Origin of the sequence: Labilibaculum euxinicum, from assembly GCF_963678175.1 — a bacterium.
Classification (GTDB): Bacteria; Bacteroidota; Bacteroidia; order Bacteroidales; family Marinifilaceae; genus Labilibaculum; species Labilibaculum euxinus.
On record NZ_OY782756.1, the window covers coordinates 57672 to 115342 of the forward strand.

At 36.0% G+C, this 57671-nt stretch carries 54 protein-coding genes and 1 tRNA gene (2 of these 55 cut by a window edge); 22 read left to right on the top strand and 33 right to left on the bottom strand.

The genetic code is table 11. From position 1 onward, the window contains the following. A protein-coding gene (locus ACY0M5_RS00275; RefSeq protein WP_461630426.1) for a restriction endonuclease subunit S domain-containing protein crosses the window boundary here: on the top strand, nt 1-655 show its end. Its footprint begins 809 nt before the window's first position; only the last 655 of its 1464 coding nucleotides appear in the window; the start codon falls outside the window, past its left edge; the stop codon is at nt 653-655. Between the two features lie 180 nt (nt 656-835). On the opposite strand, the gene ACY0M5_RS00280 is transcribed toward ACY0M5_RS00275, so the two are convergent. The 19 genes from ACY0M5_RS00280 to ACY0M5_RS00370 form a co-directional block, all read right to left on the bottom strand. Then, nucleotides 836-1402, bottom strand: coding sequence for a c-type cytochrome (locus tag ACY0M5_RS00280; protein WP_461630427.1), 567 nt, complete (start codon nt 1400-1402; stop codon nt 836-838). A gap of 24 nt (nt 1403-1426) precedes the next feature. Continuing rightward, nucleotides 1427-2590, bottom strand: coding sequence for a hypothetical protein (locus tag ACY0M5_RS00285; protein ID WP_461630428.1), 1164 nt, complete (start codon nt 2588-2590; stop codon nt 1427-1429). 20 nt (nt 2591-2610) lie between these two features. Next, nucleotides 2611-3132 carry a DUF3341 domain-containing protein gene (locus ACY0M5_RS00290; protein ID WP_461630429.1) on the bottom strand — a complete coding sequence of 174 codons (522 nt, stop codon included), beginning with the start codon at nt 3130-3132 and terminating at the stop codon, nt 2611-2613. A 105-nt stretch (nt 3133-3237) separates the two neighbouring features. Further along, on the bottom strand, nt 3238-4611 hold the full coding sequence (gene nrfD, locus ACY0M5_RS00295; protein WP_124992510.1) for an NrfD/PsrC family molybdoenzyme membrane anchor subunit: 1374 nt from the start codon (nt 4609-4611) through the stop codon (nt 3238-3240). Between the two features lie 10 nt (nt 4612-4621). Then, entirely contained in the window at nt 4622-7606 is a 2985-nt protein-coding gene (locus ACY0M5_RS00300; protein ID WP_461630430.1) for a Fe-S-cluster-containing hydrogenase, read from the bottom strand. A gap of 62 nt (nt 7607-7668) precedes the next feature. Continuing rightward, on the bottom strand, nt 7669-8823 hold the full coding sequence (locus ACY0M5_RS00305; protein WP_461630431.1) for a cytochrome c3 family protein: 1155 nt from the start codon (nt 8821-8823) through the stop codon (nt 7669-7671). Between the two features lie 391 nt (nt 8824-9214). Beyond that, the gene (locus ACY0M5_RS00310; RefSeq protein ID WP_461630432.1) at nt 9215-10153 is read right to left on the bottom strand and encodes a hypothetical protein; all 939 of its coding nucleotides are present in this window, start codon (nt 10151-10153) and stop codon (nt 9215-9217) included. Nucleotides 10154-10280: 127 nt separating this feature from the next. Further along, on the bottom strand, nt 10281-11273 hold the full coding sequence (locus ACY0M5_RS00315; protein WP_461630433.1) for a hypothetical protein: 993 nt from the start codon (nt 11271-11273) through the stop codon (nt 10281-10283). Between the two features lie 103 nt (nt 11274-11376). Next, nucleotides 11377-11970 (bottom strand): Yip1 family protein, encoded by a 594-nt coding sequence (locus ACY0M5_RS00320; protein ID WP_461630434.1) that lies wholly within the window; start codon nt 11968-11970, stop codon nt 11377-11379. Nucleotides 11971-11985: 15 nt separating this feature from the next. Beyond that, nucleotides 11986-12756 (bottom strand): TIGR00266 family protein, encoded by a 771-nt coding sequence (locus ACY0M5_RS00325; RefSeq protein WP_191991602.1) that lies wholly within the window; start codon nt 12754-12756, stop codon nt 11986-11988. 170 nt (nt 12757-12926) lie between these two features. After that, a complete protein-coding gene (locus ACY0M5_RS00330; RefSeq protein ID WP_461630435.1) occupies nt 12927-13445 on the bottom strand; it encodes a DUF3592 domain-containing protein in 519 nt (172 codons plus the stop codon). Between the two features lie 12 nt (nt 13446-13457). Continuing rightward, a complete protein-coding gene (locus ACY0M5_RS00335) occupies nt 13458-14513 on the bottom strand; it encodes a hypothetical protein (RefSeq protein ID WP_461630436.1) in 1056 nt (351 codons plus the stop codon). Nucleotides 14514-14899: 386 nt separating this feature from the next. Next, complete coding sequence (locus ACY0M5_RS00340) at nt 14900-15418, bottom strand: outer membrane beta-barrel protein (protein ID WP_124992518.1); 519 nt, start codon at nt 15416-15418, stop codon at nt 14900-14902. Nucleotides 15419-15455: 37 nt separating this feature from the next. Continuing rightward, entirely contained in the window at nt 15456-15986 is a 531-nt protein-coding gene (locus ACY0M5_RS00345; protein ID WP_461630437.1) for a hypothetical protein, read from the bottom strand. 3 nt (nt 15987-15989) lie between these two features. Further along, nucleotides 15990-17213 carry a hypothetical protein gene (locus ACY0M5_RS00350; RefSeq protein WP_461630438.1) on the bottom strand — a complete coding sequence of 408 codons (1224 nt, stop codon included), beginning with the start codon at nt 17211-17213 and terminating at the stop codon, nt 15990-15992. Between the two features lie 2 nt (nt 17214-17215). Further along, nucleotides 17216-17827, bottom strand: a complete 612-nt coding sequence (locus tag ACY0M5_RS00355; protein WP_461630439.1) for a hypothetical protein — start codon at nt 17825-17827, stop codon at nt 17216-17218. 56 nt (nt 17828-17883) lie between these two features. Continuing rightward, nucleotides 17884-18546: a hypothetical protein gene (locus tag ACY0M5_RS00360; protein ID WP_461630440.1), complete on the bottom strand. Its 663-nt coding sequence runs from the start codon at nt 18544-18546 to the stop codon at nt 17884-17886. Nucleotides 18547-18615: 69 nt separating this feature from the next. Next, on the bottom strand, nt 18616-20337 hold the full coding sequence (locus ACY0M5_RS00365) for an OmpA family protein (RefSeq protein ID WP_461630441.1): 1722 nt from the start codon (nt 20335-20337) through the stop codon (nt 18616-18618). Between the two features lie 865 nt (nt 20338-21202). After that, complete coding sequence (locus tag ACY0M5_RS00370) at nt 21203-24067, bottom strand: tetratricopeptide repeat protein (protein WP_461630442.1); 2865 nt, start codon at nt 24065-24067, stop codon at nt 21203-21205. Nucleotides 24068-24500: 433 nt separating this feature from the next. On the opposite strand from ACY0M5_RS00370, the gene ACY0M5_RS00375 reads away from it, so the two are divergent. Further along, nucleotides 24501-25163: a phosphoadenylyl-sulfate reductase gene (locus ACY0M5_RS00375; protein WP_461630443.1), complete on the top strand. Its 663-nt coding sequence runs from the start codon at nt 24501-24503 to the stop codon at nt 25161-25163. Nucleotides 25164-25202: 39 nt separating this feature from the next. Then, a complete protein-coding gene (locus ACY0M5_RS00380; RefSeq protein WP_461630444.1) occupies nt 25203-26120 on the top strand; it encodes an NAD-dependent epimerase/dehydratase family protein in 918 nt (305 codons plus the stop codon). A gap of 83 nt (nt 26121-26203) precedes the next feature. Here the strand turns inward: ACY0M5_RS00380 and ACY0M5_RS00385 are convergent, their stop codons facing one another. The 7 genes from ACY0M5_RS00385 to ACY0M5_RS00415 all read right to left on the bottom strand — a co-directional run bounded on the left by ACY0M5_RS00385 (nt 26204) and on the right by ACY0M5_RS00415 (nt 34521). Next, nucleotides 26204-27304 carry an AI-2E family transporter gene (locus tag ACY0M5_RS00385; protein ID WP_461630445.1) on the bottom strand — a complete coding sequence of 367 codons (1101 nt, stop codon included), beginning with the start codon at nt 27302-27304 and terminating at the stop codon, nt 26204-26206. 113 nt (nt 27305-27417) lie between these two features. Continuing rightward, nucleotides 27418-29871, bottom strand: a complete 2454-nt coding sequence (gene lon, locus ACY0M5_RS00390; RefSeq protein WP_461630446.1) for an endopeptidase La — start codon at nt 29869-29871, stop codon at nt 27418-27420. 189 nt (nt 29872-30060) lie between these two features. Continuing rightward, nucleotides 30061-31251, bottom strand: a complete 1191-nt coding sequence (locus ACY0M5_RS00395; RefSeq protein WP_461630447.1) for a GlmU family protein — start codon at nt 31249-31251, stop codon at nt 30061-30063. Between the two features lie 102 nt (nt 31252-31353). Beyond that, nucleotides 31354-31617: a type B 50S ribosomal protein L31 gene (locus ACY0M5_RS00400; protein ID WP_101308277.1), complete on the bottom strand. Its 264-nt coding sequence runs from the start codon at nt 31615-31617 to the stop codon at nt 31354-31356. Nucleotides 31618-31703: 86 nt separating this feature from the next. After that, nucleotides 31704-32918, bottom strand: a complete 1215-nt coding sequence (locus ACY0M5_RS00405) for an N-acetyltransferase (protein ID WP_461630448.1) — start codon at nt 32916-32918, stop codon at nt 31704-31706. Nucleotides 32919-32967: 49 nt separating this feature from the next. Then, nucleotides 32968-33717, bottom strand: coding sequence for a Bax inhibitor-1/YccA family protein (locus ACY0M5_RS00410; RefSeq protein WP_124992531.1), 750 nt, complete (start codon nt 33715-33717; stop codon nt 32968-32970). Nucleotides 33718-33846: 129 nt separating this feature from the next. Next, the gene (locus ACY0M5_RS00415) at nt 33847-34521 is read right to left on the bottom strand and encodes a DNA alkylation repair protein (protein WP_461630449.1); all 675 of its coding nucleotides are present in this window, start codon (nt 34519-34521) and stop codon (nt 33847-33849) included. 135 nt (nt 34522-34656) lie between these two features. On the opposite strand from ACY0M5_RS00415, the gene ACY0M5_RS00420 reads away from it, so the two are divergent. The 5 genes from ACY0M5_RS00420 (at nt 34657) to ACY0M5_RS00440 (ending at nt 37337) form a co-directional block, all read left to right on the top strand. Further along, nucleotides 34657-34732, top strand: a tRNA-His gene (locus tag ACY0M5_RS00420). A gap of 44 nt (nt 34733-34776) precedes the next feature. Beyond that, on the top strand, nt 34777-36024 hold the full coding sequence (locus tag ACY0M5_RS00425) for a tyrosine-type recombinase/integrase (RefSeq protein WP_461630450.1): 1248 nt from the start codon (nt 34777-34779) through the stop codon (nt 36022-36024). Nucleotides 36025-36118: 94 nt separating this feature from the next. Beyond that, on the top strand, nt 36119-36478 hold the full coding sequence (locus ACY0M5_RS00430) for a type II toxin-antitoxin system RelE/ParE family toxin (protein ID WP_461630451.1): 360 nt from the start codon (nt 36119-36121) through the stop codon (nt 36476-36478). Then, nucleotides 36468-36758 (top strand): helix-turn-helix domain-containing protein, encoded by a 291-nt coding sequence (locus ACY0M5_RS00435; protein ID WP_289529225.1) that lies wholly within the window; start codon nt 36468-36470, stop codon nt 36756-36758. Before ACY0M5_RS00430 ends, ACY0M5_RS00435 begins: the two co-directional genes overlap by 11 nt. A 141-nt stretch (nt 36759-36899) precedes the next feature. Further along, complete coding sequence (locus ACY0M5_RS00440; RefSeq protein WP_461630452.1) at nt 36900-37337, top strand: hypothetical protein; 438 nt, start codon at nt 36900-36902, stop codon at nt 37335-37337. Between the two features lie 94 nt (nt 37338-37431). On the opposite strand, the gene ACY0M5_RS00445 is transcribed toward ACY0M5_RS00440, so the two are convergent. The 3 genes from ACY0M5_RS00445 to ACY0M5_RS00455 all read right to left on the bottom strand — a co-directional run bounded on the left by ACY0M5_RS00445 (nt 37432) and on the right by ACY0M5_RS00455 (nt 39231). After that, nucleotides 37432-37680 carry a hypothetical protein gene (locus ACY0M5_RS00445; protein ID WP_461630453.1) on the bottom strand — a complete coding sequence of 83 codons (249 nt, stop codon included), beginning with the start codon at nt 37678-37680 and terminating at the stop codon, nt 37432-37434. A 458-nt stretch (nt 37681-38138) separates the two neighbouring features. Beyond that, nucleotides 38139-38612, bottom strand: coding sequence for a hypothetical protein (locus ACY0M5_RS00450; RefSeq protein WP_461630454.1), 474 nt, complete (start codon nt 38610-38612; stop codon nt 38139-38141). Beyond that, nucleotides 38593-39231 (bottom strand): hypothetical protein, encoded by a 639-nt coding sequence (locus tag ACY0M5_RS00455; RefSeq protein ID WP_461630455.1) that lies wholly within the window; start codon nt 39229-39231, stop codon nt 38593-38595. Before ACY0M5_RS00455 ends, ACY0M5_RS00450 begins: the two co-directional genes overlap by 20 nt. A gap of 317 nt (nt 39232-39548) precedes the next feature. On the opposite strand from ACY0M5_RS00455, the gene ACY0M5_RS00460 reads away from it, so the two are divergent. Then, nucleotides 39549-39971, top strand: a complete 423-nt coding sequence (locus ACY0M5_RS00460; RefSeq protein ID WP_461630456.1) for a hypothetical protein — start codon at nt 39549-39551, stop codon at nt 39969-39971. 10 nt (nt 39972-39981) lie between these two features. Next, a complete protein-coding gene (locus ACY0M5_RS00465) occupies nt 39982-40929 on the top strand; it encodes a hypothetical protein (protein WP_461630457.1) in 948 nt (315 codons plus the stop codon). A gap of 298 nt (nt 40930-41227) precedes the next feature. Here ACY0M5_RS00465 and ACY0M5_RS00470 read toward each other — a convergent pair whose 3' ends face one another. The 3 genes from ACY0M5_RS00470 to ACY0M5_RS00480 all read right to left on the bottom strand — a co-directional run bounded on the left by ACY0M5_RS00470 (nt 41228) and on the right by ACY0M5_RS00480 (nt 43107). Beyond that, nucleotides 41228-41959 (bottom strand): nuclease-related domain-containing protein, encoded by a 732-nt coding sequence (locus tag ACY0M5_RS00470; RefSeq protein ID WP_461630458.1) that lies wholly within the window; start codon nt 41957-41959, stop codon nt 41228-41230. 232 nt (nt 41960-42191) lie between these two features. Then, a complete protein-coding gene (locus tag ACY0M5_RS00475) occupies nt 42192-42800 on the bottom strand; it encodes a recombinase family protein (RefSeq protein ID WP_461630459.1) in 609 nt (202 codons plus the stop codon). Between the two features lie 106 nt (nt 42801-42906). Then, nucleotides 42907-43107 (bottom strand): HTH domain-containing protein, encoded by a 201-nt coding sequence (locus tag ACY0M5_RS00480; RefSeq protein ID WP_461630460.1) that lies wholly within the window; start codon nt 43105-43107, stop codon nt 42907-42909. 317 nt (nt 43108-43424) lie between these two features. On the opposite strand from ACY0M5_RS00480, the gene ACY0M5_RS00485 reads away from it, so the two are divergent. Beyond that, nucleotides 43425-44345 (top strand): ISAon1 family transposase, encoded by a 921-nt coding sequence (locus tag ACY0M5_RS00485; RefSeq protein WP_461630461.1) that lies wholly within the window; start codon nt 43425-43427, stop codon nt 44343-44345. Between the two features lie 298 nt (nt 44346-44643). Here the strand turns inward: ACY0M5_RS00485 and ACY0M5_RS00490 are convergent, their stop codons facing one another. Beyond that, nucleotides 44644-44913, bottom strand: coding sequence for a hypothetical protein (locus ACY0M5_RS00490; RefSeq protein WP_124992533.1), 270 nt, complete (start codon nt 44911-44913; stop codon nt 44644-44646). 142 nt (nt 44914-45055) lie between these two features. Here ACY0M5_RS00490 and ACY0M5_RS00495 point away from each other — a divergent pair, with 142 nt between their 5' ends. The 11 genes from ACY0M5_RS00495 to ACY0M5_RS00545 form a co-directional block, all read left to right on the top strand. Further along, on the top strand, nt 45056-45448 hold the full coding sequence (locus ACY0M5_RS00495; RefSeq protein ID WP_101308062.1) for a terminase gpP N-terminus-related DNA-binding protein: 393 nt from the start codon (nt 45056-45058) through the stop codon (nt 45446-45448). A 368-nt stretch (nt 45449-45816) separates the two neighbouring features. Further along, nucleotides 45817-46323 carry a YkgJ family cysteine cluster protein gene (locus tag ACY0M5_RS00500; RefSeq protein WP_461630462.1) on the top strand — a complete coding sequence of 169 codons (507 nt, stop codon included), beginning with the start codon at nt 45817-45819 and terminating at the stop codon, nt 46321-46323. Between the two features lie 55 nt (nt 46324-46378). Next, complete coding sequence (gene porQ / locus ACY0M5_RS00505) at nt 46379-47404, top strand: type IX secretion system protein PorQ (RefSeq protein ID WP_461630463.1); 1026 nt, start codon at nt 46379-46381, stop codon at nt 47402-47404. Between the two features lie 147 nt (nt 47405-47551). Further along, nucleotides 47552-48244 carry a (d)CMP kinase gene (gene cmk, locus ACY0M5_RS00510; RefSeq protein WP_124992539.1) on the top strand — a complete coding sequence of 231 codons (693 nt, stop codon included), beginning with the start codon at nt 47552-47554 and terminating at the stop codon, nt 48242-48244. 23 nt (nt 48245-48267) lie between these two features. Further along, a complete protein-coding gene (pfkA, locus tag ACY0M5_RS00515) occupies nt 48268-50115 on the top strand; it encodes a 6-phosphofructokinase (protein ID WP_461630464.1) in 1848 nt (615 codons plus the stop codon). A gap of 111 nt (nt 50116-50226) precedes the next feature. Then, nucleotides 50227-52701 carry a replication restart helicase PriA gene (gene priA / locus ACY0M5_RS00520; RefSeq protein WP_461630465.1) on the top strand — a complete coding sequence of 825 codons (2475 nt, stop codon included), beginning with the start codon at nt 50227-50229 and terminating at the stop codon, nt 52699-52701. A gap of 137 nt (nt 52702-52838) precedes the next feature. Beyond that, nucleotides 52839-53840: a bifunctional heptose 7-phosphate kinase/heptose 1-phosphate adenyltransferase gene (locus tag ACY0M5_RS00525; protein ID WP_461630466.1), complete on the top strand. Its 1002-nt coding sequence runs from the start codon at nt 52839-52841 to the stop codon at nt 53838-53840. Between the two features lie 215 nt (nt 53841-54055). Further along, entirely contained in the window at nt 54056-54859 is an 804-nt protein-coding gene (locus ACY0M5_RS00530; protein WP_124992542.1) for a ParA family protein, read from the top strand. A 15-nt stretch (nt 54860-54874) separates the two neighbouring features. After that, nucleotides 54875-55753, top strand: a complete 879-nt coding sequence (locus tag ACY0M5_RS00535) for a ParB/RepB/Spo0J family partition protein (RefSeq protein WP_124992543.1) — start codon at nt 54875-54877, stop codon at nt 55751-55753. Between the two features lie 28 nt (nt 55754-55781). Continuing rightward, nucleotides 55782-56441, top strand: coding sequence for a DUF5683 domain-containing protein (locus tag ACY0M5_RS00540; RefSeq protein WP_124992544.1), 660 nt, complete (start codon nt 55782-55784; stop codon nt 56439-56441). Between the two features lie 9 nt (nt 56442-56450). After that, nucleotides 56451-57671 carry the 5' portion of a lytic transglycosylase domain-containing protein gene (locus ACY0M5_RS00545; protein WP_461630467.1) on the top strand. The gene runs 483 nt beyond the window's last position, so only the first 1221 of its 1704 coding nucleotides appear in the window; it begins with the start codon at nt 56451-56453; the stop codon falls past the right edge of the window.

The following is a 57671-nucleotide window of genomic DNA, read 5'->3' on the forward strand; positions in this document are numbered from 1 at the left end:
AGATGCAGGTTTTTCTATGAAACGGGGAACTAATCTTCAAAAAAGAGACTTAGGTAGATCTATAAAATCAGAATTCTATAAAAAGAACTATCATTTATTAGTATATCCAAGTGATATTTCAGATAATGGATATATTTTAAAAGAGGTATATATTGGGGCTAGAAACCCTGTCTGGTATATGAAGGAAGGTGACATACTTTTTTCCGCAGAGGGCACTGTAGGGAAAGTCTTTGTAATTTGTGATGAAACTATGAAGTTTGTCACAAACATTCATGGACTTATTATATCACCTAACCCAGATAAAGAACTTAAAGACTCCATAATACTTGGTCAGTATTTACACTTCCTTAGAAGTAAAGGGTATTTTGATAAAGTTTCTGTTGGTGGTCAAGGAGGCAGTTATGCAGTAAACTACTGGGAAGACTTTAAAATACCAAAGTTCGGCGAAAAAATAAAAACTGAAATATCGAAGCTATATCATAGTGGTGCTGAAATGAAAGTTGAAAGTTTTTCTATCAATAATCTAGAAAAAGCAGGTGTTTTTGAACTTAACAAGTTTAGAATCAAATGCAATGAGACGTTGAAATTAATAGTACAGGATATAAAAAATAATAAAACAAAAACTCCTGAATTCTATATAGATGCAGTAGGTTAAAAACTACCGCCAGTCGAGTAAGCTAGGGGAATTTCACCCCTAACTTCTCACAGAACCGCTAAACGTCACAAGAAATTTTCCGCGACTGTCCCATAAAGCGTGTAAGTGATATTTCCATGCTTAGATTTTAGTTAAGTGACCCTTTCTTTAAATTTCACAATTATTCATAAGGGGCACGCCCTACTTTTGTTCCTGCAGTTCCACTTTTATGTACTCAATAATTTTCCATCTGTCGGCTTGCTTAATTTGAGCACCGTGAGCACCCATAACCCCAAAACCAACGGTGATTACATGGAAAATCTCACCGCGGGGAGTTGTTTTCATCACATCGGTAATCAAACTTCTGGGCTGAAATGGATATTTGCCACTTGTAAACAGATATCCTTGTCCATCTCCCTTTTCACCATGACAGTGGATGCAATAAATCCCGAAAAGTTTCTTGCCTCTCTGCACATCGTCAGCGGTCATTTCGTTGGGATTAAAAATATTTTCGCCCGCCCAAATCCGTTCTTCCGGTGTTTTTTCAAAATGGTAAGGAATCATTTCTCTGGGAATAGTACCCTCGGCCGGCAAACGCAAACTCGAACCGTCTTCGAAATTAGGATTCGCAGAATAAGGTTCAAAAGCCCGCGACTGTACCATATCCGGAAAATAGGAATAACCCGGATGGTTGCGGTCTTTATCGCAGGATGCCAACAAAACCACAACTAGCAATAAAGCACTACAATAGGATACGAATTTTTGCATAACAATTTCTTTTTGGGTCATGAATCAGGTTTCGTAATGAAAACTCTCTTCGAGTAAAGGATCATTTTTACTTAACAGCGGTGCTTTTGCCAAAGAGCTTAAGACAACAAACAAGAAGCCTACCAGATACAAGCACACAAAGCCAATTTCCGTTAAGCCAATTTGCGCCGATTTCCCGATTGTTCCGGGAATTACCAGTAAATAAATATTCAACCATTGACCAATCAACACAACCACCGCCACAAGCGATAACCACTTTAAATTTCGTTTTGAATTACGGGTCATTAATCCCAGAAATGGAATTACAAAATTAAGAACCAAAATGGTGAAAAACAGAATGGTATGATCGTGCAGTCTGGGTGCAAAATAGGCCGTTTCTTCAGGAATGTGACTGTACCAGATTAACAGATACTGAGAGAACCACAAATACATCCAAAAAATACTGAATGCAAACAGGTATTTTCCCATGTCGTGAATGTGTTCTTTGCTGATGAATTCCAAATGGCCTTTCCATTTCAGAAAACGGATAAAAAGGATAATGGCAGCAATGCCAATCTCAAAAAGACCAATAAAAATAAACCATCCGTAAAGGGTGCTGTACCAATGTGCATCAATGGACATTAACCAATCCCAGCTCATGGCCGAACTCGAAACGGCAAAGAAAACCATGAATAAAGCGCCCAGTAACTTTCCCTTTTTATAGTATTTGATATCTGTAGATAAATCCTGCTGCAGGGAATTTTTTCGCAGCAAGCGCGTCAGCCATATCCAAACACCAAAATAAACCGCCATCCGGATGAAAAAGAACGGAATATTTAAATAGGCCGCTTTCCCCTCCAATACCGGATCGTGCAATCCCTCGTGGGACCAATGATAGATATCATGCATACCGAAGTACAAAAGGAACATCAAAATAGCTGATACCGGCAGAAATGATGCCAAGGCCTCGGGAATGCGCTGCAATGCGGTATGCCATCCTGAATAAGCTATTTTATGCAATGCCTGAAATACGCCTCCAAACAGAGCAATGAACAGGAAAAACAGGTTGTTAATTAAAAAATTTGTCCAAAACCTCTGACCGTTGGGGGCTTCTATTAAATACCCAAGCAGAAGCAATAGAATTCCGAATCCCCCTACAGCGAGCAGTGCAATTTGTGTTTTTTGGGAAAATGTATAATTCTTGTCCATCACCATTTGGTTTATGCGGTTTACAATTCAATCTCCTTAACCTGTATGTTCATAGCATCTTCTTTTTCAAGAATCCCTTTCACAACATCATCCTGACTTCCTGCCTCATCCAGATCTACAATAATCACAAAACGGTCATCGGTACTTCGTTCGTCGTGAATCACAGTTCTGGCTCCGGGTCCGAGTTTCGAGCGAATAAAGAATGCTATTGCCATTCCAAAAGAGGCAAACAGAACCGTCAGTTCAAAAGTGATCGGGATAAAAGAAGGAATCGCAAAATGCGGCTTTCCTCCAATAAACAATGGATAATCTACAGTAAATGCCCAGGTTTGAAAGCCAAAAGCTACAGCCAAACCAATACCTCCGCAAATAAATGCCACAGTTGGCAAATTGGATCGTTTGTAACCCAAAGCAGTATCCAAGCCATGAACCGGAAAAGGAGTCAAAACATCCTGAATGGAAACATCCTGAGCCCGCAATTCCTTGGTAGCACGCAGAAGATTTTCCTCATCTTCAAAATAGGCTGAAATATATCTTTTCATATGTCTATAATTTGTTTTTCAATTGCCATATGGTCCCGAAAGCTTTCGGGATTACCAAATAGTCATTCTCGTGTGCGAGAACTTTTTCTCATGCTCGTTTCATGATCATTCGTTTTTATCCTTATTTGTAAATTTCTCTCCGGAACTTTTCATTACGGTCTTCACCTCGGCAATGGCAATTACCGGGAATACCCGAATAAACAGTAGGAAACAAGTAAAAAACAAACCTAATGTTCCAATAAATATTCCTACTTCAACGACAGTTGGACTGTACATCGACCAACTTGACGGCAGGTAATCGCGGTGCAAAGAGGTTACAATAATTACAAACCGCTCGAACCACATTCCAATGTTGATGAAAATGGACAGAACAAAGGTAAATGCAAGATTTCGTCTCAGCTTTTTGAACCAAAGCAGTTGCGGCGAAATCACATTACAGGTCATCATGATTGCGTAGGCCCACCAATAAGGTCCGGTTGCCCGGTTCAGAAATGCATATTGCTCATATTCCACGCCCGAATACCAGGCAATAAACAATTCGGTGATGTAGGCAATCCCCACAATAGAGCCGGTTGCAATAATAATTTTATTCATCGATTCAACATGCCCAACCGTAATGTAGCTTTCCAGATTCAATACCTTTCGTGTAATCACTAAGAGGGTAAGCACCATTGCAAAACCAGAAAATATGGCTCCGGAAACAAAATAGGGCGGGAAAATTGTTGTGTGCCACCCCGGAATTATCGAAGTTGCAAAATCGGCACTTACAATACTGTGAACCGAAAGTACCAGCGGTGCAGCCAATCCGGCCAATACCAAACTCATGGTTTCGTGCCTGCTCCAGTGTCTGGCAGATCCTGTCCATCCAAAACTTAAAAATCCGTAAACTGCTTTTTTAAATTTTGATTTCACTTTGTCGCGAATGGTTCCGATATCAGGTATTAAACCAACATACCAAAACAAAAGAGAAACACTAAAATAGGTACTGATGGCAAATACATCCCACAGCAGTGGTGAGTTGAAATTTACCCAAAGACCACGCGTATTTGGATAAGGAAACACAAAGAATGCAAGTAGTGGACGTCCCATGTGAATTAAGGGAAACATACCTGCACACATCACGGCAAAAAGTGTCATTGCCTCGGCCGATCGATTGATACTTGTTCTCCATTTTTGACGAAACAGTAATAGAATGGCCGAAATAAACGTACCGGCATGACCGATTCCTACCCACCACACAAAATTGGTAATTCCCCAACCCCATCCTATGGTTTTATTCAATCCCCATGTTCCGATTCCCTGCCAAATGGTCCAACCCATCATGGCTAAGCCGAAAAATAAGGCCGATAAAGTAATTGCAATTCCAGCATACCAAGCCTTCCCCGCCTTTCCTTCAATTGGAGCAGAAATTTCGTCGGTAATCTTTTTATACGTTTTTTTCCCCGTGATTAATGGTTCACGAATTGGCGACACATACATAAGCGTGGTTTTATGAATTGTTCGTTTCTTTATTTCTAATCTTTGTTAGATAACTTACCGATGGCAGCGTATGAATCTCCTCCAGCAAATGATAATTTCGCTTGCCCGAAGTTTCTTTTACCACCTGACTATCCTTATCATTTAAATCTCCGAATATGATTGCTCCGGCAGGACAGGCTTGCTGACAAGCTGTTTTTATTTCGCCGTCCCGAGGCCTTCTTCCATCCATTTTCGCTTTCAGTTTTCCTTCCTGAATTCGCTGCACGCATAGGGAGCACTTCTCAATAACTCCTTTGGCCCGCACGGTAACATCCGGATTCAAAACCATTCGTTTTAAATCGATCGTCATATCAGCCACATCGTGCAGGTTATTTGGAATAGAATCTGCTTTCGTAAAATCGAACCAATTGAACCGACGCACTTTATACGGACAGTTGTTTCCGCAGTAACGAGTCCCGATGCAACGGTTATAGATCATTTGATTCAGGCCTTCGCTGCTGTGAGTGGTGGCCGCTACCGGACAAACATTCTCGCAAGGTGCATTGTCGCAATGCTGACACATTACCGGCTGAAAGGAAACATCCGGATTCAACTCACTGCCCGAAAAATACCTGTCGATACGAATCCAGGACATTTCGTGCGCCCGGATTACTTCTTTTTTACCAACTACAGGCACATTATTTTCCGCTTGGCAAGCAATTGAACATGCACCGCAGCCAACACAGGAATTTAAATCAACTACCAATCCCCAATGATGATTTGGAAAATTTGGTTTCTTGTAAATACCTGCATTTTCGTATTCCTGATGCGACTCATTTCCTGCCGCCGGATCTTTTAAATATTCTCCCAAAGAAGCTTCACGAACAATTGCTCTTCCTTCCATGGAGTGATGAGTTTGAGTCGTTGCCAATTCATACTTCTCTTCTGTCTTGCTGATTTCAACACCAATAGAAAAATCAACACGGGAATCATTTTTAAACTGAGATAATTGGAAAACATTAACACCCACATTCTTTCCAACTACTCCGCAATTTGTTCTTCCATAACCCAAAGCAACGGCTACCGTATTGTATGCTTGTCCCGGCAAGATATAAACCGGCAATTTCACTCCTGAATTTAACTCCACCACATCACCTGTTTCTAAAAGCATTTCTTCCGCTTGTTTGGACGATACGGTCAGGTAATTGTCCCAACAAATTTTCGTTACCGGATCGGGAAGTTCCTGAATCCATGGATTGTTTGCCATTTTTCCATCGCCCATGGCTGAGCTTTCATAAACCTGAAGTTCTACGCCTGATGATTTTGGTGCATTTGCAATGTTATCAATCAATTCCCCAATGCCATCCAACTTAAATTTGGTGTCGAAAACCGATTTTGTTTGAGGTTCAAAAACTCCTTGTTGCAGGCTGTTGTTCCAAAAAGTAGTGAAATTTGGATAGGCCGTTTGAAGCGGATATAATTTCTCTTTCCAGTAATTTTTTATAAATTTTAAATAGTCCGTTTCCTGACCAATCCATGCAAGCAAAGTAGATTGAAATTGCCGGGTATTGAATAACGGACGAATTCCCGGCTGCATCAAACTGTAACGGCTTGTTTTAGGTTCCAAATCATTCCAGCTTTCTATAAAATGATTATCGGGAGCTGCATATTTAAAACGACCACTGGTTTCACTTGGAGCCATATCCAGCGACACAGAAAATGGCACTTTATCTATTGCCTTTGCAAATTCCTCCCCCTTAAAATAATCGTATACCGGATTAACACCGTAAGAGAACAAAGCTTTTATCTTACCCGAATTCAGATCAGTAAGTAATTGTTCCATATCCGGATCAATTGCTTGTTTGGTTAGTATTTGTTTATCAATCCGCAAGGTTGTTCCGTAATTTTCCAACTCGTAATTAATCCCATTGATTAAGATCTGAGTATTTAAATCATTTTCACCGGCAACAACCAATGATTTCCCTTTATTTTCCCAAAGCTCTTTGGCCAATTCGCGGATATCTTCCGAAGTATCATTCAAAGAATAGGATTCCTGACCTTTAATTTTCAATATCTCATTGTACAATTGAGCAACAAACAAAGCTTGTTCGGAAGGTTTTACCGGAATCCGATAATCGGCATTACTTCCTGTTAGAGATAAACGTGATTCAAACTGAATGTGCCGCGACATATTCGTATTTCCATCGCTCAGTTTTCGTTTTTTGGTGTACTGACGAATGTGTTCAACAGGCATCAGCCAATTTCCTAAAAAATCTGCATCGAAACTCACAATTACATCTGCAAAATCGAAACGGTAATCGCAAATCCCAGCTTTTCCAAAACACATTTCGTTCGCCTTAATTAATGCTGATGCAGATCGATTATCATATTGTACCCAATTAACATTAGGGTAGATTTTTATGAAATTCTCTATCACAGACTTTGTAGATGGACTGTATATTGTCGGAGTCAAAAGAACTGCTCTCTCTTTACTTTCTTTCAATTGATTCAATTGCTGAATAATGTCTTGATCCAACTCCTCCCAGGAAATTTTGGTATCACCTTTCAGCGGATTTTTATAACGGCTGGTATCGTACAATCCCAAAATGGAAGCCTGAACTCTGGCACTGGTGCCTCCATAAGTAACCGACGACAAATCGTTGCCTTCAATTTTTATTGGACGGCCTTCTCGGGTTTTAATCAGAATACTGCAATATTCACTGCCATTTACATAGGATGATGCATAATAATTCGCTTTCCCCGGAGTGATTTCTTCAGGTTTAATCAGGTATGGAATGGCCTTTTGAACAGAATTCTCGCAACTGGCCAACACGGTACTAATTGCCAGACTGTATCCGCAAAGCTTTAGAAAATCACGTCGGTTCGATTGTGATTTTTCATTCCCGTTATCAAATATATCGAGTATTTGTTCCAGATTTCCCTTAGGTAAATTCTGCTTTTCGGGAGTTTCTGATCCATTTTTACGTTCGGCAATACTTTTCCAATGTTTCTTCATAAATAAATGGTTATCAATAGGTAAAATGCAATGCAACAGGGCAATAATTGGCTTTTACAATTCTAATAATGGCATCGGGCACATTCCCGTCCTCCAATATCAGTAACTCTTACACTGTCAATAACTCCTGCTGCCAAATCTTCGTGCAGTTTTTTAAAGCCATTGGAATAATATCCATTGGTCTGAAAATCAACAGCTGTTTTATCATGACAATCCAAACACCAGCCCATCGATAAATCTTCAACTTGCTTAATTACATCCATCTCTTCAACAGGGCCATGACATTCCTGACATTCTCTTTTTCCCACATTGGCATGCTGGGCATGACTGAAAAAAACATGATCGGGCAACTGATGAATCCGAACCCATTCTACAGAAGTATTATTTTCTATTGCCTTGATAATTTTGTTAATTTCGAATTTCCCTGAATTAGGTCCTTCCCTTACAATAATATGGCAGTTCATACAAAGGTTTACATGAGGAATTCCTGCAGATTTACTTTCGTCGGCAGTGGTATGACAATATCTGCAATCAATTTTATTACCGGCAGCATGAACTTTATGAGAAAACTTAATGGGCTGTGCCGGTTGGTAATTTTGTTTGCGACCTAAGGCCATAGCTCCATCAGCCAACATGTTTATCTGATAACCAAAGGCAAGTACAAAAATTAGTATTGGAATAAATTTATATTTGATTTTTTTTGTGAAGAACAAATCAATTAAGGCCATAGTAAGTATGGCACCCAAAAAGAAAAAAACAATCAGGTTATTTACCTTAGGTTTGACTTCATGGAGAGTATCCTCTTTTAATTGAACGAGATATGATTTTATATATCCCAGTTCCTCATCCGAATAAGTATATCCTACGTGAGACTCCTCCATTTTTTTTCCCAACGGGCTCATCAATACAGACTTAAATTCTGCAATTGATTTATCGGCAAATGTTCCGGCAATATCCAACGCAGAAGGATTCCAATTCAGCGTATCGATGTATTCAATATTGTGACAGGAAACACAGGATGTTAGATCCGTTTTTATTCTGGTTAAGCCTTTAAAAAGACGTTCTCCCCTTTTCTCAGAGCTTAGAAAATAGTTGAAGTGATGATTATCATTTTCAGCAACATGAGTGCTGTCGGCTTCAATTGCGAGAAGCACAGGAGGACTAAACAACAGAAAAAGTATAATCAGGGCATAAAAAAATCCGTAGGGTTTACTCATAGAATAAGGTATTTGGTACAGATTAGGGTTATATAATAGCCAATAATGAAAATACAAATCAAAATACGAAACCTTTATCTGCCAAATCCTACTGCAATCCAACCATTCTTCTTAAGGTAGCTGAGCTCACTTTCTTCGTAACTTCCTCGCTCTCTACCAAATATAATAATTTAAACGAATAAATCATATTCATTCACATAATGGAATACAAATGGAAGCAACAATAGATACGGACTTAAATGTCTTTTTATTAATGTTTACCAATGGTACATGAATTTTGAAAAAAAAACAGAATTGGTCTAATTCAGAATATTTATGAACTTATTTCTATTTTTCAAACGAAAAAAGGGCATCCTCCTAAAAGAATGCCCTTTTATTTTCAATATTTTCTCTAGTTCAAACTCTCAACTAATCTATCAAACTCAAGTTGATTGCCTTTATTTGCTTCCAACTGAACAGCAGCCTGACCTGTCACTATTTTTATTTGATACTCAATATCTTCGATAGTAAGCAGTTCTGTCATATTTCCTATTCCTTTAAGAATGTTCTTAAACCGCAGTATGTACCTATTATCACTACTGTTTTTAAATACATATCCCTCACGAGAAAGGAAGTTGTTTTGACCAGTCAGTTTAGATAATGGTAAAAGTTTTATGGCGTTTGCATCTTTCCAGTAAACCAATACAATACCATTTTCAAATACATCTTCATTAAGAGCAGGAAAATCAATATCCTCAATAATCGTTTTAGTAAAACTATCCCCGTCATTATTATACACGGCCCAACTAGAAACACTAGCTGTATAATTAAATGTTTTCACATTCGCATTTCCGTCAGCCCCTTTCAATTCTAAACCAGCTCCCCAAGTTGTATCACCTTCATCATCTGTTACTGCCGGGCCATAAAGTATAGAGCTAGTTTTGTCAAGGTAAAAGTCACCTGTATTTCCAAAATTATTACTAGGAACACCTTCGTCCGAGAATATTTTCGAACCATTTGTACCGTTTGTTCCATTGGTACCCTTTAAAGAAAATCCATCAGTATCAGTCCAATTTTCTGCATTTACTTTAGGGCCATACAACATTCCTGTTGCAACGTCCAGATAATAATCACTAACTGCACCAACTGCAGCATCAGGCTCGCCTTCTCCACTATAAATAATACTGCCATCGGTTCCAGCTGGTCCAACTTCTCCTGCTGCACCTTGTTCTCCTTTATCACCTTTAGGACCCAATAATCCGGCCTCACCATCATCACCACTACATGAAACCATCGAAATACTTAACGCCATAAAAGCGACTGCGAAAAAATAAAGTTTACTCGTTTTCATTTTTTTTGTAAATTTGAAATGATTAATAATTTGGAATTAAAGAGATCTTGCGTGATGTTTAATTCCTTTTAATTGTATTCTTCCGGAGGCTGTAACCTCCGGATTTTTTTTGATCAGTAAAAGCTTTTTATTCTATCTCTAAACTTTTAATAAGTTTGTTAAATTCCTCTTGATTGTTTTTGCTCAATTGTTCAGCAATTTTCCCAGTAATTATTTTTATATGATACACTTCATCACCTTTATAAAGTGTCTCAGTATCATCACTAGTTAAATAGATACACTGTTCTATGCTTATTGCGTTGTAAATATATCCGTCATCATAAGTTTTAGAAGTAATATAAAAGGAATGTTTAAAATGATTTCCGCTATTTGTAACATATGATACCGGCAATTGATGCAATCGATTCTCATGGCTGCTTTTATAATTCACCAGTACAATACCATTATCAAATATATCTTCGGTAAAAGCAGGAATCTCAAGATGTCTCCAAAGCCTGTTCCTTCTGCTATCCGAAAAGGTCTGCCAATCATCCTTAAGTAGTGTAATCCTGAATGTTCTTACATTGGCATTTCCATCGGCACCCTTTAACATTAAGCCTGCACTCCAACCACTGTCAATTTTTGGTCCATACAGTGTAAAAGAAGTCGTATTGAGGTAAAAATCACCTTTTTCGCCATCTTCTACTTCAGGATCTCCTTCTCCTGATAATATTTTTGAACCATTAGCTCCATCTTGTCCATTTGCACCGGCAGTACCATCCGCACCGTTCGCTCCGTCTTGTCCATTTGATCCATTCGTTCCATTTGTACCCTTTAACGAAAATCCGTCTACATCGATCCAATTGTCAGCGTTTAGCTTAGGTCCGTATAACATTCCTGTTACAACATCAATATAATAATCACTAATTGTACCGACTGCAGCTTCAGGTTCTCCTTCTCCACTATAAATAATACTGCCATCGGCTCCTGCTGGTCCGACTTCTCCAGCGACACCTTGTTCTCCCTCGTCACCTTTAGGTCCTAATAATCCTGCTTCACCATCATCACCACTACATGAAACCATCGAAATACTTAGCGCCGTAAAAGCAAGTGCGAAAAAATAAAGTTTACTCGTTTTCATTATTGTACTTTTGAAATGATTAATAATTTGGAATTAAAGAGATCCTGCATGATTTTTAATTCCTGCTAATTACTTTCGGAGGTTAAAGCCTCCGGATTTTTTTTTAATATGTTCGTAAACCTGCTGTTAACAATATTGCTCCAAGCACCAGGGATACAACCACTGAAACTGCTATTACTAAAATCAGGCTGACAATAAAGTAGTTGGTCTTTTTTTCTTCACTTACATTTGTAACAGGTACAAAACCTATATACAAAATGTATAAGCTGTAAATTCCTGCCAATAATGAGAATATGGAAAGGCTTGGAAGTATTGTAAGAACACCTGCTACCCAGACCGGAGTATAAGAGTAGGCTACCAATTTAATTGCATTATCCAGGCTTACCTGAGTACCGAAATTAGTTGCTAACTTATGAATACAGAACGCACTAATAAAAACACCTAAGAACGCGCCTACAAAAGCAAGTATCGCTTGATGAAATCCCCAACTAAGAGATGAAACTTTGAAATAACTTCCCAAGCCAATTAATCCATAACCAATAAAAGATGCTATAGTAGGAATGAGAATCAAAGGAAGTACGTAGGACATCAAAAAATCTTTACGATCTATTTGTTCACTACCAATTTTCGCCCATGCTCCCTTAGGATTAACTAGAACTAACTTTACTCTGTCGACTAAATATTCAATATTTATCATGATTTAAGGATTTTATTATGATTCTAACAGACTCTGTAAAATCCCGTTACTACCTTCTTTTCGGGTATTGGAACCTCCTGTTGATAATTGATTGATTAACTTGCTAATCGGCATGGATTGCAGCCACACTTTTCCTGTTCCCTGAAGAGTTGCCAGAAATAAACCTTCGCCTCCAAAAACCATCGATTTTAAATTTCCAGCCTGCTGAATACTAAAATCAATGCCTTCCTGAAAACCGACAACGCAGCCTGTATCCACTCTTATTGTTTCGCCATTCAACTCATGCTCGATTAGTGTTCCTCCGGCATGGATAAAAGCATTTCCGTCTCCTTGCAGTTTCTGAAGAATAAAACCTTCGCCTCCAAAGAAACCGGCACCCAATTTCCGGTTAAAATGCATACTGATTTTTGTTCCTAATGCAGCACACAAAAAAGCATCACGCTGCACAATCACGGTTCCACCTAATTGCTCTAAATCGATAGGAACAATTGTTCCCGGATAGGGTGCAGCAAAAGCAACCTGACTTTTTCCTGTTCCCCGGTGTGTAAAATGAGTTATAAATATTGACTCTCCGGTAATTTTTCTGGATGCTGCCGAGAGTAATTTGCCAAAAAGACCTTTGTCTGGCTCTGAACCATCTCCCATCTTTGCTTGAAAATCTATCCCTTCTTTCATGTATAACATCGCTCCTGCTTCAGCTATAACTGTTTCATTTGGATCCAATTCAATCTCTACCAACTGAATATCGTGCCCTATAATCTTATAATCTATTTCGTGTGATTTCATGATTTCTGAATTTACTATTCGTTATTATATTTTAATAGTCTGTTGGATTTTAGCAACTAACTTGATTTACAAAGTGCTTATTTTTCTTATTTTAACTAAAACACTCTATTCATATAACTTACTAATAGTTAAACACCAACAAACTACTGTTATTGACAAAACATTTTAATTTAACTTCGTGCCCCAACAAACAGAGCCAAAACAAACAATCCTATTTTCTTAACAAATTGCCACAACATCAGGAATCCAATTAAACAAAACACTAACGGTCCGTAAGTAATCAAATAAGTAAAAAAATTGGGTCCGGGTTCAAGCAAGGAAGCATCAGGCAATTCCGGATCATAATAAACAGTAACCGAACTTCCTGCTGCATATTTCTGAACATCTTTTTTTGCACTTGATGCACTGCTGCTGCTTCCATCAACAGTAGAAATTCGTGTTCCTAAATACTCCTTACCCTCAACAATATATTTGTAAACAATGTTGGATGCGTACATTTTCGTTCCATCGCTTATCGATGTGCTAATATCCGCTAAAGTAACCGTGCCCTCTACAGCAGGCCACGACTTTGAGGCATTTGCCTCTTCAACAATAGTCTGGCTGATATTTTTGTAAAAAAACCAACCTCCAATAATAAATGCTACAGCAAAAACCAGTGCTGCAACCGATGAACTTTGCTTGTTTTCCATAGTCTATCTTTTTTAAAAATTAAAAGCATCCATTAGTTGAAGCATCTCTGGTTTAGTCTGAACAGAACTGGACACAAGTATAATATATGTATCGTAATTTGGGATTTCGATGATTAAAGAAATGCCTTCGTCTCCTTCCATTTTACCATACATACACTTTTTCCCGCTGTGTGTGAAAATTTCAAGGTTTCCTCCCTGATCAGGATTGCCGTTTTTACGTGATGTTGCTGCTACACCCAAACTACCATTCATTCCTTTCATAAACATGGCGCTATAGGTTCCCTCCATATTCATTACCATCATTTTTCGGTAATTATTGAAGCTGAAACCATTTGCTATTTTCTGGAACCTTTCATAAGGATACTTTACTGGAACTAAATCCATAGCTTCATCATCGCCATCATCATAACCACCATCATTAAAAGCATCACTCATTCCTCCAAACATTTCCTGCTGATACTGATCCTGATCTTCATAATCGATACCAGAAGGAGGTGTAAATTTTGAACTTGACACAGAGATATTTTTGTCAAACCCGGCAGCTGTTTCGATCGCTTCAATACCCAATATTTTTGCTTCTGATTTTAATGTAATACCTTCGTAAATCCAACATTTAGCGCCCATTAATTTTACAACTTCACACTCATTCCCCAAAACATTTTCTTTACCAACAATCTCGCCGCCAAAAGCTTCCAACAGATCTTTTCCCATCTTCTTCTTTTCTGCATCGGTCATATTATCAGTGATATCCTGAAAAGGAACAGTTCCTTTCTGCCCTTTGTTTTCAATTAAGTTGGCATTCCAAAATTTACCGTCTTTAATAATCGAGATATCATGCGTTTTTGTTTCACTCTTAATTCCAAACATTTTAGTTACGCTTACCGATTTGGTTTCCGTAAAAGATGAATTCCCATAGTTGTCCCACCAAACAGACTTGGTGCCAGTAGTATTTCCACTGAGTTGATACTCAATATGCCCTGATTTGATGGCATATATCTGACTCTTTTGCTGAGCCGTCGCAACATAGGTAATTAGTAAATAGGTTACGATCAGAATAATTTGTTTCATCTGTTTATAATTTTAAGTTTTTGTCAGATGGAACTCCCAAATTACACTCATTCACCTGTGTGTAATACTTTTTACATGGTCGTTTCATATGATTATAATTTGTTTTTTATGCCATATGGTCCCGAAAGCTCGGGATTACCATGCTGTAATAATCACCCTGCTGTATGTCAAAACACCTTGGCATGGACGTTTCATCTGTTAATGAATTTGAATTAAATGTTCTGGTTTATTTGTAAGCTCTAAGAATGGTTGAGAAAGGTTTGATTAGAAAGACTTCCTGTTTGGGACTTAAGTTATTATGGTTGCTTGGTTGTAAAGTGAATTGGTTGACTGCCCAAACAGGAAGTACTAACTAACTAACTAAATGTAACTAGTCAAATAGTTTTCTAGAAATGGTATAGTACGCCTACACCTGCTGACAAGTAGTTGGCGTTACCAATGGTATATTTCAAATCAGCATTAAAATACATTTTATCAGAAATTGCAAAACGACTACCAACACCAATATTTACACCAACATCACTTCCAGAAGCATCTAAATCAAAGCCTCCAAAATAATCATCAAGCTCACTTCCACCATCCATTTTAAATTTCCAGAAAGTCACGTTCAAACCTCCAATGGCATAAAATGTACTTTTGTCATCACTAGAAAATACATAATGTGCATCAAAATCTAATGTAGACCAGTTCACATTGTTTTTCTTGAAATAGTAAGTGAATGCAGGAGCAATTTCCCATGTATCGCTTGCTAAATAAACACCTTTAGCTTCAATACCCATAGTACTGATATCTGTTGCATACTTAAGACCAGCTCCGGCCAGAATTTTTGAGTCTTGTGCTTTGGTTGTCAGGCTAAAAAATACAGAAAGCACGGTTGCAATTACTAAAATTAACTTGTTTTTCATTTTTTTACTTTTACTTGTTATTAAAATTTAATTAGGATTATAAAACTTTCACCTCTACATCTACTAAGGCTGTTGTTTCAATATTGAAACTAACCGGCTTTTCAGTAACTGTTCCTGAGATTATTATTTTTAGATTTTTGCTTTGTAACAATTCATTTGCAATTGCATCCAATTGCTCTGTAGTGAAATTCACAAAAAGAGCCTGATTTTCGGAAACAGTTGGAATATCAAAATCGAAATTCAAATCCGGCACACTTAGGTTTAATGAATTTACCTCTCCAGCCGATAGATCTGTAATTTTACAAGTCACAGAAGTAACATCTACAGCTTCCAACTTGTTCAGGTATTCCTTTACTTCGCTCAAGTCGTTAAAATCAAGACTAATTGTTTCGGAAAAAGGATGATTCTCTGCGCTCTTAATTGCGGCACTTTTATCGGAATTTACGGTAACAAGTGTTTTTTTCGATAATTTAAGATCATAAAAATCTTTTGTCTTCAAGTCATTAACCTTATCGCACGAAGCGAAACCAATTAGGATCGAAAATAAAATACAAAGTGTCTTTTTCATAGTTTAATTGTTTGTTATTATGTTCTTCAATTCATAAATATAGTAATGACCAAACATGCCTTCTTTGTCTTCAATTATCTTGGCATAAATTCCAGGTTTATCATTAATCATCCATAATTTATATTTCTCTTCGGAAGTGCCAACAGACTCAATTACGGTACAATCAAAAGTACCTGATGGTGTTGTGAGTTTCTCTTGTCCAGCCACCCGAAACGAATTCTCTTTTAATGGATACAGGCGATTATAATAATTGAAATCCAAAACATTAGGAGGTAATTCCGTTTCATCAGGCAAATTGTATCTGTCGTATCCGTAAAAAATAAAATCGATACTTACACTTTGTTCATCTTTATCGGTCTTAACATCGGCGGTCAGTTTTTTAGTTTCAAAAACTTTTGTCCCCTCTACTAATGCTGAAAAATTATATTCCAATTGACTCGTATTTACTAAAGACATCAGCATTTCGAAAGGATCAGTCCAAGGTAATTTTCCTTCCTCACTATCATACTTATAATCACCATTCTCATCGAAAAAATTATCTTCCGTAAAATTCAACCTTTCGATCTTTTGAGAGTTATCATCTGATTTCCGCATCGCTGTTTCCGATCCTGCATTCTCTAAAACCAATTTTGTTTTACTGATTGTAAGGATTTTATTTTTACCGCCAATCTGGTCTATTCGGCCAATCAACAGTAGGCTTTGTTCTTTTGGATTAAAAATCCACATTCCACCCGTCTGACTCTGCATTCCTTCTTGTTTCTCTACCAGAGTAAAACTATCCGGAGCCTCAAAACTCAATACTTTGGTTCCCTCATAATTTGCATCATCGGCAAACTCCCATGATCCAATAAGACCTGATTCAGAATTAGTCTTAGCTATTTCAGACATATTTAGTCTGGATAGGAACCATTTCTGATCACCCTTTTCAAAGTTTAGCTCTTTCTGGTTCAAACTTATAATTTCACAATCTCCTCCAAAGTCTTTATCCATATCCGAGCTCATAATCAATTTCTCTTCTTTCTGATTATGCGACCACGATCCTACTTCAATTCCCTGAGTTATAATAGATCCATCAGCACTGTAATCGATAACAAATAATGGTTCGTCAACTTGATCGCCCACCACTATTTTGGTAACCAGCCAGCTTCCACTTATTTTTGAATCCTGAGCATTTGTCACTTTTATCAGCGACAGCAAAACGATAAGAATAATTGTTGCTTTTTTCATTTTTATTTGGTTTTAAATGGGTTACCTAACACTTTCATAACTTCATTATAAGCATCTCTAATTTCACTCTCGCTCAAATCAGGTTTCCTTTGTTTGGCTCGTTTTCTGAAATCTTCGTAAGACATAAAATTTGATTGATTTTGGAGCTTTTCAAATTCCTTTTCGGCTTCTTTCAGCATTCCTTCCAGTTCGGGTTTGGCTTCATCAAACTGCTTTTCAGCCTTTTTCAGTTCCTGATCCAATTGACTTTCCTGCACTGGTTTGTCTGGTTTTTCGCCTTCTTTTCCAATGGACTTATCTGCATTGATGTATGCATTAATGAATTGAAAGGCATCCTCTTTCGTCAGGCCACTTTGATCATTTTTCACCTCATCCATAATTCCCATCTGATTCAACATCTGATCGAAATCGCTTTGATTGGGCGCCTTTAAGCTATCTTTCTCATCATACTTTAAGAAAAAATCAATCATGGGTTTGGTCGAATCAATCAGATTTTTGTTTGCCTTCATGTAGGTTTCCAGCATCACATCTACTCCTTCTTTTTCCACTTTCCCCTGAGCCAACAAGGCCGAATTGGCGACAAAACAAAGCACTATGACTAAAATTTGGTTCATGATTCTTTTTTTGATAATGAATACAAGCTTTGACTGTATTTTTATAAATGATTAATTTACAGATCAGTAATATCCTTGTGAGGAAAATTAGGCAACTCGAAATAGCTGTCGGCTACAGAAACATCAAACTTGATACTTGTGGCTTCCTCTATTATGGTGATTCCTGCCATATGAGAGACTGCTTTAAGGGTTATTCCTTTATAAATCCATTGTTTAACTCCAAGTAAATCCCATACTTCGCAGTCGTAACCCAAAATTTTCTCATTATCCAATTGTACTCCTCCCATACTTATCATTGTCTCTCTTCCCGCTTCCAATGCATCTAAATTATTCTGACGCATGTAATCGATTAAGGGATCTTCTTTGGTGAAAATTATACTCGCAGCATAATCAACCACATAAATTTTCTCATTGTCAATTTTATAGGCATTACGAGCATTTGTAGTTGTCGATTCCTCAATTCCATTAGCATTAATCATGGTAAGCGTTTCCGATTTGTCCTCAAAACTCATTTCCAGAGCTCCCCATTTTTTGAAATACAAATCTTCTGTGCCTGATCCATTCACATATGGACCGGATATTGAAGTTTCGTAGTGCACAATACCTGATTCTACGTTATAACGCTTGATGTCCTTACTCTGTAAATCATCGTCCTTATCGCACGAGAATAAAACGATACTTAATACTGCTATTACAAAGTACTTTAGAGTGTTTTTCATATTTTCTATTTATTGTATTGATGAGAATTTCATCTGTTTATTATAAAATTTTTATTCTTAGCCAGTTGATTAGTTTGGGACTACATAGAAACCGGTATTTTCCCTTTGTACAATTGTTGTTGTTTTAGCATCCGGTCTGCCCAACCAAAAATCTTCTTCCGACCTCGTCATATCCCCGGTGCTTCCTTCATCCAAATCGCAGGTATAAGTTCCTCCAATTTCCAAATGATCAGATTTACTGTGAACAGAGCCATCATCATTATAGGTTACATACTTAACTGTTAATCGATAACTATCACTTTCGTCAACATCAAGAACTTCCATTTTACCCAAATACCCGTCAGACGTACCGTAAATGATGGTAGTCCCATTTTTCAGAAGAATTCCCGATTGATTGGAAACCGGGATATTCCCATTTGGTAAGCTTTCCATTTTAGTATCGATCGCTTTACGATCCAAAGAATCAAAAATTGAATTGCCTGAAGTATTTGGTTTGGCTGATGTTGCAATTCCTTCCACTTTCACAAACTCAACTCTTCGGTTGTTCGCTTTTCCCTCCGGTGTGCTGTTGTTATCCAATGGCTTGCTTTCTCCAAAACCGGCGTAACTCAATCGGTTCGATGAGATTCCCATCTGAATTAATTTCTCCATAACAACTTTAGCTCTCGCTTCCGATAAACTTTTGTTTGATGCATCATCACCATCGCTATCGGTATGACCTTCGACGCTAAAATTTAAATCAGGTTGTTTTTGCAGTAATTCGTAAATTTTATTGATTGGCCCCATCGACTCGGGCTTTAAACTGGCCTTGTTTACATCGAAGCGGATACCGTTGCAGATAATCTTACCATCTTGAAGTACACGATCGTAATACTTAACACCACCTTTTGCAATGCGAATATTCTTGATGTATTTTTCGTAATCCGAAGAGGCATATTTTTCCATTTGTATGGTTAAACCAGTAGGATTAGCTTCATAATGTGGAATATTGATCAAGCGGGTGTCATCCATATAAGCTTTCATCTTCCCTTTGGTAAAAGCAATCGAAATATGACGCCAACCACCAACTGCATCCCAGTTCCCTTTAGATTTTCCGGGGTAATTAGTGGAACTAGAACCTAGAGTTAAGCTATTCACATATACATATAGCCTATCATTATTATTACATCGTTGATTCTTCGCATCAAAAAAACTGATAAAATATCTTCCTGAATATCCTGTACCAAAAAAGGCATCGAACTCTATCGTGAAAATTTCTGGTAAATAATCCTCCTTCGAATTTTTCAAATAAGGAACAATAGTGCCATGCTCTATTGAATAGATAACATTTTCACCATCTACCTGCGCAATCTCTACATTTCCTTCCTTTAGATCCCAACGACTTGGAAACTCACCATTCTCCTCCATTAGACTTGGGCCATCTTCAAAAATCACAACATCACCCGGAACGAAATCGAATTTATTCCAAACTACATCTGGCTTTTTAGCAACTTGCTTTTCTACTCTCTCGTTACTATTATTCCCATCATTTCTATTTGAGTCTTCTTTCTTGTCTGAGGTATTTTTTGGCTCTTCATTCGCAGCTTTCTTTTTCTTCTTTTTCTTTTTACCGAATAAACTTCCAATACCTTCTTCCAGTTTATCGAAGCCTTTATCTACGCCTCGTTCTATTTTATTATTAGCACGACGTGTACCTTGTTTCTTTACTACTTTTTCCGGCTCCACTACTTGAGCATCTACCAGAGTGATGCAAAGTGACATCAATAATGTTATGAATATTAGCTTTTTCATCTGTTCTTTTTTTGGTTTCGAATACAATGTAAATGTATGCTGCTAATCAATCCTCAAATAGGAAGCATGTTCCAAAAACAAAAACAAATGTTTAAAATACTATATATTAATCCTTTAAGTTTATTTTATTTATCTGTATGTATAAATTGTGATTACATAACATGCACGCAAACGAAAGGCAGATAGGATGCTGATCAGACACAATCATGCAGTAAAATCCGATCAATTTAAACATCATTACCTCCTGGACATGTGACTTTTAGTGAGATTTCCCGTCTGATTTTTTTTCTAATATATTTGTGGATTGACAGAGAAAAATAGAAAAGAAAGATATTGGAGTATTACAAATGTTCCAAACAGCAAAACAAATGTTCCAAAACAACACAACTAATTGACATTTAATTGATTGGTGCGGAATTACAATTAACCATTTAAACAAGTATCGTAAAATAAATTGGCTCTGGTTTTAAGAGAACACCATTCTTGAGCCGATAACAATTAAAATTAGTTTGTTAATTAACAAACACAGGAGCAATAACCCGTATGTATTTCGCGTAAGGTATTACACAAATATCCTCAACAAAAAAGATTCTATAAAATTGAATGAACTCAGTTTTGATGTTTACTTGGCAAGAGACCAAATAACAAATTGCCTACCTCCTAATCATCGGGTAAGTAGCAAGCGATTTGGTTCTCTTTATCTTTTTAATTTTTAATGTACATAAAACTTTACTTTGATATACATTAAAATAAAGTTTTATGTACATTAAAAATAATTATTGCCTAGATAAAACAAATAACTTTACCTGTACACAGTAAGGAATACTACTTAAGAATATATCACAATAAGCTTACTTAAAAAGTTTTAATTGGAATGTTCCTTTATATACTCGGAGGGAGTACAACCTTGAATCTCTTTAAAGCATTTGGAAAAATACGAAGTGTCGTTAAATCCGGTAGAAAAACAAACATCACTAATATTCACATCTGGGTTCAATAAAATTTCCGATGCCATTTTTATTCTTTGCGTTCTGATGAATGCAGTAGCCGACAGTCCGGTTAAAGCTTTTAACTTACGATGAAGTTGTGTTCGGCTCATTAAAGTCTCCTCGCAAAACTGATCTACAGTAAAATCCGGATTGTGTAAATTCGCTTCCAGAACTTTCTGCAATGTTCTTGCAAATTTCTCTTCTTCAGATGGAAACACAATATTTAAAGGACTGATAACTATTTCATTTTGATACTTTTTCTGCATCTCTTTTCTTGTGGCAATTAGTCTTTCAACCTTAACGATTAAAGCCTGAGCATTAAATGGTTTCACGATGTAATCATCTGCACCGGATTTAAGACCATCCAATTCATTGTCATCACCAACTTTGGCAGTCAATAAAATAATGGGTATGTGATTGGTTTTCACATCTGCTTTTAAGCAGGAACAAAGCTCAACACCACCAACTTTTGGCATCATTACATCCGAAATAATCAAATCAGGAATATATTCGATTGCCATCTTAATCCCAATTTCCCCGTCTTCAGCTTCTAAAATTTTGTATTTATGAATAAAGTAAGTCTTGATGTATTTCCGCATATCTAAATTATCCTCAACAAGCAACAATACGGGCAAATCTTCAATTTTCACCTCGTTTTCTTCTTCCGGGTTCAAATCTGAATTTACTTCATAAAACTGCTCCTCTTTTTTTGCCAGAGGTAAAAGCGATATTTCGTTTGCCTTAAAATGATCTTTAGATGTTGGCAACAACAATTCAAATTGAATGATTTGACTATTGGAACAACTAACCTTTATGGGTGCGCGGTAAAGAGCACACAGTTCCTTCACTAAAGAGAGTCCAATACCGGTTCCTTGTGTTTCGTTTTCGCCTGCACGATAAAAACGATCAAAGATATGCGACAATTGCTCTTTGGTTAATGTGCAGCCCGAATTACTTACGGTGATTTTAATATGATCATTAAACGCAGCAAGCTTCAGTTCAACATTACCATTTCCGGGAACAAACTTAAATGCATTGGATAATAAATTGGTAATTATTATTTCGACAATATTCATATCGAACCAAACATCTCCTGATTCATTTATTTCCAATTGATAATTTATCTTTTTCTCAGATGCCTGATAAGTAAACGAATTTGAAATTCCTTTAAGCAATGTTGACAAATCGCCTTCCTGAGCAGCAATAGCAAAATGACCGGCATCAATTTTAGAAAGGTTTAAAAGTTGATCGACTAATGCAAGTAATCTGTTGGTGTTACGCAGAATCAGTTTCATCTCATCCTGCTCCTCATTACTATGAGGCCGGGCTAAATGCTTTTCTACCGGACCTGTAATTAACGTTAAAGGTGTTCTAAATTCATGGGAGATACTACTGAAAAATTTTGATTTCATCTGATTAACAATCTGTAACTCTCTTGAAACCTTTTGTTTGTTCTTGTATAAATAATAAAAAAATGCAGCCAATCCTCCAAAGAGCAAAAGCAGAACTCCAAACTGATTTCTCTGCATTTTTTTTGATTCTCCAATCAATTGATTTCTGGTATTCAACAGCTCAATCTGATGGGTTTTATTTTCCGATTGATATTTAAATTCCAAATCATTCATTACGCGAACTGATTCGCTGTTGTATAACGAATCGGTATAATTTTTATGCAATAACAGAGCATCACTTGCCTCCCGATATCTTCCTGTTGCATAATAGACTTCATACAAAACCTTATTCGCAAACATTAGATTATCAACAGAATGAATTTCTTTTGAAATTAATCGTCCTTCCAACAAATTCTTTTCAGCTTCCTTGTATCGTTTTAACTTCGAACAAACATTACCATGCTGAATTAGTATCGTACTTAAGTAACGCTTATCATTTCTTTTCCGCTGCAAAGCGAGTGCCTGCTCAAAATACCCATAGGCTTTCTCATATTCATTTTGAAACATTTTCACTTGTCCCAAAAGCTGATAACAAATTCCCTCACCAATAGGATTCCCCCGTAATTTTGACAGCTCCAGCGATTTATTAATATAGTAATTGGCCGAATCAGCTTCCTGCAAATCGAGATAGGCTTCTCCAACATTCCCATAACTAATCTCTAAATGATATTTATTGTCGCTGCTTACTCCATATTTTAAAGATTCCCGAAAATAGGATAAGGCCTTTTCATATTCTTTTTGCACCAAATAGATATTTCCAATTCCATTTTCGGCAATTGCCTTGCCATATAAATTGTTAGTAAATTCTGTTGTACTGATTGATGAAACAAAATAATTAAGAGCCTCTTCATTCCGATCGGTTTTTCGACAGACAACCCCCAGCTCATTGTAGATTCTCCCTAATTTATAGTGATCTTTTATTTTATGAGCAAAGGGCAGTGACTTTTGATAGTAATATTTAGCAGAATCGTAGCCATGTGTATATCGATGGTTTACCCCTATCCGATAATATATTTCTGCCAGGCCGGTAGTATCCTTATCAGTTTTAATTTTATTCAAAAGCAGATGCAAATAAGACGGATATTCATCTTTTAAAATTTTCCGGTTATCAGATACAAGGCCGATTACACTATCAGAATTTTTCATTTTCCCTTCAACCATAACCAGCTCATTTATGGCTACTTTCAGGCTATCTAAATCATGAAACCGGACTTTCTTATAATCATCCTTAGCATATGCTTTAGTAATTAGTATCGTGAAAAGAAAGAAAAGAAATTTTTTTTTTATCATATTATCAATTATAAGTCTTCTTAAAAAAACGACTGAAAATTACCCGTTAAATATAACACCAATCCTCAAAAGCAACCAAACTCCGTAAAAGATTGCCCTAAACATTCTGAATGAGTGAATTTAAGCCAAAAATAATGCAGATGCAAATATATCACAGAACTTAACAAAACAATAATCTTAGTGTGCATTTTAAACCTAAAATATTCCATATTCATCAAACAGTAATCCTAATTAAATATTTACCCTACTACTTTTAGTAAAATTGATTGAAACCTTACACTGCAACTTATTTTATTAGTTCAGATTTTACCGGTTATCCGAAGCCACTCTACGCTTAAAATCTCCCTGATTTGGAATATTTATTAGTATCTTTACCATCCCTTATATACACATTTACACGCCTTGTTATTTAGTAAGGCAAAAGGATTTTACAATGAATTTTGAAAGCATAAAAAAGAAACTTGAGCAATACAAAGCCGAAGGAAAGACGATGTTTACCACATCCTCTTTTCAATCGCACAGTCTTGTTTTACTTCATATTATCAGCCGGATAGACAATACAATACCTGTTTATTTTATCAATACCGGATTTTTATTCCCTGAAACCATTCAGTTTAAAGATCAAATCGCCAAAGAATTTGGATTGAAAATTATCGATGCAAAATCTTCAATACCAAAAGCACAACAAAAAGATGCGAAAGGAAATTTTCTTTTCACCTCTGATCCTGATTACTGTTGTTTCCTAAATAAAGTACAACCTCTGGATGGTGTTTTGGCAGATCACGATGTTTGGATCAATGGTGTTCGGGCAGATCAGTCGGCTGTTCGAAAAGCGATGAATATTGAACAGGATGCTCCTCATGGTGTCACCCGGTTTCATCCGATGTTAGACTGGAGCAAGCAGGAAATTTACAAATACATTAAAGAGCACAATCTTCCCCGTCATCCGCTCGAAGCAAAAGGTTACGACAGCATTGGCTGTGAACCCTGCACACGAAAAATGACTCTGGGCGATGATCGGTCGGCACGATGGTTTGGAATGAAAAAAACCGAATGTGGTTTAAATACCGATTTGGTAATTAAAAAAGATAAATAATAATTACAGCTAATAATCCGAAATTAAAACACAGATACAATGAGAGTATTAATTACAGGTGGTGCCGGTTACATTGGCACCGAATTATGCATAAAATTGAATCAGAACCCTGATGTAAAAGAAATTATTGTATTGGATAATCTGCATCAGGCTAACTTCAATCTGTTTTTACACTCCCAAATAAAACCTGGCAAACTAACTTTTGTTAGAGGTGAACTTTTGGATTCAAGAACTCTCGATAAAATTATAAAAGATATTGATGTAGTTTATCATCTTGCTGCTGAAAATTCGGACAACGATAAGCTTCATCATCTTCATGAGCAGGTTAATAACTGGGGAACCGCTGAGTTGGTTTATGCTATAGAAGAAAGCAACGTAAAACAATTGGTATACGTTAGTTCAACAGCCGTTTACGGTTATTCTGATAATGAATTCGACATTTACTCCATTCCTGAACCAACAACTTCATTGGGAAGTTCTACATTAAGAGGAGAACAACATGTTGAACGAATCATGTCGAAAATAAACACTCAAATTATTCGTTTGGGAAATGTTTTTGGTTACGGTGTAAGCATGAATATGAAAGGAATTTTAAACAGTTTACTTTTCGATTCTCATTTTGTGGGTCGTATTTCCATCCACGGAAGTGGAAACCAAAAACGTCCGTTTATTTCTTTGGAAAAAACCAGCAGCATCTTAGCCAATCTTTTGGGTGGCAAATTAGATTCCGGAATTTATAATCTGGTGGAATACAACAAATCAATTATGGATATCGTGGAAGTTATTCAAGCCCAAAATCCGGATATGGAAATGATTTTCACCAACCAGCATCTCGAACTGCCTCAGCAATTGGTTGCTGTTGATGAGCGAATTATGAAATTGTACGAAGGAGAAAAATTAGGCTTTGAAGAAGAACTAAAAATACTTAAAGAACATTTTGAGGCTTCAAGCCTATAAAAGCTATTTGTTGCCAGATACAAAAAAGCTTGATTCGAGAATGAATCAAGCTTTTCTTGTTTTATGGATAACCTGCATTCCAACTAAATTTTTTCCGTCAGTTTCTTTACAAACCGGTATTTGTTAAAAAACTCTTTTGCTATAACACGCATAATTGTGTAAGATGGTATTGCCAGCATCATTCCTAAAATACCTGCCATACTCCCTGCCATAATAATCACAATAAAAATTTCGAGAGGATGAGCATTTACACTGTTGGAATAAATTAAGGGTTGAAACAAAATATTGTCAATCACCTGAACTGTGGCAAATACAAGTGCCATATATCCCAAAAGAGGAACAATTCCCGTATAAAAATCAATATCTAAATTAGTGGCAATTCCAATAATCATTCCAAAACAGGCTCCAATAATTGGTCCTATATATGGAATCACATTCATGATTCCAGCAAACAGCCCAATTACAACTGCGGTACTAAAAGGCAAACCAACAATGGTAAGACCAATGGTTACCATAAAACCAACGAGTATCACCTCAAAAAACAGTCCTACAAAATAGCGCATTAACAGTTTTTTTATCGAATCCAATACATGGCGAACACCTTCTTCGTTGCGGGCCGGAACCAAAACCACAACCCCTTCGGTAAACAAACTGCTGTCCTTCAAAAAGAAAAAAGTAATGAAAGAGATCGAAAACAATGCAATAAATGTATTCCCTAAAGTACCAACAAGAGAACCAAAAATATCCGAAACATCAGACACCTTCACAAATGATGAAATATTTTTAACCAGAACTGCTTTCAGGTCAAAAGTCTCGCCATTGGCAGAATACTTCACCACAAAAGCTTCTATTTTTTGCATTGGTTCTTCAAGACTTTGAACGGCTGCATTTACATCTATATTTGATAGATCCTGCGCCTGCGATGCTATCATTGGAATAAAGGTCCGGAAGAACATAATCATAACCATCCACAAAAGGATGAGTGTTATCCCTGCAGATAAAACCGAAGGAAATTGCCATTTCTTGATCTTTAAACCATTTAAAAAATCGACAACCGGACGTCCAATAAAGGAAAGAACAACCGAAATTAAAACGTATGTCACAATATTGCTGAAATACCAAAACAATAACCCTAACATGATTAAACCAAGAGCTACAATAAAATATTTTCCTTTTTCATTCATAGGTTTGAAATTAAATTGGTATAACAGTTTAAAAGTAAGAAATTTTATGGTTTCAAGGAACCGAAACAAAAAAAGGCTTTCTTTCGAAAGCCCTTTCCTAAATCTAATCCAAATTATAATTTTATGGGATTATCTACTTTCTGTTTCATCAAGGCAATATCCAAAACTTCCATAATCTCATCAACAAAGTGAAATTTAAGACCTTTTAAATAAATATCCTTAATTTCCTCAATGTCTTTTTTATTCTGATTGCAAAGTATAATTTCCTTAATTCCGGCTCTCTTGGCTGCAAGAATTTTTTCCTTAATTCCTCCAACCGGCAACACTTTTCCGCGAAGAGTAATTTCACCAGTCATAGCCAAGTGTTTTTTCACTTTGCGTTGTGTGAAAATTGAAGCCATGGCTGTCACCATAGTAACTCCAGCTGAAGGTCCGTCTTTTGGAATTGCTCCTTCGGGTACGTGAACATGAAGATTCCACTCATCGAAAGTTTCCTTTTTAATCCCCAATGCACCACAGTGTGCTCTCAAATATTCTTGTGCCAGCAATGCTGATTCTTTCATAACATCGCCCAAGTTCCCGGTAAGGGTTAATTTCCCTTTTCCAGCCGACAAACTCGATTCGATGAACAAAATTTCACCACCAACCGAAGTCCAGGCCAAACCTGTAACTACACCGGCATATTCATTCCCTTGATATTTATCGCGGTTAAAGATTGGTGCACCTAAAAATTCTTTCAGATCTGCAATCTTTATATTAATATCATATTCTTCGCCCATTGCCACCTTACGGGCAATACGTCTCATTAGCTTGGCAATTCGCTGATCCAATGCTCTTACACCCGACTCACGAGTATATTTATCGATGATTTCGGCAATTACCTCCTTCGAGATTTTAATATTATCAGCAGTAATACCATGATTCTCCATTTGCTTTGGAATCAAATGAGTCTTGGCAATCTGTACTTTTTCTTCCTGAATGTAACCACTTACATCAATCATTTCCATACGATCGCGAAGAGGAGCTGAAATCGCCCCAATATTATTGGCCGTTGCTACAAACATCACATTCGACAAATCGTAGTCTACATCCAAAAAATTATCATGAAACGCACTATTCTGCTCAGGATCAAGAACCTCTAATAAAGCCGAAGATGGATCTCCTCTAAAATCATTACTTACTTTATCAATCTCATCCAAAATAAAAACTGGATTGGATGAACCGGCTTTTTTCATTCCCTGAATAATTCTTCCCGGCATTGCACCAATATATGTTTTTCTGTGACCACGAATTTCTGACTCGTCATGCAAACCGCCTAGAGACATTCTGGCATATTTTCGATCCAAGGCTCTCGCAATTGATTTTCCTAAAGATGTTTTACCCACTCCCGGAGGCCCGTACAAACATAAAATCGGTGATTTTAAATCCCCTTTTAGTTTTAATACAGCCAAATGCTCAATAATTCTGTCTTTTACTTTTTCCAAACCAAAGTGATCCTGATCCAGAATTTTTTGAGCTCTTTTCAAGTTGAAATTATCCTTGGTGCATTCGCTCCATGGTAAATCAAGAAGCTCCTCAAGGTAATTTAACTGCACCGAATATTCTGCAGAAGCAGGATTCAGACGCTGAAGTTTATTCAATTCTTTTTCAAAAACAGCTGCAACCTCGTCGGTCCATTTTTTTGTTTGTGCCCTTTCTTCCAACTCCTCTACATCCTGATCATTTGGTCCTCCGCCCAATTCATCCTGAATGGTTTTCATTTGCTGGTGCAGCAAGTATTCTCTTTGCTGCTGATCCATATCGGTTTTCACCTTGGTCTGAATATCATCTTTCAGCTCCAAAACCTGCACTTCACGAACCAATAACTCCAAAAGCTTCATTGCTCTGCCGGCAATCTCCTCAATCTCCAGCAACTTCTGTTTCTGGTTGTGCTTAATTTCAGAATTGCTTGAAATAAAATTGATTAAAAAGGAAGATCCTTCGATATTCTTAATTGCAAAACTAGCCTCATTAGGAATGTGCGGCGATAATTTAATCACCTTAACTGCCATATCCTTAACAGAAGATATAAGAGCTTTAAACTCATTATCTTCCTCAACAGGACGAATATCTTTCAGCGTTTTAATCTTAGCAATGTGGTAAGGCTCCTCTGAAATCATTTCCTGCAACTCAAATCTCTTTTTACCTTGTAAAATAACTGTGGTAGAACCATCAGGCATTTCCAAAATTTTGATAATCTGAGCAACCGTTCCAATTTTATAAATATCATCGAAATGCGGATCTTCAACACTCAAATCTATTTGAGTGGCAGCTCCCAACATCCCCTTCTTGCTGTATACTTCACGAACTAATTTCAAGGATTTCTCTCTTCCTACCGAAATAGGGATTACTACACCAGGAAATAAAACCGTGTTACGAAGAGGCAAAATTGGCAAACTGTCAGGAACAACTAGTTCGTCCAACGCATTTTCATCCTCATCGGTTATAATTGGAATAAAATCTGAATCTTCGTCCATCATATTCGTTAATGCGATATCACTTATATTGATTTCAATCTTTCTGCTCATTATTTCGCTTGTCATGTTCTCATTACTCACTATAAAGAAAACAAACTTATGTCCTGTAAAAAGTGACAAAATGTCTGTTTCCACCAATATTAATAGGTCACTATTTACTTGGCAATAGCTATGCCAAAATAAAAAATGAGTTCTATCAGTTAACAGAAAGAACTCATATTAATATAATAAGGATTTGTGCTAAAATGATTTCCGATACTCTTTGGTCATTTCAAATACATTTGTTAAGATATTTTTCTCCACCTCATTAAATTCCAAACCTCTGCGCTGCATTACCAAATCAGCAACTTCGAAAGTTGCTTTTAAGCGATATTCCTTAAAACCATGATTGCCGCCCATTGCAAAAGAGGGAATAAAATTACGGGGAAATCCGGCGCCAAACACATTGGCACTCACACCAATAACAGTTCCTGTATTCAACATGGTATTAATGCCGCATTTAGAATGATCACCCATGATAGTACCACAAAACTGCAGGCCTGTTTTTTCAAAACTTTCACTTGAGTAGTTCCACAACTTCACTTCCGAATAATTGTTTTTCAAATTTGAATTATTTGTGTCAGCACCAATATTACACCATTCGCCCAATACTGCATTTCCTAAAAAACCATCATGAGCTTTGCTCGAATAACCAAACAACACCACATTATTTAATTCTCCGCCACATTTGCAGTAGGGACCTAATGTAGTTGCACCATACACTTTGGCTCCCATTTTTAATTCTGCATGTTCGCACATGGCCAAAGGACCACGCACCAAACATCCTTCCATAATAACTGCATCTTTTCCAATGTAAATTGGTCCGTCAACAGCATTAAGACATGCAAATTCTACTTTTGCTCCTTCTTCAAGAAATATATTCTCTTTTCCAAGAACATTTACCGTATCACTTATCTTCTGCGATTGTCTTCCTTTGGTCAGCAATTCAAAATCGGCACGAAGAGCCTTGTCATTACTTCCAAATATATCGTAAGGCATTGCTATTCGATCAACAGCCTGTTTATACGCAACTTTAACTTTTGTTTCAATTCCTTCCTTGTTCACCAACTCAAGGTCAGCAGTCAAAAAATTAGCCGCCAGAATAACTCCATCCTTTGCAAGATACTCTCCCACTTTTAAATTCAGAATTGCATCTTTCAACCTCTCATCCGGAAGTACCGAACCATTAATCAATACATTTTGTTCCTGAACAAAGATTGGATATTTTACAGATAAATAATCCTGCGTAAAATGACTTAAGCTGGCTGTAAGATATTTCTCCCATTTTTCACGAATGCTTAAAATGCCAACCCGAATCTCTGATACCGGACGGGTAAATGTGAGTGGACGCAGATCATTCCAAGTCCCATCATCAAAAAGAATATAATTCATAGTAGTAGTGATTTAAATCCGAAGGATTTTTATGTATGATCAAAAATAAAAAAAAGCCTCGAATAATCGAGGCTTTTTCTTAATATGGTAGATTTTTTAATCTTACTTCTTGTTACCGTCCATGTGTTTCTTGTAACGATTCATGAACTTATCAACACGACCAGCAGTATCTACTAATGTCATCTTACCTGTGTAGAAAGGGTGAGATGTATTAGAGATCTCAAGCTTAATAACTGGGTACTCAATGCCTTCGAACTCAATAGTTTCTTTAGTTCTAGCAGTCGACTTAGCAATAAAAACAGTTTCGTTTGACATGTCTTTAAAAGCCACAAGACGGTAATTTTCCGGATGTATTCCTTGTTTCATTTTAATATCCTTTAGTTTCTTATAATCTACTTCCAATAGGCTGCAAAGGTAAATATTGTAATCTGTTTTGCAAAAGAATAAATAAATTATTCTCCACTTTCCATTACTTTTTTCTCTTTTGCCTTACTTCCCCTGTTTTCCAGAGGGATAATAGGTGTCCGTTTAAAGGGCTTATTAGGGTCAAAAAGCAAACGATAGGTATAATGTGTTTTCATTTTCACACCACCAACCGACTCATAAATAGAAATCATTTTCGGATTAAAATCTCCCACCCACGAAAGTTCCACTTCTTTATAATGCGGTTTTCTCTTCATCACTTTATCCATGTGCCAGAAGATTGCCGACTCAATTCCAAACCTTTGATATTTAGGAACAACACCCATTATTGAGATTCGAGCGCGGGTAATTGTTTTCTTTTTTAAATGATATAAAAATTTCAGTTTACTCCAGAAATTAAATTTACCATCCATCTTTATCAAGATCTGATTGATATCCGGCATCATCACAAAAAATGCAATTGGATTTCCTTCATGATAAGCAAACCAAATAAATTCTTCCTCGACTACTCCTTTTCCATCACGAGCCATTTTACGGATATCCTCAGGATCTATCGGCGAGAAATTATCATGAAATTTCCATGCTTCATTATAAATTGCAATTAAATCCTGAATGTATTTTTCCGATTTTGTATATGAAAAATGCTCAAAAGTAAATCCCGGCTTTTTAGCAACCCACTCAGCAATTTTCCAAAATCGCTCCGGAAAAGGCTTTTTTAAATCAAGATGATAGCTATACTGTTCGAAGAACACCTTAAAGCCATACTCCTCGAAAAATACCTTGTAATATTTTTGATGATATGGCATTCCGTATCCCTGAGGCATAAAACCATCAACCAAAAGTCCCCAATGATTATCATTTTCGCCAAAATTCACCGGACCATCCATGGCTTCCATACCACGCACAGTTAACCACTCTTTTGCTGTGTCAAACAAAAGAAAAGCTGCCTTTTTGTCATTTACACATTCAAAAAAACCACATCCGCCAGTCGGCTGATCAAAAGAAAAAGCTTTATTGGTATTGATAAATGCAGCTATGCGTCCAATTACTTTTCCTTCATCGTTTTGCAATATCCATCGGCCTGCCTCACCATGCTTAAAGAATGAATTTTCCTTCGGATCAAATATTCCTTCAATCTCAGCATCCAACGGACACGCATAATTGGAATCATCCTTATAAATGATTCTGGCAATATCTAAAAAATCTTTTTGATGCGTCTGATCTAAAACTTCAACTATCCTCACTCGATTCGTTTTTATTTAAGTTTTGTAATTTGGGGTTTCAATGTAAATTTTATCGTCTGGCCAATTTCGAGAGCAATCTCAACAATTCAACATACAACCAAACCAATGTTACCATCAGCCCAAATGCACCATACCACTCCATATATTTTGGAGCTCCGGATTGGGCACCTTTTTCAATAAAATCGAAATCTAAAACCAGATTAAGTGCAGCTATAACAACAATGAAAAGGCTGATCCCAATACTTAGTAAATCAGAACCATTTGCGATATTTAAGCCAATGCCAAACATGCTCAAAATCCAGTTCAACATGTAAAATATAAAAATACCTCCTGTAGCTGCAATAACACCAGACTTAAATTTCTCTGTTGCTTTAATTAATCCTGATTTATAGGCAAAAAGCATTGCGAACAATGTGGCAAATGTTAAGCCAACCGCCTGCACCACAATACCCTGATTAGCGACATTCATCATCGCCGACAATCCACCCAACATTAAACCTTCGGCTAAAGCATAAAAAGGAGCTGTGTAAGGAGACCAAGCCGGCTTAAAAGCAGTCGCAATAGCAAGAATTAAGCCTACAATAGCTCCACCTATTAACCACGGCATCACCACTGATGAATCCATAGAATCATTGTATAATCCCCATGTATAACTTGCTGCGGCTACAAGAAAAAACAGTAACAAACCGACTTTATTTACGGTTCCGTTTACCGTCATTGCTTCACTGTACGATCCACTTCTTGAAGCGTAAAAAATTTTTTCGCTCAGAACAGGATTTGAACTTTTTGTATATCCCATATGTGTTAACTATTAATCTTTAAAATCTATTCTTAAATGTTGCAAAAATATGTTTCAAATTTACTTTGTTTAATTTTCTTTTCCTAGATGTGAATGCCATATCACATCATAAAATATCTTAAAAAACACTTACAAATTAAGTTCATATTGAAGATCAGCCCAAATCTCTTTCCAGTCCTCATCCTCTCTCTTTAATTCGCAAACCAAAGCAACAAGCTTATTTACAACAACATCTCCTCTTCGGGCAATTTTCCCCAAGGCTCTTTTTACCTGATTCAAAAAGTAAGCATCCTCGAATTTATTTGGAAGCATTTCTATAAAATCGATAAACAGCCTGTCACTCCCCTCTTTTTTATCCATTGCCAGGCGTCCAACAACCATTACTGCACACACCTGTTTTGCTGCAATATCACTTTTCACCCACTCTTTAACAAGCTCCTTTATATTAGGCAGATACTGAAACAAATTCATACTTGCCTGCTCCAATAATTCATTTGAATCCATCTCGGCGAACCAACGCTCTAACTGATCTCCTGTCACTTTTTCCGGTTCTTCGAGAAGAGTTGCCACGATTTTCGATTCGCGAAAGCCTTTTGTCCACAATTTATGTGCTAAAAGATGATCCTTCTGATAATCTTTCCCAATTTCCCGCAAATTTACAATTGTTGCTCCCAATGCTTTTGGGTAGTTCAATCCAAATTTTTTCATTTCATGATGTGTCTCACCATTACGAAGAATTTGAATTTTCTTGAAAATTTCCTGAAACAATTCTTCTGTTTCTTTTTTATCGATAAAAAAATCCATTTTATTAAAATTAGTTAACTGCCTGCAAAGGTAGAGTTTATAATCCTTTCAGAATATATTTTTATATTTTTTTCATAAAACACTTGGATAATAATTAAAGATTTCTCTATATTTGCACCGCATTAGAGCAAAAATGGTGATTGTAGCTCAGTTGGTTAGAGCGCTGGATTGTGGTTCCAGAGGTCGCCGGTTCGAAACCGGTCTTTCACCCTACATAACAAGTCAATAAAGATGCGCCTTACGGCGCATTTTTTTATGGCTAAAATTATAGACCTACTACATACCGAATATACGATCGCATATATTGTGAGAAAATACACAAGACCTAGTATTTATCCAAAAATAGTGACTTCAAAGCCATTTTCATCATTCACAAATGAAGAAAAAAAAGCTATTCTGAAAAAATACAGTCGCTGGTATGTTTACTATTCTTTTGAACATCCTACGGCAAAAACATCAACCGGACAACCTAAAAAAGTTCCGCAAACCCCCATCTATTTTAATGTAAATCAAGATTACAAAGACTTTGACGAGCGGTTAAAGTTCTTGAAAATGGTTCGAAACAGTGTTGAGAAGTTTTTAAAAGATGGATTTTCACCCTATGAAACAGGAGAAACAGCAAGTGAGCACACTGCCCTTTCGGCACTGGACTTTGCTTTGGAAATTAAACGACCGGAAGTAAAGGAAACCACATTTTCAGGCTACGAAACCCGAATCAACCTATTCAAAAAATACTTAAAAAGTCAGGGATATTCTCATTTCTCAATTAAGGATACCAATAAAAGTATTGTTTTCCAATACCTGAGAACCATTAAAAATGCAACTCACCGGAATAATTCAAAGGGTGCTTTAAGCGCAATCTTCACAGTTCTTTCCAGCGAAGATTTGATTCCAGTTAATTTCATCAAGGAGATTCAAAATTCAAAAAAGGAAGAAAAACCCGTAAGAATCTATACCGAGGAAGACGTGAACGAGATATCAACTCTCTTAAAACAGCACGATCAAACACTTTTGATGTTTATTAAATTTGTTTCATTTATGTTTTGGCGACCTATTGAAATTCTTAGAATCAGAATAGAGGATGTGAACTTTGAAAAAAATACAATTTCGGTTGAAACCAAAACAAAATCAAGCAAAACAAAGATTATTCCTAAATTATTGATTGAAGAATTAGCCGAATTCGCGAAGGGAAAAACTGGTTTTTTATTCAAACCTGATAAAATTGATAACTGGGATTTGCCCGAAGAAGACAAACGAAAATATTTTACCAGACGATTTGCCCGATTTCGTGATAAATTTGAAATTAGCAAAGATTTTAAGCTGTATTCGTTCCGACACACCTACATTACTAAAATCTATTTAGAACTGCGTAAAACGCTTTCTAAGCACGAAACAATACAGCAATTAAGCCTTATCACAGGGCACGAAAGTAAAGCTATTTACAACTACATTCGAGTTAATGATGTTGAGCTACCAGAGGATTACAATAGTTTTTTGGAATAGATTTAACGAATATCAACCCTGCTGTTTTTTGGAATATGTAATTATTAACTAATACTTCACTTTTAAATATGTAACTTTTAAGTTACCTTTGTATATGGATAGAATAAGAGAGGTTATTCCTTACGAAAATCATTTCGAAGATTTTTTAAAGGAACAACCCGGTAAGGTGCAAGATAAAATCTTTAAAATCATAGAAATTATTGAGACTTACGAAAGGGTTCCAGTACAATATCTAAAAGCAATAACAGACACCAACGGACTCTACGAAGCAAGAATAAAACTGGCTTCAAATATTTGGCGTGTATTCTGTTTTTTTTTTGATAAAGGCAAACTGGTAATCCTTTTAAATGGTTTTCAAAAGAAAACACAAAAAACACCGAAAAAAGAGATAGACAAGGCTTTAAAATTAATGAACTCGTATTACGAAGAAAAAGCAAAAGAAGATGAACACTAAAAGCTGGGCAAACATTAAAGATAGCGTTTACGGTGCTAAAGGAACCGACCGAAGAGATGAGCTTGAAAGAGATTTTGAAGCTACAAAAATAGGATTCCTTTTACGTAAAGCCAGAGAAGATAAAAACATGACTCAAAATGAATTAGCTGAGCTTGTAGATAAAAAGCGCACCTACATTTCAAGAGTTGAGAACAACGGCAGTAATTTAACTCTAAAAACTCTTTTTGATATCGTTGAAAAAGGATTGGGCGGTAAGGTTAAAATTCAAATTGAATTATAAAAAGATATCAATAACATTGGACAATAAAAAAAGAGAGCCGCTAAGCTCTCTTTTGTCGTTTATGGGTTTCTCTCTTTATGATTCTGCATCAACTCATCAAAAGGGGCTAGTGCTTGTTTCCAATATTTATAAATGTAAACTTTGGAGAACTCGAACTTAACGTACAATTTCACCATTGAAAAACTAACGGATAAAATTGCTGACCTTAAGGAGAAACATGCAAAGGAACTTGCGGAACTTAGGGAGAAACACAGCAAGGATATCAGCGATACTAATACCAGCACAACCAAAGAAACGGTTCAGGCAATCACTCAAATGCCGGCCATTCAATCTGCTTTGGGTGCTTTTGCAAACAATCTCATTCCCAGCAACACCAACGGTTTGAATGGTTTGGCTGATCAGCTGAATATTCAGGAAAAACAAATCATTGATGCAATCCGAAGAATGCAACCCGATGCACAGGCCTATCTTGCACAAATGCTGTACGTTCTCTTTTCAAAACCTTATGAGGAACAAATGCAGATATTCAGCTCACTACAGGCTTACATGACCCAAGAAAATGAGGAGGACGATATTTAAACGGTTTACACTTAAAAAAGGCAATGGCAATTATTGAGTTAATGGCAAAAAAGAAAGCCTCCAAATTTGGAGGCTTTCTTTTTTAATAATTTCCTTATTCTTCCTCTATAGGAACAGCCTTCTTGTAATCTTCTTCAGTGATAGAAAATTCAATATCTCCATTAAAAATAGGATGGCAAGATTCTGTGTTTCTTAAATCTTTACATGTTAAAACTAATAGCTTTTCATCATTAAAGCTTATTCGTACGGAATCAATTGACGTTTCACTAAAATAAGTTTCTCCATTAACACTTTTTTGTTCATGAAATTCGTTTGGCGGTAAAATAATTTGTTTTGAAGCCAAAACATTATCTTTCCCTAATCTAGTGCTATATGAATCAATGCTAATTACATGCGAAGTTTTATTTCTTAAAATGTAAATTGTTTCTGAACCCCTCCACAAAAGTTAAGAATGCAAGCTAAAAATGTACAAAGTAATATTTTCATATTTTAATTTATTTATACTCACTGAATAAATAGTCTACGTGTTGTTCAGTTGTATTATTAAATATGTCATTGCAACCCGATGCTCAGTCCTATCTTGCTCAAATACTTTACATTCTCTTTTCAAAATTCTATGAGGAACAAATGCACATATTCAGCTCACTACAGGCGTACATAACCCCAGAAGTTGAGCCGGACGATATTTAACCGGTTCACCGAAGAAGAAGAGACTGTCTCATAATTACGAAACAGCCACCTCTTTTTTAATTAAAAATAGGGTAACAAGCATATGTACCGTTTGTAAAATACAATAATAGCCTAATTCTCTAAATCAGATTCCTCAATGGTGAATTTTATCCAGCCTTTGTCATCTTTAAATATCTTCCACGAATCTGGATTGTAAGGGCTATGGATTTCTAAATTATTTACAGCCTCCTTAGTCCACACTTTCACCTCTTCTCCTTCTATTTGTAAAGAAATTTTAACGTATGATGTTGTGTTATTGTATTTACTAACAGGATCGTCACCAATATCACCTCCAAAGTCATCACTTGAATAATCTAAGGTTTCTCCTGCTAAAACTAAATGCTCTCTTGAAATGAGTTTTTTTTCATCGCCTGTTGACACCTCAGGAAAAATAAAAACAAGGCCTATATCATGTTGAGTATTGTTAACGTATAAGACTTCGTAATTATAATCCCAATCAGGTTCACGATCCCAATCAAACAAACCACAACCACCTAAAAAACAAACCAATAACAATATTAACACATTACGGTAAATCATAGTCATCATTGTATATTTTATCAATTTTCTCATCATATTTTGTATAGTTTTTTATTTTATCTTTTAATTTAGGAATGCTAGTAACCGAACTTGTTAGACAGGAATAAACCTCCTTTATAGTTAAGTCTGATATATTATTTACTGCATCCATCAGAAATCCCGGATCGTAAAAATCTTCTTTAGGGTTCCAATTTGGAGAAGTTCTCGTACCATAATAATCCCTGTAAAAATAATCAGCACAAAAATTAGCCCACATTTCTCCAACACCACAGTATCCTGAATTAGCCCCAGTACCACTACCATAAGGTGAAGCTTTACTCTGATAAGTTATAATATAGTTAATATATTTAATCCAATATCTTGAGCCTACCGTTTTAAAATGACTTGCGTGAGAAAGTTCATGAAAAACCAACAAGAAAGCTTTCTTTGTTCCGTTATCAGGATGAAGGTCTACTATGATATCGGGTAAACAAAGCCTGAAAAAAGTATTGGTCAATGCCGATGCTCCTATAAAACCATACTTGTAAAAAAAACTTGCAATTCCAGACTTCGGTCTAAATCCATAAACACCCCCGTAGATTTCATGGTTTACGGGGGTGTTTTTATAATCCTTAATTATACACAATGAAATTTAAACGTCATTCAGTCTTTATATATGTTTTTAGAACATTCCTCTCATTTTACATTTCTCAACAAACGTTTTGTCTCACTATTTTTACACCTAATGTTGTGACACTTTGATTTATCGCATTGTTTTATGTCACATCTAATTTTAGTATAATATAAATATGTTAAAAAACACAACTCCTATTTAACTATTTATTTTTAAGAACATTACATTATATATATTGTTTTAAAATCAAATTATATGAAAATTATGGATTTGACTGTCTAAATATTATACTTAGTTTTACTCCTTTATTAAATTTAAATTTTTACAAAATGAAAAAAAAATTATTACTACTCGTATTTGTTGTTACGGCACTTACTAGTATTGCTCAAGAAAAAAAAATGACTGCGAGCTATTACAATTCAAATGAATTTGGAATTGCCTTATTTACGAATAAAGGTTTTTATCCTGAATTTAGAATCGAAGCTAGCAATGAACAGTTAAGAGATGCTTCATATTCAGTATTTCTTAAAAATGATTTCAATATCAATACGTCTAAAGGTATTGATTTGTCTTGGGGAGTTGGCTTCTCATATTCTGATTCAGATGAAGAGTATATGCGACTACCCGTTTATATTACTAAAAAAGGTATTATTAGTGATAATTTGAAGTTAATGCTAGGACTTGAATTCAAGACTGAATTTTCTGATGAATTTAAAGTTTTACCAAAAATAGGGGTTGGTATAAATTTTTAGATAGAAAATTATGAAAAATATTAGATTATTTGCTTTAGTAATCGCAACTGCTTTCATCTTTGCATCATGCGATAAGTGTAACGAGGTAGACACAACTCAAAACAATGAGCAACTTAATAAAATCAGCGCTTCTGAATTTTTAAGTTTTGATAGTAACTTAGATGTTATGTCACCTTCCGGAAATACAAAAGCAAAATCCCAAATTAAAACAATGTGGGATGCGTATCAGGAAGTAGTTAATTATTCAGTAGACCCTGAAAAAGAAGCAGAGTACCAACAAGCTATTGAACAATATTCCAGCATTCTAAAGCCTATTGGGAATAATGAATATGAGATGATTATAAGTGATCCGATTGTTGCTCAAAAATTTAATTCAAATGGTGTATTAGCAATTGGTAACAACATCTACATTGCAGAAGTAGGTAAAATAACCAAATACGCAAAAGAAGATGGGATATTTAAATTGGTTAAGGAATTTAATCGCCCATTTGAGGAAATTCAAGATATTGAAATTGACAGTAGTTCCTTCACAAATACTACAAAATCAGCTCAGGTTATTACAAAGACTGGTGAGTGGACAAGTGATTCATATTCGATTAAAGTAAGTCGTCGAAGAAGAATTCGTGTTTGGATGTATGCCGAAACCTATGGTGATATTGGAGCCAGCGTCGGAGCCAAAAGTAAATATTACAGAAAACACTGGAAAGATAAAAAGGGGGACAATCGCTTAGAATTTAAATGTTCTGAACTCACCTACACAAACTCATCTGGCATCTCAAAAACTATCAATAATGAGACTGCAATGTCCAACACCAAAGATCGTGTTCACTTGTATGCGGCCAATAGGTATGTAAACATGAATGGGAACAAAGAGTATTCCATAACGAACCCTATCGTTAAATTTTGGAGAAGTTCTACAGGATCTGGTACAGCATATGTATTTGATGATTTTCATTAATTAAAAATTAAATAAGCCACATAAGAATGGGGAGCTGTAAAGCATCCCCGTTCCTTTGCTTTGAAGTTTACAATTTACAAATATTCAAATTTTATTCTTTTCACAGTACTCTTACTCACTTATTTTGAGGTTATCGTTTTATTAATACTCTCTCCCATCCAAGCAAGCTTTTACGCTTAGGCATTTAATTTTTATTCTTTAGAGTGTTCCCTATTGTGGGCATGGTAATATTTGTAAAAACACTTCGTTTTGCGGTGCTCATTTCGACACCCTAAAACAACCATATCATTAGTTATTTCTAGTCGTAAATCCTATCCTTACCCAACAGATCATTAATATTTTCGATGTGCTTTTCTTGGTTACTTAAATTTTCTCCGTTGTTCACGCCTTGTTTTAATATTCTTACAATCTCGTACTTATCCGTATATGGAGCTTTATCGTTGTTTTCCTTAATAAATTTCATAACCTCAAATATCCGATAGGGTTTTACAAGAAATGTTCCTTTAGGAATGTAATCAACCTCTTTTAATTCACAATCACCATAAAAAACTATTATTGAAAAAAACGGAATATTCTCAAATTGTTTAAGTTGTTTTTTTAAAGTTTCAATATGATTTATGTTTTGCTTAATGGGATTATAGAAACGATATTTTCTTTTGCCGTTAGCTAGAACTTTGATCCAATGAGAATAATTACCATTGCCATAAATCCATCCACTGTAATCCTTTACTTCAAATACAATTATCCCTTCCGTTGTGGCAACGACTACATCAATTTGAGAAAACTCCCCATTACGTTTTTCTATACATAAGTCATGAAATATAGTTTGTGCAGGTATTCCACGTTTCAATAATTTTAAAACTAAATCTCTTTCTGTTTTTGTTCCCTGATTTAAGGATGTAACAGTTTTGAGCAATTTTATATCTCGAATTTTTCTAAATAATTGGATAAAACTAACAAGAAGAACTAAACCAATAATTATCCATAGAATAACGTTATCATTTCCATTAATATATTTCCAAATTTCCATTGTTAGTCTTTCAATATCAGTTTTGTCCGTTTCTCGTACTTTCTAAAATATTAACTATATAGCCATCCCAATCCACCCCTAATTTATTGGAATGCAAACTCACACATTATTCTTAAAAGGTATTAAAATTTACATTTTGTAACAAAAACATTTTCTAATTCAGAAAATAATCAAAGGCCTTTTATCATCTAAAATTCATATAGACAGTGCTGTTGAGTGGAATAAATGATCGTCAAATTTCAAAATATTCTTTTCTTATTCTCTTTACTGTACTACGACTTACACCAGTAGCGGAAACGGTTTTATATATACTCATGCCACTTTCTAAACAAGCTTTTACATTTGGGTATTTTTCAACCTTAGATTTGAAGTCTTTATTTTTTGCACCTTTTGGTTTCCACTTGTAAGCACCTCTTTTTTTAGCTTCTGCAATTCCTTCCGCTTGTCGCTCTCTTATTCCGGCTAACTCACTTTGTGCGAAAATTGCAAGAACACTAGCAATAATCTCAAAGCTTGGATCTTTTTTACCATCTCTCAAACTAGAAAGGTTCATCTTTCTAACAGTTACACAAATATTGTTTTTAGAGAAAAAATCAACCGTAGTTACAAAATCCACTAAATCTCTGCCTAGTCTCTCGATATCATAAACCATCAATTCCGAGATTGTTTTCTGTTCAACCGCTTTTAATATTCTCTTTGCAGATGGTCTTTCAAAAAATGGAACGTCCCCCGAAATTTTATCTGTAATTTTTACACCTTCCTCTTTTTCAAATACAGATGTTTGCCTAGCTACATTTTGCTCAACGGTAGAAACACCGATGTAAAAGTATTTTTCTTTCATAATCACTTTTTTTGGGTTCATTTTTTAAGTGGGTTCAAAAACATGCTTTTTTGATGGTAAAAGGTTAAAATATCCCTCGTTTTTTGGGTTCTGTTTAAACCATACCCTATTTTGAACCCGATTCTTGTTTGTACAGTTCTTTTATTTTTTCGTGTAAGTATTTTACTTCCTCTTCGAGCAGTAGCACATATGGAGGTATCGGGTTTTGCGAACCTTTATTTATTATTGCTATTTTTCTGTGTAGAGTTGATCGGGAAATTGACAGTTTGTCTGCGAACTCCTGTCTGGTCATTGTTTTATATTCCATAGTTATTTAGGGTTTAATTGAGTTTTGCAAAATGAACAAATGTTTTCTGTTTTTATATCAATCTGTGCTCCGCAGTTAGGGCACGTTTCAAATACTTCATGGTTCGGTGTTTTTCTATTCTTTTTCATATTTTATAGGTTCGGTTAATTCAATAAACTTATCGTTGAGTATATTTCCAGCTTTTATCTTTCCTTCGTTCAAAAGCTCTGTTAGTATCGGATTTATCTCTCTTCCCAATTCATTGATTAACTCGGATCAATTCGAAAAGTAGCTGGCTCAAAAGGAATAATTTAATTTTGTTGACTAGAATTTAGACGATGGATTCAACAAAAGATCACTACAAACTCTCACTTCAAGCAATTTTATCAGAAGAGATATTTTCTTACTTTGAGATCACTCAAGTTATTATTGATGAAACAGCCTTAACCAATGGAGAGCTTTATACAATAATTACCAATAAAGCAGCAAAAGGCCGAAAAGGAGCATTGGCTGCCATGATTCAAGGGACTCGATCTGAAAATATCATCTCCATCTTAAAGAAGACTCCTAAGAGTATTAGAGGTTTAGTCGAAGAAGTAACTCTGGATATGGCGGGAAGCATAAATAAAATCGTACAAAGCAGTTTTCCCAAAGCAAGCAGGGTGATTGATCGTTTTCATGTTCAGAAATTGGCTTATGACGGTTTACAGCAAATGCGGATAGCTCATCGTTGGGATGCTTTAAATGAAGAATCCAAAGCGATCAGAGAAGCTAATTACAGGGAAGAGAAATATCAGCCGGCCGTATTTGATAATGGGGATTCTAAAAAGCAACTTTTGGCAAGAAGCAGGTATTTACTTTTTAAATCTGCAAACAATTGGACAAGAAGTCAGAAAAAACGTGCAAAAATTTTATTTGCCCAATATCCTGACATGAAAGAAGCATACATGTTAACTCATAACCTCAGATTGATATTTACACAAACCAAAGAAAAAGGTATTGCTTATACAAAATTAGCTCATTGGTTTAGAAAGGTTGAAGAGACTGGATTTAAATCATTCAGAAGTATTAAAAACACTATCCAAGATCATTATCAAGGTATTTTAAACTACTTTGATAATCACAATACGAATGCTTCGGCAGAATCTTTCAATGCAAAACTGAAAGCATTCAGGGCATCACTTAGAGGGGTGAGAGAGATTAACTTCTTCCTTTTTAGGGTAAAAAAATATATGCATAAAAAAACTTACTCCACCTGATATTTGAATTGATCCAAACGAAACCTGTAATTGTTAAGATAATATTTCATCGGAATTTTCTCGTAACACATCTATATCCCTTTTGTTATTGGTAAGAAATTGAGGAATTCAATGATAAAGTCCAAAAATAAGATAACCAAACCCAATATACAGCCAACAATAATATCACAAAAAATAATACAACCAAGAGTCTGTCAATCACTTTGGCTCTTTTACTAAAAACATCATAATTATTCATCTTAATCATACTTACATTACAAAAACACGAAAAAAAAGCAAATGTGTGATTTTTAATTTCTCAGTCATATTCTACATTAAACAACTCTTTTTTATTTATTGGTCGGGGTGGAGTATTATATAAATCTTCAGGATTGCATTCAAAAAAATCAGCAAGTCTTATAATTACTTCAGAAGGAAAATCTTTTGAAGAACCCTCCGGTGCATTAAGAATCCTGCTAACATGCTCTCTTGTTCTACCCATCATCAGTGCAATTGCTTTTCTGAGAGCAGCTCCTTCCTTAGCTTTTAAATTCCCCAATCGATCATTGATGTTAAATTTTTTTTGCATTGAATACCGCTATTTTAAAACTATTGCTTAATTTGTGCGCTAGAGATCACATAACTCTTATTCTATTTCATAATAAAGATTACGAATTTCACGAAACTGTCCAAATTAAACAGACACTTTTTGATTAAATAATTCACACCTTATGTCAAAAGGCGATATTATAAAAACATTAATTACGGAATCGGGGTTGCCAATTACTGAAATTGCAAGAAGAATTAATGTTGACAGGCGAACAATATATGCCTATATGAAGAAAGACAATTGGAAACCTGAGACCTTAAAACAGATTTCAATTGCCTGTAATAAAGATGCCAACTATTTGCTAAAAAAAATATTGGACAGCAACACTAAACAAGAAGAAGATAAACAGATAAAAATAGAAGAACCAGATGTAATCTATCACAATACAAAAAAAATAAACGATCTTTTAAACGAAAATGCAGTCCTCTTACACAAATTGGTAGAATTACAGGAGAAACACATTTTACTGCACGAGGAGTATTTACAATTAAAAAAAAACAATTCCGCCAAGTAATAATTCGCACAGACAATTTCCTCTAAATTCAATTTTAAAACAGGTATTTTAGAAACTCAACACATTCAAAATATTAGTCTAAAACAGATTATTAATTACATCGAGGCAACAAAAAACAACTCCACCTACGCTTAGGCCTTAAAGATTTTAACTGACGCAAACCTGGCAGACATATTTTTTTAGACATAAAAATATTTGAGCTATTGCAAAAACCAATAATCACATCCATGCAATTCCGATTTTTACGGCTATTTTTGCACTCAATAAAATTCTCAACTTCCAAAAAAAAGAGTCGGGATATCTATTGTTAGTGGTGGCTTCTTTTTCTCACAAGTCAAACTAAAGCTTTCAAAAAACAGAATTAAGTAATGAGCAAAATAAAGATCGATTTGGAGTTGTTAAAGCAGAATGCAAAAAATACCGAAACTGCTACCAAAGAATTATTCACCAGACTAAAAAAAAAGAAACCCAAACAATTGGATTCTATTGTTCACACACTTCATGATGAAGTATTCGAAGATCTGGATTGCCTGGAATGTGCCAACTGCTGCAAGAGCATTAGTCCGATTGTTATTGATAAGGACATTGAACGCCTGGCAAAACAGTTTAGAATGAAACCTTCCGAATTCATCAATCAATATTTATATATGGACAATGAAAACGATTATGTGTTTAAGGAAACCCCTTGTCCGTTTTTGATGCCTGACAACTACTGTATGGTTTATGAAAATCGTCCCCGTGCCTGCCGTGAATATCCACATACCGACCGCAAACGCTTTTATCAAATACTCGATCTCACATTAAAAAATACACATTACTGTCCTGCTGTTTACGAAGTAGTCGATCGCCTTAAAAAGAAAAAAGAACAACTATAAGCAAGAATCTTTTCATTCGGATTTCTATCTTTAGAATGCCTAAGCAATCAATTCCATGAATAAAACAGCAATTCTCATCCTCATTTCTCTTCTTGCAAGCCTTACGCTGAAAGGCCAAAGTGGTGGAGAAAACATCTACGAATTCCTGAATTTAGGAAGTTCGGCCAGAGTTGCTGCCATGGGAGGAGATCAAATTGCACTGAACAATGTTGATGCAGATTACTCTTTTTACAATCCAGCGGCCCTTCATCCCGATTTGGATCAAAAAGTGGCATTAAATTACGTAATTTACCTTACGGATATCAATTACGGATATGCTTCCTACACTAAAGATTATGCTAAAATCGGCACCTTTTCATTGGCAATGCATTACGTAAACTATGGAAAATTTACAGAAGCAAACGAATTTGGAGAAATAACAGGCAATTTTAAAGCTTCCGATTACGCGCTGATTATTAGTTATGGCAGGCAATTGAATAAGAATATTCGTGTGGGAGCTTCAATTAAACCAATTTATTCTGCCTTAGAAAAATACAGCTCTTTTGGTTTGGCTGCCGATTTGGCCTTGATCTACGACAGTTCCGATGAACTATTCAGAGCTTCAATTGTGGCGCGGAATTTTGGTTATCAAATAAAAGCCTACTACGGATCGCACCGTGAAGATCTTCCGAATGAAATATTAATTGGAATGAGCACCAAACTACAGCACGCTCCGTTTCGTTTTGCAATCACCTACCGCCATCTGGAAGAATTCGATCTGACTTACGAATCAGAATTAAATAAAACGGACGATTCCTTCTCAAAATCAAGCAAAGACGGATTCTCCGACAAAGCCCTGAAACACTTCATTTTAGGTACAGAATTTTTACCATCGAAGAATTTTAGCATTCGGCTGGGGTACAACTTTCAGCGAAGAATGGAACTTAAAGTTGATGAAAAAACTTCAACTGTTGGATTCACTTGGGGATTTGGAGTTAAAGTATCTCGTTTTCACGTGAGTTTTGCCTCGGCAAAGTATCATTTGGCAGGCGCAAGCAATCATTTCTCAATCAGCACACGATTAAGCGACTTTAATTTCTAAAAAAATAATTCAAATTGCGCATTTCAATCGTTTACAGGAAACTATAATCTTTCACACCTCCTATTTTTAGTTCCAAATCTCATATTTTGATCGATTTTCTTTATACTTTTGTACCCAATTGCACAAAAAAACCGAGCAATAACTAGAATGGATATACCTGAAAAGAAACTAATTATAGCAATCGACGGACATTCGTCGTGCGGAAAAAGTACTGTTGCCAAGGATTTGGCAAAAAAAATTAAATACACTTATATTGACAGTGGCGCAATGTATCGGGTGGTTACTCTTTTTGCAATGAGAAACAACTTAATTTCCAGCGACAAAGTAGATGAAAATAAGTTGGCTCATTTGATCGATCAAGTAAACATCTCTTTTAAATACAACACTGAAAAACAGCGTCACGAGACTTATTTAAATGCTGAATTGGTTGAAGATGAGATTCGCCAAATGGCTGTTTCGAACAACGTAAGTTTGATTGCTAAAATCAAATTTGTTCGTGAGAAAATGGTGGCTTTTCAACGTGAATTGAGCAAAGAAGGTGGAGTTATAATGGACGGCAGGGATATTGGAACTGTGGTTTTCCCAAATGCCGATTTAAAAATATTTATGACAGCCGATGTAGAAATAAGAGCCATTCGCCGTTACAAAGAATTAAAAGATAAAGGAGAAAACATTTCATTGGACGAAATCAGAGAAAACGTTTCAAAAAGAGATTATATCGATGAAAACCGCGATGAAAGTCCACTCCGAAAAGCTGATGATGCAATTGTACTTAACAACAGCCATTTAACTCCGGACGAACAATTGGATTGGATTGTTGATCGCATGAATGAGCTGTAAGTAATCAACCGACAGGATAAAAAATGAATATTGAAATTGATCCTAACGCCGGATTCTGCTTTGGTGTTGTAAATGCCATAAATAAAGCGGAAGAAATACTGAAAGAGGACAATCAACTCTTCTGTATTGGTGATATCGTTCACAACAATATCGAAGTTGATCGTCTTAATGCTCAAGGGTTACAAGCCATCAATCACGATCAGTTTGCAAAACTGTCAGGAAAAAAAGTTTTATTTAGAGCACATGGAGAACCTCCAACCTCTTACGAAACAGCAAAAAAGCAAAATATAGAAATTATTGATGCTTCGTGCCCGGTAGTTTTAAAACTGCAAAAAAAGATAAAAAAAGCATATCAGGAGATTAAGAAGTCAAACGGTCAAATAATTATATACGGTAAAAAAGGTCATGCCGAGGTAAATGGTTTAGTCGGTCAAACCGAAGGCAAGGCAATTGTTGTTGAAAATACAGATGATTTAAAATTGGTGAACTTTAGCTTGCCGGTTGTTCTGTTTTCGCAAACAACAAAAACCATTTCCGGCTTTGCCGAAATTTCAGAATATCTGAAAAAAGAATGCAAAAACAGCCTTAGTATTAATGATACAATTTGCAGAAAGGTATCGAATCGTGTTCCCTTAATTAAGGATTTTGCAGGCAAACACGATGTGATCATTTTTGTGAGCGGAAAAAAAAGTTCGAACGGAAAATTACTGTTCGATGTCTGTAAAAGAACAAATCAGAACAGTCACTTTATCACTTGCCCCGATGAACTGAACATGGATTGGTTTGTAAATGCGAAATCGGTTGGTGTAAGCGGAGCAACATCCACTCCCACCTGGCTGATGAATGGTACAATTGAAAAAATAAAACTTGAAAATAAAAACGATTTAAGCATGTCTAAAATTAAGAAAATTGGAGTTTTAACTTCAGGAGGCGATGCTCCAGGAATGAATGCAGCCATCAGAGCTGTTGTTCGTGCTGCTATCTATAACAAAATTGAAGTTGTAGGTGTACTGCAAGGATACGAAGGCTTAATTCATGGTGATTTTAAGAAAATGAAATCTCATGATGTAAGCAACATTATTCAAAAAGGCGGAACTATTCTTCGTTCGGCCAGAAGTGAAGAATTCAGAACTGTTGAGGGAAGAAAAAAAGCACATGAGCAAATGATTGCCAATAAAATAGATGCTCTTGTGGTTATTGGTGGTGACGGTACATTTTCAGGAGCCCGTATTTTTACACAAGAATTTGATATCCCTGTAGTGGGAATTCCGGGTACTATCGACAATGATTTGTTTGGTACCGATTACACGATTGGTTACGACACGGCAATCAACACAGTAATTGATGCTGTTGATAAAATCCGCGATACTGCGAGTGCTCACAACCGTTTGTTCTTTATTGAAGTAATGGGCCGTGATGCTGGTTTTATTGCTTTGCGAAGTGGAATTGCAACAGGAGCTGAAGCTATTTTAATTCCTGAAAAAGAAACCCACACTCAGGAATTGCAAAAATATCTTGAAAAAGGGTACAAAGAACACAAATCAAGCGGAATTGTAATTGTTGCAGAAGGTGACAAATCTGGTGGTGCTTACACAATTGCAAAGGAAATTGGAAAAGAACATCCTGAATACGACATTCGTGTATCTGTTCTGGGACACATGCAAAGAGGAGGTTCTCCATCGGCTTTCGACCGCGTAACTGCATCTACTTTGGGCGTTGCTGCTGTTGAAGCTTTACTGGATGATCAAAAGAGTATCATGGTTGGAATTGTTAACGGTGAGGTTTCACATGTTTCATTCAACAAAACAATTAAAAACAAGAAGAAAGTTAAGGATTCACTGATGAGTCTTAACGATATTCTTTCTATCTAAATGATTTGAGAACGGTGGTTTTTGTTCATGCCTGTTTTCGTATCAGGATTTAATGCCCAAATGATGAGATTCTAATCAGAACTCATAACTTTGAGGAAAATGCTCACAGTAATGAACAAGACTACCGAATTCGCAGATATTATACTGCCACTTCCATTGGCCCGGCTTTTTACCTACTCTATTCCGGAGGAATTAAAAGCTGATGTGGCCATTGGAAAAAGGGTAGTTGTTCCCTTCGGCAGTAAAAAATTCTACACAGGCATTGTGAAAAACATTCACAATACAGCTCCTGAAGATTATTCAACCAAAGATATTATTACCTGTCTGGATGAATCTCCGATTATCAATTCTTTTCAATTCAATTTTTGGGATTGGATATCACAATATTACCAATGTGCTTTAGGTGATGTTTTTAAAGCAGCACTTCCTTCAGGATTAAAGCTGGAAAGCCAAACCAAGATAACTGCAAACGAAGATTTTCAGACTCAGGAAACTCTAAGTAAAACCGAGGTGCAAATTTTGAATGTACTAAAGCATTCAAAAGACGTGAACATCTTTGCATTAAATCAGGCCACAGGATTAAAAAATACGCTTCCTCAAGTAAAATCACTACTCGAAAAAGGAGCCGTTTCCATCGAAGAACAAATCATTAACCATTACAAGGAAAAGAAAAAAGAGTTTGTTCGATTGGCATCTGATTTTAGCGAATCGGAAATGGGAGATCTGATCAATGACTTAAAAAGAGCAAAAAAACAGCAGGAGATACTCCTCTCCTATCTTAATCTTTCCAAACATTACTTCGAAGCAAATGCTCTAAAAGTTTCAGTCCTCGAACTTCTAACGTCAACGGCAACTTCCAAAAGCATTTTAAAAAATTTGGTGGAAAAAAACATTCTTGAAATTTACCATGAGAAACTGGATCGAATCGATCTGTCTCAAACAGAAACTTCAGGACTTAAAGAATTGAATGAATATCAGGAAAAAGCAACTGCTGAGATCCGTGAAAACTTTGAAGAGAAGAACTGTGTACTGCTCCACGGAGTCACCTCAAGTGGAAAAACAGAAATATACATCCATCTGATTCAGGAGCAACTACAACTAGGAAAACAGGTACTTTACCTGTTGCCGGAAATTGCTTTAACAACTCAGATCATAAATCGGCTGCGAACTGTATTTGGAAATAAAGTAGGAATCTATCATTCGAAATTTAACGATGCCGAACGGGTAGAAATTTACAACAATATCAATCAAAACAATCCTGATAATGCCTATCAGGTAATATTAGGTGTTCGTTCATCAATATTTTTGCCTTTCAAAAATTTAGGATTAATTATTGTCGATGAAGAACACGAAAACACATACAAACAATTCGATCCGGCTCCGCGATACCACGCACGCGATGCTTCTATTTATCTAGCTCATTTGCATCAGGCAAAAACTTTATTGGGCACTGCTACACCCGCAATAGAAACCTACTATAATGCCAAAACGGGCAAATACGGTTTGGTAGAATTGTTTCAGCGTCACCAGAATCTGGAAATGCCCGAAATAATTATTGCTGATGTAAAGGAAGCCAAACGGAAAAAACGGATGAAATCCATGTTCTCTCCTGAGTTGATGCAAATGATGGAAACTTGCCTGGAAAATAAGGAACAGATCATTTTATTTCAAAACAGAAGAGGATATTCGCCCTATCTGGAATGCAAAAGCTGCGGGTGGGTTCCTCATTGCCCAAACTGTGCTGTCAGCTTAACATACCACCAATTCAACAATCAATTGGTTTGCCATTACTGTGCTTACAGTATTCATCCACCAACCAGCTGTGAACATTGCAGTTCAACCGAAATTGAAGACAAAGGTTTTGGAACTGAAAAAATTGAAGAGGAATTAACAGGTTTCTTTCCTGATGCAAGAATTGCAAGAATGGATTTGGATACCACCCGCAAAAAAATGGCCTATGAAAAACTCATTTACAAATTCGAAAATCAGGAACTCGATATTTTAGTGGGTACACAAATGGTTTCGAAGGGACTCGATTTTGATAATGTGAGTTTGGTTGGTGTGCTAAATGCCGACTCAATGCTGAATTACCCGGATTTTCGTGCCTACGAACGGAGTTTTCAGATGATGGCTCAGGTTTCCGGACGTGCCGGCCGAAAAAAGAAAAGAGGCAAAGTTCTGATACAAACTTATACTCCTGAACACCCAATCATAAAAAATGTAATTGGGAACGATTATATTTCGATGTACTCCGACCAATTGGCAGAAAGAAAAGAATTTATTTATCCGCCTTTTTACCGCTTAATCAACATCTGTTTAAAACACAAAAACCAAACTCTGGTGAATCAGGCGTCAGAAACCTTGGCAAAATCTTTACGGAAAATTTTTGGTATTCGTGTATTTGGGCCTCAATCGCCTGTTATTAACCGAATTCAAAACTTATACATCGTTAACATCCTTTTAAAAATAGAGAAGAAAAGTTCCCCATCTAAAGCCAAATGGATTTTAAATCAACATGCAAATCATCTAAAAAGCATGGATCAATTTAAATCCATTCAAATTAATTTCGACGTCGATCCGATGTAAACAACATCGTTTACAAGCATTTAAGACTTGTAATTGAATTTTCTAAATGTGTTAAAAATACATAAGGAATGTGCTAAAGATTCGCCAACACACGAATTTGTTTATCTTTGCTGACATAATTCAAAAACCAGAAAATAGTGAATAAAATTGAATTAGAACAAATATTCGAATCCTTCTCTAAATTAAATGTGTTGGTTATCGGCGATGTTATGGTCGACGCCTACGTTTGGGGTAAAGTAGATCGGATATCGCCGGAAGCCCCGGTACCAATTGTTTCTTGCGTTAAGCGCGAAAGCAGATTAGGGGGAGCCGCAAATGTAGCTCTAAATATCAAATCGTTAGGTGCAAGCCCTATTCTTTGTTCAGTGATTGGTGAGGATGAAAAAGGCAAAGAATTTTTAAATCTTTTAACTGGGATTGAAGAAGAGCAATATGGAATAGTTGTTAGCAACAAACGGAGAACAACGGTAAAAACGCGCTTCATAAGCAACAATCAACACCTTATTCGTGTTGATGAAGAAGATACTCATGAATTAGCGGATGAAATAGAAGCTGAATTTATTGATCACATCAAAAGCTTAATCGAAAAGCATGAAATTCATGCAATTATTTTTGAAGATTACGACAAAGGAGTAATCACTAAAAATCTGATTGATGAAATTGTTCATCTTGCTAACAGCAAAGCAATTCCTGTTGCGGTAGATCCTAAAAAACGTCATTACAACGATTATAAAAATGTAAGCCTTTTCAAACCAAACTTCAAAGAATTTGTGGAAGGTTCCAATCTACTGCTTGAAAAAGGAGATATTCACGGATTGTTTGACGAAGCCAAGAAGTTTCAGAATGAGATGGGCATTAAAAAACTATTTATTACGTTATCAGAGTTAGGCGTTTTTATCAGCAATGAAAAAACCTACGAACACATTCCTGCAGTGGTTAGACAAATTGCGGATGTTTCAGGAGCCGGCGATACTGTAATCAGCGTTGCTGCCTTGTGTTTGGCCACCGGTATGAATGCAAGGCAGATTGCTGCAATCTCGAACCTTGCAGGAGGAATTGTATGTGAAATTCCTGTTGTTGTACCTATTAACAAGGATCAACTTTTAGCTGAAAGCAGTAAGATAATCGACAAGCTTTAGAAAAGCGTACAAGTTATTTCTCAATTATGAAAAACGTTCATCCCCAGGGAGTTCTGTTTCCTTATGATTTTAGTCTTGCAACACTATAATATGTTGATAATTCTCTTGCATTTGTTACTATTTTAGATCGCTTCAAAATTTTAAATATGCTTTAAAATAGTATCTTTGGAACAAGTTCATTTTTATAATATAAAACCTTGTAATCAGAATTGTTTATGGCTAAAATAATTGCTCTGGCAAACCAAAAAGGAGGGGTTGGGAAAACCACTACAGCAATAAACCTTGCTTCAAGTCTTGCTGTTTTGGAGTATAAGGTTTTAATTGTTGATGCTGATCCACAGGCGAATTCGACCTCAGGCATTGGCTTTGATGTTCGAAACATTGAAAAAAGCATTTACGAATGTATTGTTGATGGAATTGAACCCAAAGAAGCCATTCTACATAGTGAGATTGAAGGATTTGATATTCTTCCTTCGCACATCGACTTGGTAGGTGCTGAAATTGAGATGTTGAATCTTGCAAATCGTGAGCAAATCTTATTGAAGGTTCTTGAAAAATTAAGTCCTGATTATGATTTTATTCTAATTGACTGTTCGCCTTCACTTGGTTTAATTACTGTGAATGCGCTAACAGCAGCTAATTCAATAATCATTCCTGTTCAGTGTGAATATTTTGCATTGGAAGGCTTGGGAAAACTTCTGAATACAATTAAAATTATTCAGAACCGTTTAAATCAGGATTTGGAAATTGAAGGATTTCTTTTGACGATGTATGACAGCCGTTTACGATTATCAAATCAAGTTGTAAGTGAAGTTAAAAAACACTTTCAGGATATGGTTTTCGAAACAATCATTCAACGTAACACCAAGCTAGGTGAGGCTCCAAGTTACGGTAAACCAGCAATTCTTTATGATGCAGAATCGGCCGGAGCAGTTAATTACTTAAATTTGGCTCGTGAATTATTGAAAAATAATAACCTGACAAAAACAAGCACCAAAGCAAAACTCATTAGCGAATAATATTGAAATAGTAAGATGGTAAAAAAGAGCGCATTAGGAAGAGGATTAGGAGCACTGATTAATGATATCGATGATGTTCAGGCAAGACCTGAAAAGGATCTAAGTAACGAAATCGAGATCTCAAAAATTGAAGCAAATCCCTATCAGCCAAGAACTAAATTTGATGAGGAAGCTTTGAATGAATTGGCTCAATCTATTAAAGAATTAGGAATTGTTCAGCCAATTACGGTTCGAAAAATTCATAATAACTCCTACCAGCTTATTGCCGGAGAAAGACGTTATCGGGCAGCTAAAATTGCCGGATTAACAAAAATTCCAGCTTACGTTCGATTGGCTGAAGATGATAAAATGCTGGAACTTGCCTTGGTTGAAAATATCCAACGTGAAGACCTTGATTCTATTGAAATAGCCATTAGTTACCAAAGATTAATTGAAGAGTGTAAACTGACACAAGAGAGTTTATCTGACCGCGTAGGCAAAAAACGCTCTACAGTATCCAACTATTTACGATTACTAAGACTACCTGCTGAAATCCAAAAAGGAATTCGCGAGAAAAAACTACTTATGGGCCATGCCCGAGCATTGGTAAATGTTGATGATCCAAGAACTCAACTTGAAATTTTTCAAGTAACCGTTGAAAATGATTTCTCAGTTCGAAAAGTTGAAGAATTGGTTCGTAATTTCAACCAAGCAACGGAAGAAAAACCTGCTCCGGAGAAAGCGACAGCGCTTCCGAAAGAGTATGAATCTTTAAAAGATCATTTAGCCAATCATTTTAGCGCAAAAGTTGATCTTAAACGTACAAAAAACGGCAAAGGAAAAATCATTATCCCATTTACATCCGATGATGATTTAGAACGTATCCTTGCTGTATTGGATCAAATGAAATCATAAGTTAGTTAAACTTTTAAAAATTTAAACATTGAATAATTTGCGCCTGGTAATTCTCCTTGGGCTGATCTTTCTTATGCTTTTTGGCAAGTCAAACAATGCCATTTCTCAGCAATTAGTAGAAGCAGACACTGTAGCGGTAGAATCAATTGTTAAAGTTCATTCTCCGCATAAAGCAACCATGTACTCTGTTATATTTCCTGGTTTAGGACAAGCCTACAACAAGAAGTACTGGAAAATACCTATTCTATACTTAGGAATTGGCTTGGATATTTACGCAATTAACTGGAATACAAAAAATTATAAAAAATACAAAAGTGGCTTTAAAGATTTTTCTGAATTTTACGATTGGAAAACTCTCTCTGCAGAAGAAAAACTTGTGACCGAAAAACCTACTGCAGACAGCTATCAGAAAATTCTGGAAAATGATTGGGATACCACAACAACATCCTATGATACCTGGTTTAAAACCACTTTACAAAATGGTAAAGACTCTTATAAGCACGATCGCGATCTTAGCTATATCATTTTGGTCGGAGTTTACGTACTAAATATTGTTGATGCTGCGGTTGATGCACATTTTACCAATTTTAATGTGAACAATGACTTGACTATTAAAGTAGAACCTGCAGTTAGTTATTCTGCTTTTTCGGGCAATTCTATTGGCTTTAGGTGCCAAATTACCTTTTAAAAAACAATGATGAAAAGAAAACAATATATTTTACCCCTTATTTTTTTAGGGACAGCATTTGCTTGCAGCACCATCAAACCGGCAGGTTCAGAACAAACACTCAAGACAGAATCTGAAATTAAACAAGTAACTCTTTCCGAAATTGACACCTTATCGAAAGTTGCAGAAAATGTAATTGAGGAAACTGAAAAGGACTCTTTGGATTTTCTGAAAATTAATCCTGTTGATGTTCGCTGGGATTTAAATGACAGTATCAATACAACTTTCTCAAACAACTTAGACAGTCTGCTTTATTCGTGGTACGCAAAAAACACGTTTAAAACAAAAAAATACAATCAGGGCTCTATTTCGGTTCAAACAGAAAAAATTCCAGATTCCGTTTATATCAAACGATTGGAACAAATTCCTTCTTTAATCGATTTATCCTACAATAAAATCGTTCGAAACTACATTGAACTATATTCGCAAAAAAGAAGATCTCAGGTAGAAATGATGATGGGATTGTCGGAATACTACTTCCCGATTATCGAAGAGATTTTGGACAAAGAAGGCCTGCCTCAGGAATTAAAATACTTACCCATTATCGAATCGGCTTTAAATCCAAAAGCACTATCCAGAGCCGGGGCTAGTGGTTTATGGCAATTTATGTATGGAACCGGCCGAATGTATAAGCTTGATATTAATACTTTTATTGATGAGCGAAGAGATCCTGTAAAAGCCAGTTATGCGGCAGTAAAATATTTGAAGGATATGTACCGGGTTTACGGAAATTGGCATTTGGTAATTGCTGCTTACAACTGTGGACCGGGTAATGTAAATAAAGCAATCAGACGAAGTGGCGGTAAGAAAAACTATTGGGATATCTATTTTCATTTACCAAAAGAAACAAGAGGATATGTACCTGCATTTATAGCCGCTCTTTATACTTTTAATTATCACAAAGAGCATCAGTTATTCCCGCAGCCATCCAATTTACCCGTTGCATGCGACACGCTACTAATTAATGAACAACTTCACTTTGATCAGGTCGCTAATGTAATCAACATTTCAAAAGAACAATTAAGAGAATTAAACCCTCAATACAGAGCAGATATTATTCCTGCAAGTAAAAACGGCTACGCATTAAAAATACCACTGCAATACACAGCAAAATTTATCGATAATCAAGACTCTATTTTTGCTTATAAAAAGGAGTATTATTTTAGCATGAAAGATAAGGTGGTAAATCCC

What these genes read in the sequence shown, in the direction of transcription:
- ACY0M5_RS00280 (WP_461630427.1), bottom strand. Translation starts at nt 1,402, where the DNA reads ATGCAAAAATTCGTATCCTATTGTAGTGCTTTATTGCTAGTTGTGGTT.
- ACY0M5_RS00345 (WP_461630437.1), bottom strand. Translation starts at nt 15,986, where the DNA reads ATGAAAAAGACACTTTGTATTTTATTTTCGATCCTAATTGGTTTCGCT.
- ACY0M5_RS00290 (WP_461630429.1), bottom strand. Translation starts at nt 3,132, where the DNA reads ATGAAAAGATATATTTCAGCCTATTTTGAAGATGAGGAAAATCTTCTG.
- ACY0M5_RS00500 (WP_461630462.1), top strand. Translation starts at nt 45,817, where the DNA reads ATGAGCAAAATAAAGATCGATTTGGAGTTGTTAAAGCAGAATGCAAAA.
- nrfD (WP_124992510.1), bottom strand. Translation starts at nt 4,611, where the DNA reads ATGTATGTGTCGCCAATTCGTGAACCATTAATCACGGGGAAAAAAACG.
- ACY0M5_RS00465 (WP_461630457.1), top strand. Translation starts at nt 39,982, where the DNA reads ATGAAAAATATTAGATTATTTGCTTTAGTAATCGCAACTGCTTTCATC.
- ACY0M5_RS00335 (WP_461630436.1), bottom strand. Translation starts at nt 14,513, where the DNA reads ATGAAACAAATTATTCTGATCGTAACCTATTTACTAATTACCTATGTT.
- ACY0M5_RS00475 (WP_461630459.1), bottom strand. Translation starts at nt 42,800, where the DNA reads ATGAAAGAAAAATACTTTTACATCGGTGTTTCTACCGTTGAGCAAAAT.
- ACY0M5_RS00305 (WP_461630431.1), bottom strand. Translation starts at nt 8,823, where the DNA reads ATGAGTAAACCCTACGGATTTTTTTATGCCCTGATTATACTTTTTCTG.
- ACY0M5_RS00410 (WP_124992531.1), bottom strand. Translation starts at nt 33,717, where the DNA reads ATGGGATATACAAAAAGTTCAAATCCTGTTCTGAGCGAAAAAATTTTT.
- ACY0M5_RS00310 (WP_461630432.1), bottom strand. Translation starts at nt 10,153, where the DNA reads ATGAAAACGAGTAAACTTTATTTTTTCGCAGTCGCTTTTATGGCGTTA.
- ACY0M5_RS00430 (WP_461630451.1), top strand. Translation starts at nt 36,119, where the DNA reads ATGGATAGAATAAGAGAGGTTATTCCTTACGAAAATCATTTCGAAGAT.
- ACY0M5_RS00470 (WP_461630458.1), bottom strand. Translation starts at nt 41,959, where the DNA reads ATGGAAATTTGGAAATATATTAATGGAAATGATAACGTTATTCTATGG.
- pfkA (WP_461630464.1), top strand. Translation starts at nt 48,268, where the DNA reads ATGAATATTGAAATTGATCCTAACGCCGGATTCTGCTTTGGTGTTGTA.
- ACY0M5_RS00365 (WP_461630441.1), bottom strand. Translation starts at nt 20,337, where the DNA reads ATGAAAAAGCTAATATTCATAACATTATTGATGTCACTTTGCATCACT.
- ACY0M5_RS00450 (WP_461630454.1), bottom strand. Translation starts at nt 38,612, where the DNA reads ATGACTATGATTTACCGTAATGTGTTAATATTGTTATTGGTTTGTTTT.
- ACY0M5_RS00325 (WP_191991602.1), bottom strand. Translation starts at nt 12,756, where the DNA reads ATGAAATCACACGAAATAGATTATAAGATTATAGGGCACGATATTCAG.
- ACY0M5_RS00300 (WP_461630430.1), bottom strand. Translation starts at nt 7,606, where the DNA reads ATGAAGAAACATTGGAAAAGTATTGCCGAACGTAAAAATGGATCAGAA.
- ACY0M5_RS00360 (WP_461630440.1), bottom strand. Translation starts at nt 18,546, where the DNA reads ATGAAAAACACTCTAAAGTACTTTGTAATAGCAGTATTAAGTATCGTT.
- porQ (WP_461630463.1), top strand. Translation starts at nt 46,379, where the DNA reads ATGAATAAAACAGCAATTCTCATCCTCATTTCTCTTCTTGCAAGCCTT.
- ACY0M5_RS00285 (WP_461630428.1), bottom strand. Translation starts at nt 2,590, where the DNA reads ATGGACAAGAATTATACATTTTCCCAAAAAACACAAATTGCACTGCTC.
- ACY0M5_RS00385 (WP_461630445.1), bottom strand. Translation starts at nt 27,304, where the DNA reads ATGAATGAAAAAGGAAAATATTTTATTGTAGCTCTTGGTTTAATCATG.
- ACY0M5_RS00395 (WP_461630447.1), bottom strand. Translation starts at nt 31,251, where the DNA reads ATGAATTATATTCTTTTTGATGATGGGACTTGGAATGATCTGCGTCCA.
- ACY0M5_RS00350 (WP_461630438.1), bottom strand. Translation starts at nt 17,213, where the DNA reads ATGAAAAAAGCAACAATTATTCTTATCGTTTTGCTGTCGCTGATAAAA.
- ACY0M5_RS00315 (WP_461630433.1), bottom strand. Translation starts at nt 11,273, where the DNA reads ATGAAAACGAGTAAACTTTATTTTTTCGCACTTGCTTTTACGGCGCTA.
- ACY0M5_RS00330 (WP_461630435.1), bottom strand. Translation starts at nt 13,445, where the DNA reads ATGGAAAACAAGCAAAGTTCATCGGTTGCAGCACTGGTTTTTGCTGTA.
- ACY0M5_RS00415 (WP_461630449.1), bottom strand. Translation starts at nt 34,521, where the DNA reads ATGGATTTTTTTATCGATAAAAAAGAAACAGAAGAATTGTTTCAGGAA.
- ACY0M5_RS00340 (WP_124992518.1), bottom strand. Translation starts at nt 15,418, where the DNA reads ATGAAAAACAAGTTAATTTTAGTAATTGCAACCGTGCTTTCTGTATTT.
- ACY0M5_RS00425 (WP_461630450.1), top strand. Translation starts at nt 34,777, where the DNA reads ATGGCTAAAATTATAGACCTACTACATACCGAATATACGATCGCATAT.
- ACY0M5_RS00355 (WP_461630439.1), bottom strand. Translation starts at nt 17,827, where the DNA reads ATGAACCAAATTTTAGTCATAGTGCTTTGTTTTGTCGCCAATTCGGCC.
- ACY0M5_RS00480 (WP_461630460.1), bottom strand. Translation starts at nt 43,107, where the DNA reads ATGGAATATAAAACAATGACCAGACAGGAGTTCGCAGACAAACTGTCA.
- ACY0M5_RS00380 (WP_461630444.1), top strand. Translation starts at nt 25,203, where the DNA reads ATGAGAGTATTAATTACAGGTGGTGCCGGTTACATTGGCACCGAATTA.
- ACY0M5_RS00485 (WP_461630461.1), top strand. Translation starts at nt 43,425, where the DNA reads ATGGATTCAACAAAAGATCACTACAAACTCTCACTTCAAGCAATTTTA.
- ACY0M5_RS00320 (WP_461630434.1), bottom strand. Translation starts at nt 11,970, where the DNA reads ATGATAAATATTGAATATTTAGTCGACAGAGTAAAGTTAGTTCTAGTT.
- ACY0M5_RS00435 (WP_289529225.1), top strand. Translation starts at nt 36,468, where the DNA reads ATGAACACTAAAAGCTGGGCAAACATTAAAGATAGCGTTTACGGTGCT.
- ACY0M5_RS00400 (WP_101308277.1), bottom strand. Translation starts at nt 31,617, where the DNA reads ATGAAACAAGGAATACATCCGGAAAATTACCGTCTTGTGGCTTTTAAA.
- ACY0M5_RS00460 (WP_461630456.1), top strand. Translation starts at nt 39,549, where the DNA reads ATGAAAAAAAAATTATTACTACTCGTATTTGTTGTTACGGCACTTACT.
- ACY0M5_RS00375 (WP_461630443.1), top strand. Translation starts at nt 24,501, where the DNA reads ATGAATTTTGAAAGCATAAAAAAGAAACTTGAGCAATACAAAGCCGAA.
- ACY0M5_RS00535 (WP_124992543.1), top strand. Translation starts at nt 54,875, where the DNA reads ATGGTAAAAAAGAGCGCATTAGGAAGAGGATTAGGAGCACTGATTAAT.
- priA (WP_461630465.1), top strand. Translation starts at nt 50,227, where the DNA reads ATGAACAAGACTACCGAATTCGCAGATATTATACTGCCACTTCCATTG.
- ACY0M5_RS00495 (WP_101308062.1), top strand. Translation starts at nt 45,056, where the DNA reads ATGTCAAAAGGCGATATTATAAAAACATTAATTACGGAATCGGGGTTG.
- ACY0M5_RS00370 (WP_461630442.1), bottom strand. Translation starts at nt 24,067, where the DNA reads ATGATAAAAAAAAAATTTCTTTTCTTTCTTTTCACGATACTAATTACT.
- cmk (WP_124992539.1), top strand. Translation starts at nt 47,552, where the DNA reads ATGGATATACCTGAAAAGAAACTAATTATAGCAATCGACGGACATTCG.
- ACY0M5_RS00530 (WP_124992542.1), top strand. Translation starts at nt 54,056, where the DNA reads ATGGCTAAAATAATTGCTCTGGCAAACCAAAAAGGAGGGGTTGGGAAA.
- ACY0M5_RS00490 (WP_124992533.1), bottom strand. Translation starts at nt 44,913, where the DNA reads ATGCAAAAAAAATTTAACATCAATGATCGATTGGGGAATTTAAAAGCT.
- lon (WP_461630446.1), bottom strand. Translation starts at nt 29,871, where the DNA reads ATGAGCAGAAAGATTGAAATCAATATAAGTGATATCGCATTAACGAAT.